At 71.3% G+C, this 56,453-nt stretch carries 50 protein-coding genes and 1 tRNA gene; 16 read left to right on the top strand and 35 right to left on the bottom strand.

What is annotated here, in order from left to right:
- Positions 1–78: 78 nt before the first annotated feature.
- Positions 79–525: a VOC family protein gene (locus tag HNR40_RS00255; RefSeq protein ID WP_221339860.1), complete on the bottom strand. Its 447-nt coding sequence runs from the start codon at positions 523–525 to the stop codon at positions 79–81.
- Complete coding sequence (locus tag HNR40_RS00250; protein WP_221339859.1) at positions 522–839, bottom strand: PadR family transcriptional regulator; 318 nt, start codon at positions 837–839, stop codon at positions 522–524. The genes HNR40_RS00255 and HNR40_RS00250 overlap by 4 nt, the downstream gene beginning before the upstream one ends.
- Before the next feature lie 60 nt (positions 840–899).
- Between HNR40_RS00250 and HNR40_RS00245 the strand changes: the two genes are divergently transcribed.
- Entirely contained in the window at positions 900–1,271 is a 372-nt protein-coding gene (locus HNR40_RS00245) for a VOC family protein (RefSeq protein WP_184957619.1), read from the top strand.
- 126 nt (positions 1,272–1,397) lie between these two features.
- Here HNR40_RS00245 and HNR40_RS00240 read toward each other — a convergent pair whose 3' ends face one another.
- From HNR40_RS00240 to HNR40_RS00225, 4 genes are all read right to left on the bottom strand, one after another.
- Complete coding sequence (locus HNR40_RS00240) at positions 1,398–2,294, bottom strand: hypothetical protein (protein ID WP_184957618.1); 897 nt, start codon at positions 2,292–2,294, stop codon at positions 1,398–1,400.
- A gap of 143 nt (positions 2,295–2,437) precedes the next feature.
- The gene (locus HNR40_RS00235) at positions 2,438–3,826 is read right to left on the bottom strand and encodes an SEL1-like repeat protein (protein WP_184957617.1); all 1,389 of its coding nucleotides are present in this window, start codon (positions 3,824–3,826) and stop codon (positions 2,438–2,440) included.
- 56 nt (positions 3,827–3,882) lie between these two features.
- Complete coding sequence (locus HNR40_RS00230) at positions 3,883–4,812, bottom strand: sulfite exporter TauE/SafE family protein (protein WP_184957616.1); 930 nt, start codon at positions 4,810–4,812, stop codon at positions 3,883–3,885.
- A 115-nt stretch (positions 4,813–4,927) separates the two neighbouring features.
- The gene (locus HNR40_RS00225) at positions 4,928–5,152 is read right to left on the bottom strand and encodes an SHOCT domain-containing protein (RefSeq protein ID WP_184957615.1); all 225 of its coding nucleotides are present in this window, start codon (positions 5,150–5,152) and stop codon (positions 4,928–4,930) included.
- Positions 5,153–5,284: 132 nt separating this feature from the next.
- Between HNR40_RS00225 and HNR40_RS00220 the strand changes: the two genes are divergently transcribed.
- Positions 5,285–5,668: a helix-turn-helix domain-containing protein gene (locus HNR40_RS00220; protein WP_184957614.1), complete on the top strand. Its 384-nt coding sequence runs from the start codon at positions 5,285–5,287 to the stop codon at positions 5,666–5,668.
- 10 nt (positions 5,669–5,678) lie between these two features.
- Here the strand turns inward: HNR40_RS00220 and HNR40_RS00215 are convergent, their stop codons facing one another.
- Entirely contained in the window at positions 5,679–6,326 is a 648-nt protein-coding gene (locus tag HNR40_RS00215; RefSeq protein ID WP_184957613.1) for a response regulator transcription factor, read from the bottom strand.
- Complete coding sequence (locus HNR40_RS00210; RefSeq protein ID WP_184957612.1) at positions 6,323–7,423, bottom strand: sensor histidine kinase; 1,101 nt, start codon at positions 7,421–7,423, stop codon at positions 6,323–6,325. Before HNR40_RS00210 ends, HNR40_RS00215 begins: the two co-directional genes overlap by 4 nt.
- 95 nt (positions 7,424–7,518) lie before the next feature.
- On the opposite strand from HNR40_RS00210, the gene ggt reads away from it, so the two are divergent.
- Together ggt and HNR40_RS00200 are read left to right on the top strand one after the other, a co-directional pair.
- Positions 7,519–9,246: a gamma-glutamyltransferase gene (gene ggt / locus HNR40_RS00205; RefSeq protein WP_184957611.1), complete on the top strand. Its 1,728-nt coding sequence runs from the start codon at positions 7,519–7,521 to the stop codon at positions 9,244–9,246.
- A 50-nt stretch (positions 9,247–9,296) separates the two neighbouring features.
- On the top strand, positions 9,297–10,820 hold the full coding sequence (locus tag HNR40_RS00200) for an alkaline phosphatase family protein (RefSeq protein ID WP_184957610.1): 1,524 nt from the start codon (positions 9,297–9,299) through the stop codon (positions 10,818–10,820).
- 372 nt (positions 10,821–11,192) lie between these two features.
- Here HNR40_RS00200 and HNR40_RS00195 read toward each other — a convergent pair whose 3' ends face one another.
- The 5 genes from HNR40_RS00195 to HNR40_RS00175 form a co-directional block, all read right to left on the bottom strand.
- Entirely contained in the window at positions 11,193–14,111 is a 2,919-nt protein-coding gene (locus HNR40_RS00195; protein ID WP_184957609.1) for a hypothetical protein, read from the bottom strand.
- A gap of 59 nt (positions 14,112–14,170) precedes the next feature.
- Positions 14,171–15,625: a flavin-containing monooxygenase gene (locus HNR40_RS00190; protein ID WP_184957608.1), complete on the bottom strand. Its 1,455-nt coding sequence runs from the start codon at positions 15,623–15,625 to the stop codon at positions 14,171–14,173.
- Positions 15,622–16,509, bottom strand: coding sequence for a metal-dependent hydrolase (locus HNR40_RS00185; protein ID WP_184957607.1), 888 nt, complete (start codon positions 16,507–16,509; stop codon positions 15,622–15,624). Before HNR40_RS00185 ends, HNR40_RS00190 begins: the two co-directional genes overlap by 4 nt.
- Entirely contained in the window at positions 16,506–17,324 is an 819-nt protein-coding gene (locus tag HNR40_RS00180; RefSeq protein WP_184957606.1) for a M24 family metallopeptidase, read from the bottom strand. Before HNR40_RS00180 ends, HNR40_RS00185 begins: the two co-directional genes overlap by 4 nt.
- 399 nt (positions 17,325–17,723) lie before the next feature.
- Positions 17,724–17,891 (bottom strand): hypothetical protein, encoded by a 168-nt coding sequence (locus tag HNR40_RS00175; protein WP_184957605.1) that lies wholly within the window; start codon positions 17,889–17,891, stop codon positions 17,724–17,726.
- 117 nt (positions 17,892–18,008) lie between these two features.
- On the opposite strand from HNR40_RS00175, the gene HNR40_RS00170 reads away from it, so the two are divergent.
- Both HNR40_RS00170 and HNR40_RS00165 read left to right on the top strand, forming a co-directional pair.
- A complete protein-coding gene (locus HNR40_RS00170) occupies positions 18,009–18,791 on the top strand; it encodes an SURF1 family protein (protein WP_184957604.1) in 783 nt (260 codons plus the stop codon).
- Between the two features lie 8 nt (positions 18,792–18,799).
- Complete coding sequence (locus HNR40_RS00165; protein WP_184957603.1) at positions 18,800–19,108, top strand: DUF3817 domain-containing protein; 309 nt, start codon at positions 18,800–18,802, stop codon at positions 19,106–19,108.
- A 44-nt stretch (positions 19,109–19,152) separates the two neighbouring features.
- Here the strand turns inward: HNR40_RS00165 and HNR40_RS00160 are convergent, their stop codons facing one another.
- Both HNR40_RS00160 and HNR40_RS55990 read right to left on the bottom strand, forming a co-directional pair.
- Entirely contained in the window at positions 19,153–19,344 is a 192-nt protein-coding gene (locus tag HNR40_RS00160) for a tail-anchor membrane protein (protein ID WP_184957602.1), read from the bottom strand.
- 91 nt (positions 19,345–19,435) lie between these two features.
- Positions 19,436–21,559 (bottom strand): protein kinase domain-containing protein, encoded by a 2,124-nt coding sequence (locus tag HNR40_RS55990; RefSeq protein WP_184957601.1) that lies wholly within the window; start codon positions 21,557–21,559, stop codon positions 19,436–19,438.
- A gap of 108 nt (positions 21,560–21,667) precedes the next feature.
- Here HNR40_RS55990 and HNR40_RS00150 point away from each other — a divergent pair, with 108 nt between their 5' ends.
- Entirely contained in the window at positions 21,668–23,137 is a 1,470-nt protein-coding gene (locus HNR40_RS00150; protein WP_184957600.1) for an alpha/beta hydrolase, read from the top strand.
- Here the strand turns inward: HNR40_RS00150 and HNR40_RS00145 are convergent.
- Entirely contained in the window at positions 23,097–23,957 is an 861-nt protein-coding gene (locus HNR40_RS00145; RefSeq protein ID WP_184957599.1) for an arylamine N-acetyltransferase family protein, read from the bottom strand. The genes HNR40_RS00150 and HNR40_RS00145 overlap by 41 nt on opposite strands.
- Before the next feature lie 73 nt (positions 23,958–24,030).
- Here HNR40_RS00145 and HNR40_RS00140 point away from each other — a divergent pair, with 73 nt between their 5' ends.
- Both HNR40_RS00140 and HNR40_RS00135 read left to right on the top strand, forming a co-directional pair.
- Positions 24,031–24,705, top strand: a complete 675-nt coding sequence (locus HNR40_RS00140; protein WP_312896128.1) for a response regulator transcription factor — start codon at positions 24,031–24,033, stop codon at positions 24,703–24,705.
- Positions 24,702–27,854 (top strand): DUF4153 domain-containing protein, encoded by a 3,153-nt coding sequence (locus HNR40_RS00135; protein WP_184957597.1) that lies wholly within the window; start codon positions 24,702–24,704, stop codon positions 27,852–27,854. Before HNR40_RS00140 ends, HNR40_RS00135 begins: the two co-directional genes overlap by 4 nt.
- Here the strand turns inward: HNR40_RS00135 and HNR40_RS00130 are convergent.
- Positions 27,851–28,915, bottom strand: a complete 1,065-nt coding sequence (locus HNR40_RS00130) for a family 8 glycosyl hydrolase (RefSeq protein ID WP_312896127.1) — start codon at positions 28,913–28,915, stop codon at positions 27,851–27,853. The genes HNR40_RS00135 and HNR40_RS00130 overlap by 4 nt on opposite strands.
- A 188-nt stretch (positions 28,916–29,103) precedes the next feature.
- On the opposite strand from HNR40_RS00130, the gene HNR40_RS00125 reads away from it, so the two are divergent.
- From HNR40_RS00125 to HNR40_RS00110, 4 genes are read left to right on the top strand one after another with little or no spacing between them, the layout of a single operon-like run.
- Positions 29,104–30,636 carry an N-acyl-D-amino-acid deacylase family protein gene (locus HNR40_RS00125; protein WP_184957596.1) on the top strand — a complete coding sequence of 511 codons (1,533 nt, stop codon included), beginning with the start codon at positions 29,104–29,106 and terminating at the stop codon, positions 30,634–30,636.
- A 29-nt stretch (positions 30,637–30,665) separates the two neighbouring features.
- Positions 30,666–31,724 (top strand): alanine racemase, encoded by a 1,059-nt coding sequence (locus HNR40_RS00120; RefSeq protein WP_312896126.1) that lies wholly within the window; start codon positions 30,666–30,668, stop codon positions 31,722–31,724.
- An 8-nt stretch (positions 31,725–31,732) separates the two neighbouring features.
- Positions 31,733–32,113: a RidA family protein gene (locus tag HNR40_RS00115; protein ID WP_184957594.1), complete on the top strand. Its 381-nt coding sequence runs from the start codon at positions 31,733–31,735 to the stop codon at positions 32,111–32,113.
- A 9-nt stretch (positions 32,114–32,122) separates the two neighbouring features.
- Positions 32,123–33,319: a hypothetical protein gene (locus HNR40_RS00110; RefSeq protein ID WP_184957593.1), complete on the top strand. Its 1,197-nt coding sequence runs from the start codon at positions 32,123–32,125 to the stop codon at positions 33,317–33,319.
- On the opposite strand, the gene HNR40_RS00105 is transcribed toward HNR40_RS00110, so the two are convergent.
- From HNR40_RS00105 to HNR40_RS00065, 9 genes are read right to left on the bottom strand one after another with little or no spacing between them, the layout of a single operon-like run.
- Positions 33,312–33,854: a TetR/AcrR family transcriptional regulator gene (locus tag HNR40_RS00105; RefSeq protein ID WP_184957592.1), complete on the bottom strand. Its 543-nt coding sequence runs from the start codon at positions 33,852–33,854 to the stop codon at positions 33,312–33,314. The two genes, HNR40_RS00110 and HNR40_RS00105, sit on opposite strands and share 8 nt — an antisense overlap.
- A gap of 5 nt (positions 33,855–33,859) precedes the next feature.
- Positions 33,860–34,477 (bottom strand): LysE family translocator, encoded by a 618-nt coding sequence (locus tag HNR40_RS00100; RefSeq protein ID WP_184957591.1) that lies wholly within the window; start codon positions 34,475–34,477, stop codon positions 33,860–33,862.
- Between the two features lie 55 nt (positions 34,478–34,532).
- Positions 34,533–35,330 carry a class I SAM-dependent methyltransferase gene (locus tag HNR40_RS00095; RefSeq protein ID WP_221339857.1) on the bottom strand — a complete coding sequence of 266 codons (798 nt, stop codon included), beginning with the start codon at positions 35,328–35,330 and terminating at the stop codon, positions 34,533–34,535.
- Between the two features lie 19 nt (positions 35,331–35,349).
- The gene (locus HNR40_RS00090; RefSeq protein WP_184957590.1) at positions 35,350–36,912 is read right to left on the bottom strand and encodes an amidohydrolase; all 1,563 of its coding nucleotides are present in this window, start codon (positions 36,910–36,912) and stop codon (positions 35,350–35,352) included.
- Complete coding sequence (locus tag HNR40_RS00085) at positions 36,909–37,595, bottom strand: ABC transporter ATP-binding protein (protein ID WP_184957589.1); 687 nt, start codon at positions 37,593–37,595, stop codon at positions 36,909–36,911. The genes HNR40_RS00090 and HNR40_RS00085 overlap by 4 nt, the downstream gene beginning before the upstream one ends.
- The gene (locus tag HNR40_RS00080) at positions 37,592–39,295 is read right to left on the bottom strand and encodes a branched-chain amino acid ABC transporter ATP-binding protein/permease (RefSeq protein WP_184957588.1); all 1,704 of its coding nucleotides are present in this window, start codon (positions 39,293–39,295) and stop codon (positions 37,592–37,594) included. Before HNR40_RS00080 ends, HNR40_RS00085 begins: the two co-directional genes overlap by 4 nt.
- Positions 39,282–40,139, bottom strand: coding sequence for an ABC transporter permease subunit (locus HNR40_RS00075; RefSeq protein ID WP_184957587.1), 858 nt, complete (start codon positions 40,137–40,139; stop codon positions 39,282–39,284). The genes HNR40_RS00080 and HNR40_RS00075 overlap by 14 nt, the downstream gene beginning before the upstream one ends.
- Positions 40,139–41,326 (bottom strand): ABC transporter substrate-binding protein, encoded by a 1,188-nt coding sequence (locus tag HNR40_RS00070; protein ID WP_184957586.1) that lies wholly within the window; start codon positions 41,324–41,326, stop codon positions 40,139–40,141. Before HNR40_RS00070 ends, HNR40_RS00075 begins: the two co-directional genes overlap by 1 nt.
- A gap of 30 nt (positions 41,327–41,356) precedes the next feature.
- A complete protein-coding gene (locus HNR40_RS00065) occupies positions 41,357–41,752 on the bottom strand; it encodes a nuclear transport factor 2 family protein (RefSeq protein ID WP_184957585.1) in 396 nt (131 codons plus the stop codon).
- Positions 41,753–41,825: 73 nt separating this feature from the next.
- Here HNR40_RS00065 and HNR40_RS00060 point away from each other — a divergent pair, with 73 nt between their 5' ends.
- Entirely contained in the window at positions 41,826–43,259 is a 1,434-nt protein-coding gene (locus HNR40_RS00060) for a GMC family oxidoreductase (protein WP_184957584.1), read from the top strand.
- Here HNR40_RS00060 and HNR40_RS00055 read toward each other — a convergent pair.
- The 3 genes from HNR40_RS00055 to HNR40_RS00045 form a co-directional block, all read right to left on the bottom strand.
- Positions 43,248–45,473 (bottom strand): xanthine dehydrogenase family protein molybdopterin-binding subunit, encoded by a 2,226-nt coding sequence (locus HNR40_RS00055; protein ID WP_184957583.1) that lies wholly within the window; start codon positions 45,471–45,473, stop codon positions 43,248–43,250. The two genes, HNR40_RS00060 and HNR40_RS00055, sit on opposite strands and share 12 nt — an antisense overlap.
- 67 nt (positions 45,474–45,540) lie before the next feature.
- Complete coding sequence (locus HNR40_RS00050; RefSeq protein WP_184957582.1) at positions 45,541–46,521, bottom strand: FAD binding domain-containing protein; 981 nt, start codon at positions 46,519–46,521, stop codon at positions 45,541–45,543.
- A gap of 139 nt (positions 46,522–46,660) precedes the next feature.
- A complete protein-coding gene (locus HNR40_RS00045) occupies positions 46,661–47,155 on the bottom strand; it encodes a (2Fe-2S)-binding protein (RefSeq protein WP_184957581.1) in 495 nt (164 codons plus the stop codon).
- Positions 47,156–47,850: 695 nt separating this feature from the next.
- Here HNR40_RS00045 and HNR40_RS55985 point away from each other — a divergent pair.
- Complete coding sequence (locus HNR40_RS55985) at positions 47,851–50,598, top strand: ATP-binding protein (RefSeq protein WP_184957580.1); 2,748 nt, start codon at positions 47,851–47,853, stop codon at positions 50,596–50,598.
- Between the two features lie 60 nt (positions 50,599–50,658).
- Here the strand turns inward: HNR40_RS55985 and HNR40_RS00035 are convergent, their stop codons facing one another.
- Positions 50,659–51,045: a response regulator transcription factor gene (locus HNR40_RS00035; RefSeq protein ID WP_312896125.1), complete on the bottom strand. Its 387-nt coding sequence runs from the start codon at positions 51,043–51,045 to the stop codon at positions 50,659–50,661.
- A 117-nt stretch (positions 51,046–51,162) separates the two neighbouring features.
- On the opposite strand from HNR40_RS00035, the gene HNR40_RS00030 reads away from it, so the two are divergent.
- Positions 51,163–51,234: transfer RNA gene (locus HNR40_RS00030), tRNA-Arg, on the top strand.
- 130 nt (positions 51,235–51,364) lie between these two features.
- Here HNR40_RS00030 and HNR40_RS00025 read toward each other — a convergent pair.
- From HNR40_RS00025 to HNR40_RS00005, 5 genes are all read right to left on the bottom strand, one after another.
- Positions 51,365–52,735: a tyrosine-type recombinase/integrase gene (locus tag HNR40_RS00025; RefSeq protein WP_184957579.1), complete on the bottom strand. Its 1,371-nt coding sequence runs from the start codon at positions 52,733–52,735 to the stop codon at positions 51,365–51,367.
- The gene (locus tag HNR40_RS00020) at positions 52,732–52,932 is read right to left on the bottom strand and encodes a helix-turn-helix transcriptional regulator (protein ID WP_184957578.1); all 201 of its coding nucleotides are present in this window, start codon (positions 52,930–52,932) and stop codon (positions 52,732–52,734) included. The genes HNR40_RS00025 and HNR40_RS00020 overlap by 4 nt, the downstream gene beginning before the upstream one ends.
- 389 nt (positions 52,933–53,321) lie before the next feature.
- A complete protein-coding gene (locus tag HNR40_RS00015; RefSeq protein WP_184957577.1) occupies positions 53,322–54,896 on the bottom strand; it encodes a hypothetical protein in 1,575 nt (524 codons plus the stop codon).
- On the bottom strand, positions 54,893–55,798 hold the full coding sequence (locus HNR40_RS00010) for a bifunctional DNA primase/polymerase (RefSeq protein ID WP_184957576.1): 906 nt from the start codon (positions 55,796–55,798) through the stop codon (positions 54,893–54,895). The genes HNR40_RS00015 and HNR40_RS00010 overlap by 4 nt, the downstream gene beginning before the upstream one ends.
- Positions 55,799–55,878: 80 nt before the next feature.
- The coding region (locus tag HNR40_RS00005) for a hypothetical protein (RefSeq protein ID WP_221339855.1) at positions 55,879–56,453 on the bottom strand (575 nt) is incomplete at its 5' end.

Below are 56,453 nucleotides of genomic sequence, written 5' to 3'. Positions count from 1 at the left end.
CTGGGGGCATTCCAGGGGAACGGCAGGCAGGCCGCGCGTGGCCGGCCGCCGTAACGTGCGCCCCGCCGGCTGCTCGTGTTAGACGGGGTTTTCCGGGGTCTGGTCGAGGATGTCGTCTGGGGTCAGCTGTTCCCGGGCTGTCGTGACCGCCCAGCGGTGGCCGAACGGGTCTCGGATGACGCCGTACTTCTCTCCCCAGAACGCCTCCTGCACCGGCATCTCCGAGACGGCGCCCGCGTCGAGGGCACGCCGTTCGACCTCCACGGGGTCGTCGATCTCCAGCAGGATCAGCACCGGACTGCCGCCCACCGTCGGCGGCGCGAGCGCGCCCAGTTCGGGCGTCTCCTCGCTCACCAGCAGCCGCCCGTCGCCGACCTGCAGTTCGACGAAGAGGATCACCCCGTTGGGCAGCGTGTTCCTGAACACCTCCACCGCCCCGAACGCGGCCTTGTAGAACGCGATCGCGCCCTCGGTGTCGAGCACGAACAGATGCGGGCTCAGCCCCCGCGGCCTCAACGTCGTCACGTGACCAGTCCAGCCTCTCGTGCGGCCGTCACCATGCGGGCCATGAGCTCGGCCTCGGCACGCGCCGCAGCCTCGCCCGCCTGGGTCAGCCGGTAGTAGCGGCGCCGGGCGTCGTGGGGGGCTGCCGGATCGCCTTCTTCCGTCTCTTCCACCAGTCCGTCGGCCAGCAGCCTGCTGATGGTCCGGTAGAGCGTGCCCGGACCCAGTTTGACCGCTCCGCCGCTCACCTGCTCGACGAACCGCATGATCGCGTAGCCGTGGGCGGGTTCACCGGCCAATGCCAGGAGCACGTGGAACCCGGCGGTGGTGAGCATGGTTGACACCATAACACCACAGTGGTTATATCCGACTTGGATATAACCAAGGAGAACATAATGACGATCAACGTCAACAAGGTCACGCTCTACGTCCAGGACCAGGCCGCCGCCCTCGACTTCTGGACCCAGAAGGTCGGCTTCGAGGTCACCACCGACCAGCCCTACGGCCCCGACACCCGCTGGATCGAGGTCTCCCCGCCCGGCGGCGGCGTCGGCCTCGTCCTGTTCAAGGCCGGCCCCGACTGGCCGACGCTCAGCCAGGAGCAGCCGAACTACGTGCTGTTCGACACCGAGGACATCGTCAAGACCCACGAGGACCTGGCCGCCCGCGGCGTCCCCTTCGACGCCCCGCCCGTCGAGGAGCCCTGGGGCTGGTCCGCCGTCTTCCTCGACAACGAGGGGCATCGGTTCCACCTCAGCCAGCGCTGATTCGGGCTCACCATCCGTTACGGCTCCCGCCACCCCACCCGCCCCGCCGACGCGGGCGCGCGACTGTCGAGCGATGGTCGTGAGGGCTCACGGCGTTCCCGCCGCAACAACTCCGCCCTGGGCCGGCTAAAGGGGCCCATAGAACAGCCGGAGCCCGGTTCTGGCGTCCAGGACTGGGCGGTTGCCCAGAGGGCTGCTCAGTTTGACCGGCTGCTGGATGATCGTCGCCGGCATGTCGCACTTGGCGTCAGAAGGCAGGATGCGTGGCTCGACCACTACCGCGTCCGGTTCCTCGCGGACGTTCATGCCCAGCAGGCGGTCGCAGCCCAGGCTGATGAGGTGGATCGTCAGGGTGTTGTTCTTGGCCTCCTCGAAGCTGCCGTCGAACGGCGTCGTCGGGCCGAGGCCGGGTGGCATCAGGTCGACGGCCGCGTCGGCCACCGCCACCTGCCGGATCGGTCCCGGCAGTCCGTCCACGTCGAAACGCCAGGCCGGGGCCTCGGCTGGGCCCCGATGGGTGCTCACGGTGACCTTCTCCAGGGTCACCCTTGTCACCTTCGCCTGTTCGCACTTCGAGGGGTCGTTGCCCGTTTCCTCGCTTAGCCGTTGTCGTTGTTCCTCGGTGATTCCGCCCTGGCATACCGGGTTCACCGACGGCCTACCGGGGATGGCCCGGGGGTTGGCCACGCGGTAGGCGGCGATGTCCGCCGGCATGAGCGGCACTTCCAGCGTGTGGCCGTCGGCCCAGCGGATGGTTCCTGTCGCCGGGCTCGGCACGTCGGGCTTGTCGTAGACCAGGCCGAGGTCCGGGTTGCCGAAGCGGGCCGCGGCGACCTCCGGAGACATGATCGTCAGGTCCTGTCTGGGGTTGAAGCCGGACTGCCAGATCGCTCCTGGGCCGCCACGCCAGGTCATCAAGGCTTGTTCCGCCCGGCCTGCGAAGGACGCCGACAGGCCCGCTTCGTTCCTGCCGTTCGGCACCGCCACTGCCAGAAGCGCCAGGATCACGAAATATCTGATCATCAACTCCGCCTACGATCACCATCACACCACCCGTAAGACGCGCCACATGGGCCCACCGGCTCACGGGTTGGGGTGACCGGAGAAGGATCTGTGCGCCTGCCCAACGGTGAACGGGTGATCTGTGCGCCTGCCCAGGTGCAGGGTCAGCGGAGGCCGAGGCGGGTGCGGAGGTCGCGGGCCGTGGCCAGGACGTGGGTGACCTCGCTCGGGCTCGGCCACGGGGCGGAGCCGGGGCGGATCAGGGTGGTGCGGATCGAGGCCAGGTGGTCGATGGCGCCCGCGTGCAGGCCGCTCCGTTCGACCAGCCACACCACCACGTCGGCGTGGTCACGCAGCGGACGGGTGACGAGGTCCCAGGTGCCGAGGATCTCGGTCAGCTCGGCCACGCTCAGCGCGACCCCGCTGCGCCGGCCGGTGGCGGCGGCGGCGAGTTCGGCGCGGGCGTGGAGTTCGGGCTCGGCCAGGCGGTCCCAGGTGGGCTGGGGCGGGTCGGCGAGCCACTGCTCGGCCTCGTGGTTGTGACCGGCCGCCGACAGCAGGCCGCCCAGCTCCATCGCGGCCCTGTGATGGCCGGACAGCGCGGCCTGGCGGAACCAGTGCTGGCCCCCGGCCAGGTCGCCGAACTCGGCGATCAGCAGCAGGCCGAAGTTGAAGGCCGACTCGGCGTCGCCGCTGGCCGCCGCGCGGCCGAACCAGTGGCTGGCGGCCGGTGAGTCGCTCAGCTCCACGCAGACGAAACCGGCCATCCGCTGGTCTTCCAGGCGTCCGGCGTTGGCGGCGCGCTCGAACCACGCGCGGGCCGTGCGCAGGTCGCGCCGGGACAGGGCGATGCCGCCGAGCTGGGAGGCGGCGCCGGGGTGCTCGCTCTTGGCGGCCAGGCGGTAGTAGGCCTCGGCGCCCTCGGGGTCGCGGCTGGCCTGCAGGAACAGGCCGAGGTGGTAGGCGGCCTCGGCGTGGCCGCCGCGCGCGGAGAACTCCCACCACTGGACGGTCTCCTCGTCCTCGCCCGCCGAGTAGGCGAGGAAGCCGAGGTCGTGGCCGGAGGCGACGTCGCCGTCGGCGGCGGCTCTGCGGTGCCAGTCGCGGGCCGCGGCCTGCTCGCCGGCGTCCTCGCAGAGCAGCGCGAGGCGGCGGGCGGCGGTGCGGGAGCCGGCGCGGGCGGCCTTGTCGAACCAGGCCTTGGCGCCGGGCAGGTCGCCGCGCTGCTCCAGCAGGAGCGTGGCGAGGTTGAGCGCCGCCTCGGCGTCGCCGGTGCCCGCGGCCAGCTCGTACCAGGACACGGCCTCCTCAAGGCTGCCGTGCTTCTCGTGCCAGACGCCCAGGTTGTAGGCGCTGTCGATGTTGCCGGCCGCCGCGGCGCGCTCCCACCAGTGCCGCGCCGCGGAGCGGTCGCCGCGCTGGGCGTAGAGCTTGCCCAGGCGATGGGCCGCCTGCGGGTCGCCTGACTGGGCTTCCGCGATCAGCTCGGGTTCGTCTCCGGTACGGGGCGCCGGAACGGCCGCCTCCGCCACCTCTCCTTGCCACCACGCCATCCACTCAGCGTGACATGTATTCAAGCGACTGCGGAATGTAATCGCTGAGCTGGTCCCTACGAGAAGCGAATGAAACCCGAGTACATGCCCATGGAACAGACGTAACGCAGGGTGCCGGGGGGCTGGGGCGGGAGCCGTACCGTGGCGGGAAGGGTGTGGTCGCGGCCGGCGAGCGTCACCGTGCGGGTGCATCCTTGGTCGGCGAGGTGGAAGGTGACCTGCACGGGCACGCCCGCGCGCGCCCCGACCATCGCGGGACGGTAGCCGTCGCGCATCGCCCAGATGTCCACCTTCTGCTCGCCGCGTGCGGTCATGGCCAGCACGGGCGCGGGGGAGGTGGGGAGCCAGCCGCCGAGGCTGACGCCGGAGCCGATCGTCCACAGGCCGACGGCGATCGCGGCGGCTCCGGCGAACGCGGCCAGGCGGGTGCGGGACAGTCTTCGCAGGATGTAGCCGAGCAGGGCGAACGCCGGTGAGGTGCCCACGACGAACCCGGCCATCACCGCCGCCCCTGACAGCGCGGAGCCGGTCGAGACGGCCACCATCTCGGTGCCGAGCGTGACGCCGCACGGCAGCAGGATCGTCGCGGCGCCCATGATCGGCGCGGCGGCCCGGCGCGGGGTGCGGTGCGGGGTGCTGTGCGGGGCGCTGTGCCGCGCGCAGGCCGGGCGCCGCCGGATCAGCCGGACGGCGAAGGCGATGACGGTGATCCCGGCCGCGACGAGCAGTCCCGCGCGGGCCTGCGGCGGCAGTTGCACGGCGGAGCCGAGCCAGCCGAGCAGCGCCCCGGCCAGCACGTACGCCGCCAGCCGTCCGGTCAGGAACTGGGCCACCAGCCAGGGCCCGGCCTTGCCGTGGTCGCAGTCTTCACAGCATCCGGCGCCGGTGAGGCCGACGAGCAGGCCGCCTTGCACGGCGGTGCAGGAAGCCGTCCCCGCCACCAGTCCGGCGGCGAGGCCACTGACGAACAGCGCGCCCGGCCCCATGCTCAGGGTGAGGGGGCCGGGGTGTCGGGCCGCATATACGCAGCGTAACCCGCGTCTGTCAAATGCGGCCAGTGACACTTCTTTCACTCTGCGGAGCGCTCGGGAAGTGGAGCGCTTAGGAGCGGAGCACCGACATGCGCTCCATGTACTCGTCGTCGCTCATCTCGCCGCGGGCGTACCGCTCGGCGAGGATCTGCTCGGCCGACGCCGTGGGACTGGCGGTCGCGGTACGGCGCGGCCCCCACCGCCCGGTGCGCTTGGCCCAGATGACCAGCCCGACCACGGCCACCCAGAACAGCCCCCAGAAAGCCGGGAAGATCGGGAAAAAGTGTCCATACATGTCGCTCTCCTCCTTCGGTGTCGTACCTCCAGAGTCGACGGGAAACCGGGCGGGCGAATCAGACGGCGGTCGCGCTCCTCTGTACAACGCTGGCCGTATCCCTATACTCCCGCTCGAAGGGAGTGATAGGGAATGGACTTCACCGTAAGCCAGGTTGCCGACCTGCTGGATCTGCACGTCAAAACCGTGCGCGGCTACGTCCGCGAGGGCCGGTTGAAGGCGGTGAAGGTCGGCAAGCAGTACCGGATCTCCAGGGAGGACCTGGAGTCCTTCACCGGCGCGCCGCTCGCCTCACGTCCCCGCCAGGACCGCTACGTCGAGGTGTCCACGATCGTCCAGGTGGAGGCGATCAGCCGCCTCGACATGGACCGGGTGAGCACCGCCGTGCTGGGCAGCGCCTCCGGGCTGCGGGTGGAGATGATCTACAACGAGGAGCGGGCCAGCCTCAAGATGATCATCCTGGGCGGGCCCGGCGCCACCGCGGACGCCCTGCGCATGGTCGAGGCCCTGACCTGAAGCGCCCTTCTCAGAGCCAGCCCGGCTTGACCAGCCCCGACTCGTAGGCGATCACCACGAGCTGCGCCCGGTCCCTGGCGTGCAGCTTCATCATCGCCCGGCTCACGTGCGTCTTCGCCGTGGCCGGTGACATGAACAGCTTGGCCGCGATCTCGTCGTTGGTCATCCCGGTGCCCACCAGCGACAGCACCTCGCGTTCCCGGTCGGTGAGCTGGTCCAGGCCCTCGGTCGAGACCGGCGCCTTGGCCCGCGTGGCGTACTCGGCGATCAGCCGCCTGGTCACGCTCGGCGACAGCAGCGCCTCGCCGTCGGCCACCACCCGGACCGCCTGGATCAGCTCGGCCGGTTCCGTGTCCTTCACCAGGAAGCCGCTGGCCCCGCCGCGCAACGCCTCGAAGACGTACTCGTCCAGCTCGAACGTGGTCAAGATGATGATCTTCGGGCCCGGCGGCATCTGGCGGGTGGCGGTCAGGCCGTCGGTGCCCGGCATCCGGATGTCCATCAGCACCACGTCGGGGGTGTGCTGGGCGGCCAGCCGTACCGCCTCGGCGCCGTCGGCGGCCTCGGCCACCACGCTCATGTCGGGCTGGGCGTCCAGCAACGCCTTGAACCCCGCGCGGACCAGCGCCTGGTCGTCGGCGAGCAGCAGCTTGATCATGCGTTCTCCTCAGGTAGGGGCAGCCGGGCCTCGACCTGGAAGCCGTTGCCGACCGGGCCGGCGACCAGCGAACCGCCCAGGGCGGCGGCCCGCTCGCGCATGCCGGGGATGCCGTTGCCGCTGCCGTCCTCCGACAGCGGGGCGGGCGAGGTGGCGCCCGTGTCGGTGACGCGGACGATCAGCTCGGCCGTGCCGTACTCCAGCCTGACCGTGACCTTCGCGCCGGGGGCGTGGCGCGTCACGTTGGTGAGCGACTCCTGCACGATCCGGTACGCCGCCCGCTCGACCTGCGCCGGAAGGGGCCGCGAGCCCACGCGCTTCAGCGTGACGTCGAGGCCGGAGCGCTCGATGAGGTTGTCCAGATGGTCCAGGCCCGAGGTGGGGGCACGCGGGGCGCCCTCGCGCAGCACGTTCAGGACCGAGCGCATCTCGCCGAGCACCTCCTTGGAGGCGGTTTTGATCGTGGCCAGCGCCGTCCTGGCCTGGTCGGGCTGGTCGTCGATGAGGTGCAGCGCGGTCGAGGCCTGGACGTGGATGAGCGAGATGTTGTGCGCCAGCACGTCGTGCAACTCCTGCGCCATCGTCAGGCGTTCCTCGCTGGCCTGCCGCCTGGCCTCCTCCTCTTCCGCCCTGGCCCGTTCGGCCCGGCGTTCGCGCAGGATCCTGACCAGCTCGGCCATGACCATGAGGAGCATCATCGCCGTGGAGATCCAGATGGCGTGGAAGAGGCTGCGGTTGCCGATCGCCCAGGCATAGACCTCGAAGAAGCTGAACATGCCCGCCGCCAGCAGCCAGGCGACCAGCCGCCGCCCGTCGACCACCAGCCAGAACAGCATCACGCCGGGCGTGAAGAAGATCGGCCCGTAGGGGTAGCTGCCGACCAGGTACGCGCCGGTCACGAACAGCGTGATCACGGTCGTGGCGACCGGGTAGCGGCGGCGCACGAGAATCAGCGCCGGACCGACCAGGAGCAAGGAGTAGGCGTACCAGTCGAGCGCCGCCCGCTCCAAACGCTGCCCCCACTCGGCGCCCTGGCCGATCACCACTTGGGCGACGGCCAGAATGAGCGCCAGATAAGGGTCGAGTCGGGACTTCACGGTCCCACGCTATTTCACACCCCCTGACCAGCGCATCATCTGGAAGTGGCAGGGGGCCCTACCACCGGAGGCGTACCTGGGCCATCGTGGAGACCATGCGCCGAGTGATCGTTCCCGCAGCAGCAGTCCTCGTCACGCTCACCACCGCGCCGCCGGCCATGGCTGAGCCCCAGCAGAAGGTCCCGGTCGCCGAGGGGTACGGCGGCGCCGTGTCCACCGTCGACCTCGACGCCAGCAAGGCCGCCGTGGCCGTGCTGAAGAAGGGCGGCAACGCCATGGACGCGGCCGTCGCCGCGGGCGCGGTCCTGGGCGTCACCGAGCCATATTCCTCCGGGCTGGCCGGAGGCGGCTTCATGGTCTACTACGACGCCTCCCGCCGTAAGGTCTACACGATCGACGGCCGCGAGACCGCGCCGCGCGCCATGACCTCGACCTCACTCGAAGGCATCCCCTTCGAGGAGGGCGTCACCAGCGGCCTGTCCGCGGGCGTGCCCGGCACGGTCGCCCAGTGGGAGACGGCGCTGCGCCGCTTCGGCACCATCAGCCTGAGACAGGCGCTCAAACCGGCCATCGACGTGGCCTCCAAGGGCTTCGTCGTAGACCAGACCTTCCACGACCAGACCGCCGCGAACGCCGCCCGCTTCAAGGACATCGCCTCCACCGCCAAGCTCTACCTCCCGAACGGCGCGCCACCGCCCGTAGGCTCCGTCTTCCGCAACCCCGAACTCGCCGACACCTACCGCGAGCTCGGCAGACGAGGCACCGACTGGCTCTACGACGGCCGCCTCGGCCAGGAGATCGTGGCCACGGTCAAGAAGCCGCCGCTCACCCCCGGCACCACGCGCAACGTCCGGCCCGGCCTCATGGAGATGTCCGACCTGCGCGCCTACCGCGCGCTGATGCGCGAACCCACCCACATCGAGTACAAGGGCCTTCAGGTGTACGGCATGGCGCCCCCGTCATCCGGTGGCTCCACCGTCAGCGAGGCGCTCAACATCCTGGAAGCGCTGCCCAGCGTCGGCCTGCACGAGTACCTGGAGGCGTCCAGGCTGGCCTTCGCCGACCGGGGCAAGTACGTCGGCGACATCCCCGGCGTCCCCATGCGTGAACTCCTGTCCGACGGCTTCGCCAAAGAGCGCTCCTGCCTGGTCGGCGAACGCGCCATGGCCCACCCGGCCGCCCCCGGCTCGCCCGACGGCTCCTACTCCGACTGCGAGCGGCCCACCGGCGCCGCCCCCGACGTGACCGACGAAGGCCCCGAGACCACCCACCTCACCGTCGCCGACAAGTGGGGCAACGTCGTCGCCTACAACCTCACGATCGAGTCCACCGGCGGCAACGGCATCGTCGTGCCCGGCCGCGGCGTCCTGCTCAACAACGAGCTGACCGACTTCACCTTCGGGCCCGCGCCCGGCGACCCGAACCTGCCCGCCCCCGGCAAGCGCCCCCGCTCCTCGATGGCGCCCACGCTGGTGTTCAAGCACGGCAAGCCGGTGCTGGCCGTCGGTTCGCCCGGCGGGTCCACGATCATCACGACCGTGCTGCAGATCCTCGTCAACCGCTACGACCTGGGCATGAACCTGCCCGACGCGCTGGCCGCCCCCCGCGCCACCCAGCGCAACACCGCCGCCACCCAGGCCGAGCCCGCCTTCCTCACCCAGCACGGGGCCGCGCTCGAGGCGCGTGGGCACGTGTTCGCGCCGAACCCGGAGATCGGGGCGGCGACCGGGCTGGAGTTCCTCGGCCGGGGACGGGTCCAGGCGGTCGCCGAGCCCGCGCGGCGCGGCGGCGGGAGCGCGCTGGTGGTGCACCCGTCCCGATGACCGAATCCGAGAGTGACACCCCCGAGCCTGGGTCTCAGGCTCGGGGGCAGGTGCGACACGTTGTCGTGTTGATGCTGGAGAACCGGTCGTTCGACCACATGCTCGGCTACCTCCCGCACCCCGATCCCGGGTATGACGGGTTGCGGGGCGGCGGGCCGTACACCAGCCCGGGCTGGGACGGCGGCCCGCCCGTGGCGGCCTCGGCGGACGCGGGGCCGCTCGCCACGATGGACTTCGACCACTCGCACGACGCGGCGATGGAGCAGCTCGGCGGCGGCTGGGTCAGCGCGCACGAACGCAAGGCGCGCGGGCTGGCCGAGCCGAAGTTCGGCGGGCTGCTGGGGCCGCTGATCGGGTGGCTGTATCCGAAGTTCGCGAAGAAGGAGCCGATCTTCGGGGTCGGGCCCGAAGTGATGCGCTGCCAGGATCCCGCCGGGGTGCCGGTGCTGGCGACGCTGGCGCTGGAGTTCGCGGTGTGCACGCGGTGGCACTGCTCGGTGCCGGGGGAGACCTGGCCCAACCGCAACTACCTGCACGCCGCCACCTCCGACGGGATGACCAACATCCAGCCGCGCTTCTACACCGACCCGACCATCTTCGAGACGCTCGAAGCGGCGGGACACGGCTGGCACGTCTACCACGACGACGTGCCGCAGGTGTGGGCGTTCTCCAACCTGTGGAACGGCGCCGACCGGATCGCCCGCTGGTTCGACATCTCGGAGTTCACCGCCCACGCGGCGGCCGGAGAGCTGCCCGCGTACTCCTTCATCGAACCCAACCACCGCCCCCCGGTACGCCTGAACGACCGCCCGTCCAACAGCCAGCATCCCGGCAACAACCAGACCAAGGACCAGGTCGGCGACTCGACCGACTTCGCCCGCGCCGAGTCGCTGGTCGCGGCCGTATACGAGGCCCTGAAGTCCAACCCCGAGGCGTTCGGCCAGACCGTGTTCGTCATCACCTACGACGAGCACGGCGGCCTCTACGACCACGCCCCGCCGTTGACCGGCCTGTCCGACCCGGGTTCGTCCCCCGGACTGCTGACCCGCATCCTGCGCCTGCTCGCGCACAAGAAGAGCGCCGCCTTCGACTTCTCCTCCTCGGGCGTCCGGGTGCCCGCCGTGATCGTCTCCCCTTTGATCCCGAGGGGCACGGTGAGCACCACCCCGATGGAACACGCCAGCGTCCCCGCCACGCTCCGCGCGCTGTTCGCCCCCGACCGCCCACCCCTGACCACCAGAGACGCCGCCGCAGCCCGCTTCGACCCCCTCCTCACGCTGCCCACTCCCCGCACCGACCTCCCCGACCTGACCCGCTACGCCCTCCCGCTGGGCGGCGCCTCACCCTCCGAAGGCGACCCCGCCCACGCCACGACCGCCGGCCCCCAGCCCCCTCGGGACCACCTGCCCGACCACTGCCGCGACCTGGCCGTACTGGCCCGCCGCGTCCGCGCCCGTCTCCGCGGCCGCCCTGCGGTCTTCGCGGGGGTGAGCTGGCGCGCCCGCGACCACCGCGCCCTGACCCAAGCCCTCCCCGCCTTCCGCACCGCCGCCACCAAAGCCCGCCAACCCTGACCCCACACCCCAACCCCACACCCCAACCCCACACCCCAACCCCACACCCCAACCCCACACCCCAACCCCAACCCCAACCCCAACCCCACACCCCAACCCCACACCCCAACCCCACACCCCAACCCCAACCCCGACGTCTCGCGCCCCGCACCACCGCGTGCCCCGGGCACGCCACACCCCCGGGACACGTCCCATCCCGGCACGTCACGTCCCCGCGCTCGGTAGGCGCACCCTGGGATGCGCCCCCCGCGTCTTGGCCTCGGCGTAGCGCGGGCGTGCCTGTGAGCCGTGGGTCGGGAGCCCCTGAGCCGTGGCCGGGAGGTGGTGGTGTCTGGTACGCCCGGGGTCGCGTCGTGGGCTGGCAGGTGCTCGTCAGAGGCTGGTGAGGTGGGTGTGGAGGCGGCGGGCTTGGCGGACCAGGTCGCTGGTGCGGGTTCGGGTGGCCAGGTCGGTGATGACCGGGAGTTCGCCGCGTGCTCCCGCCCAGGCGGCCGCGTCGGCGGCGAAGGAGACCAGGCGGGTGTGGGTGGTGGTGGCGCGTTCGGCCTGGAGGTAGGCGGGGAGCAGGCCGGTCATGACCCGCCACACCTCCTGGTGGGCGCCCAGTTCGGCAAGCTCCTGGAGGGTTCGCAGGGCTTCGGGGAGATGGCCTCTCAAGCGCGGGAGGAGGGCGGCGAACTGCCTGCCCACCTCCTCCGCCGGCAGGTCGCCCGAGGCCGCCATCCACAGGAACGGCTCCTTGGGTGTGGCCCTCCCGCTGTCCCCGCCCAGCAGCGACCAGGCCAGCAGCAGTGCCATGCCCGGTCCGCCCGGTCCGTCGGCGAGTGCCAACCGGCGCAGGTCGTCGGTGTCCGGCCGGGCGATCGGCCAGGAGGACAGCAGCCCGTACACCGACCGCGCCGCCACCAGCTCCCGGTATCCGGCCAGCGCGGGCAACAGCCGCTGACACGACTCGCTGCTCGTCCGCGAGGTCAGCAGGTCCGCGAGAAGGTCGTGGTCCTCCGGGGCGAGGGTGATCTCGGCCAGGATGCGCGGGTCGTTCCCGTGCGTCGTCCATCGCAGCGTCACCTGCGGCTCCACGGGCCGGGCGGTCAGCCGCGCCGCCACCATCCGCCCCGCCTCGCCGGGCAACCGTTGCGCTCGCGCCACCACCGTCCGCGCTGTCTCGCCTCGCAGCTGTTGCTCTCGCGCCACCATCTGCCCCGCCTCGCCGGGCAGCTGTTGGGCTTGCACCGCCACCGTTCGCGCTGTCTCGACGGGCGGCTGCTGGGCTCCTGCCGCCACCGGTCGCGCTGGCTCGCCGGGCGATCCGTGAGCTTGCGCCGCCATCTCGTCGGGCACTGATCGGCGGAGTCGCAGGAGTGCCTGTCGTAGGTCGAAGGGGAGTGGGGCGATGTTGTCGGCCGCATAACCTTCCAGGCGTTCCACCAGCACTGCCGCGTCCAGCCCGCCGTCCTCACGGCTCGGGGTGGCCAGCAGGTACGGCGGCAGCCGTTCGTCGAGCAGGGCTTGGTAGACCTCCGCGAAGCGGGCCAGCGGCATGTACAGCGAGGCGTCGCAGTTGGCGGGGTCGGGGACCCGCTCGGTGAGTGGCTTGATGGGGACGCCGCCGAGGCTGGACAGCATCTGCTCGGCCTTGGGGCTCTGCGCTGTCGCGGGGTGGCCTGCCCGGGATGGAGCGGTGTGTTCAGCGCCTGGTTCGGCCAGTTCTCTGGCTATTGCGGAGACCCAGATGGCGGGCTTCGTCCATGGCGACTTCCAGTACAGGAGGTCGTGGAAGTCGGCGGACAGTGGTGTCAGGGCCGCGGTCAGTGCGGCGCGGTCGGTCGCCGCCTGCCGGACGAACGTGTCGAGCCACTGCTCCTGGGCCGTCCAGTCGTATCGCGCTGGCGGGGCGGTCAGGTCCTGTGGCGAGGACTCGAAGAGGCCCGGCTCTGGGGCAACTGGTAGGGGGCGGGGTGGCAGTGGTGCGGGGGTCTGGTCCGGGGAGTTGGCCTCGCCGCCGAAGGCCGTGGCGAGGGCGCCGCCCTGGTCTGCTGGTAGGAGCTCGACGGCCTGCCTGATCGTTTCGGCGCCCAGCGGGGTGAAGCGGGCGGCGTGTTTGACCGCCAGCTTCACCGCGCGCTCGCGGACGACGGCGGACTCCCCGGCCAGCGCCGTGGCCAGCGCGGACGCGTAGTCGTCGAGGTCGTGGGCGGGGTCGCGCAGCAGGCGTTCCAGCCAGCTCAGCCCGGCGCCGACCAGCTTGCTCTCCTGCCGGAACAGCAGGCCGAGCACCGCCTCGCCCGCTCCGTGGGCGGGCAATTCGCCCAGCCTGCGCACCCGCTTGAGGGCCAGCTCGGCCACGTTGCCGGGCGCTATGGGGAGCAGCCGCAGGTAGTCGTGTCCGTGCTCGGCTACCTCGCCGTCGGTGGGGTCGAGCAGGTCGTGCAACCGGATGAAGAAGCGCAGGTCGGCCGCCTGCCCGCCGCGCAGGAAGCGGCGCACGCAGCCCGACAGCAGCGCCTTCCTGGACACTCGCGCCGCGCCGGTCAGCGATCTCGCGGTCAGCTTGTGCAGCGCCTTCGGCCAGTCCGTCGAGTCGCGCAGCGCCCTGCCCACGCCCTCCGACTCGAACAGCCGCGGCACCATCGCGTCGAGCAGCCCGTCCTTGGCCAGCGTCGCGGACGACGACGGGGTGGCGGCGGCCAGCCACGCGAGCGTCAGCGGGTCGTGCTTGGGTGGTTCGGCTCCGGTACGGCGCAGCATCTCCAGCACGAGGCGCACCTGGTTGTCGGCCTCCGGCCGGGCGCCGCGCAGCCGGAGCGCCAGCCGTACCGCGAGATCGGACTGCCAGGCGGCGGGGCGGGCCGACAGGACCGCGACCAGCTGCGGGACGTCGTCGATCGACCCCTGCCAGCGGTTGAGCGGGCGGCGCAGCTCGCGGCGGTTGAGCCAGGCGGCCACGGCGGCCGCGCCCGGCAGAGTGGCGGCGCCGGCGACGCGCAGCGGCTCGATCCAGCGCTCCATGATCTGGGGCCGCATGAGGTGCTGGGCTTCGGGGAGGCTGTGGACCGGCACGTCCAGCTCGTCGGCGCGGGCTTGGAGCACGTCCCACTTCTCGTGGTGGCGGTCGAGGCGGCGCTCGTCGTCCTCCTCGCCGATACGGCGCGCCACCGGCAGGTACGCCGTCAGCTGCGCGGCCACCTCGCGGCGCTCGTCGTCGCCGAAACCGGCGGCCAGCAGGGCCACCGCGTGCATGTCATAGGCGTCGACGGCCTTGCGGACCGCCTCCCAAGCCCCAGTCGTCATGCGGAAGACTTTAAAGATCGTCACCGACAGTTTTCGGAGGTGCGTTCGTATGCCCGGAGTCAGTAGATGAGGTCGTAGGCGGCCGGGTCGACGCGGAGGGTGCGGGCCCAGTACTCGAAGGTGAAGCCTGGCCAGACCGTGCGGTTGACGCCGTGCTCGTCGAGGTACCAGGACTTGCAGCCGCCGGAGTTCCAGACCAGGGGGTCGAGGCGCTGGTGCAGGCGGTCCTGGAAGGTGCGCTGGTGGCCGGGTTTGACGTCGATGGCCCTGGCCTGCGTCTTGGAGAGGAGGCGCAGGCAGTTCATGACGTAGCGGACCTGGGACTCGATCATGAAGACGACCGAGTTGTGGCCGAGGCCGGTGTTGGGGCCGAGCAGGAAGAACAGGTTCGGGAATCCGGCTGTGGTGATGCCGTAGTAGGTTTCGATGCCGTCCTGCCAGGCGTCCTGGATCTTGCGGCCGCCCCTGCCGACGATGCGTTGCTCTTGCAGCGAGTCGGTGACCTTGAAGCCGGTGCCGTAGACGATGACGTCGACCTCGTGCTCGGCGCCGGTCGCGTCGACGATCGAGCGCTCCCGGATCTCGGTGATGCCGTCGGTGATCAGGGAGACGTTCGGCCTGGTCAGGGTCGGATAGTAGTCGCTGGACAGCAGGATGCGCTTGCAGCCGATGGTGTAGTCGGGGGTGAGCTTGGCACGCAGCTCCGGGTCGGGGACCTGGCGTTCGAGATGCCTGCGGGCCATGGTCTCGTGGATCTTCATCAGCCGCGGGTCCACGGCGAAGCCCACGGCGCGGGTCTCCAGGCCCCAGTAGATGGTGTTGCGCAGCAGGCGGGCGGCGCCGGGCAGGCCGAGTGCCCTGCGCATGGCGCCGGGGATGGCGAAGTCGGGCTTGGCCTGGATCCAGGGCGGGGTGCGCTGGAAGAGGAGGAGCTCGGCGGCCGAGGGCGCGATCTGGGGGACGAACTGGATGGCCGAGGCTCCCGTGCCGATGACCGCGACGCGTTTGCCGGCCAGGTCGGCGGAGTGGTCCCAGGCGCTGGAGTGGAAGGACGGCCCGGCGAAGACCTCACGTCCCTTGATTTCGGGAAATTTCGGGATGTGGAGGGCGCCGATGCCGGAGATGACGGCGTTGGCCCGGATCGTGGCGCCGTCCTCGGTGGTGATCTGCCATTCCCTGGCCTCGTCGTCGTATTCCAGGCCGGCGACCTGCTTGCCGTACCGGATATGTGGCCCGATGCGGTACTTGTCGACGCACGCCCGCATGTACTCCCAGATCTCGTCCTGCGGGGAGAACATCCGCGACCAGCCGGGATTCAGCTCGAACGAGAAGGAGTACATGTGCGACGGCACGTCGCACGCGCAGCCGGGGTAGACGTTGTCCCGCCAGGTCCCGCCCAGGTCGGCGGCCTTTTCGAGGATGACGAAGTCGTCGTAGCCGGCCTCCTTGAGCTTGATCGCCATCCCGATGCCGGCGAACCCCGAGCCGATGATCACGATTCCCGGCTTAGTCACTGGCCCTCCTGTAATTTTCGAACGTTTAGGGAAAGGAACTCGGCGTGCGCCGGGGAGATCGCGATGTAGTCGAGCGCCTGCCGTAAATCGCCCTCTTGGCTGGGGTGGAAGCCGGGCCGCAGATATTGCGGTACGGCCAGCGCCAGGCTGCGCAACGTGGGCACGCGCCCCTGGCGCGCACGGTAGAAGTAATGCGTCCATTTCGCCCGCAGCCGCCCGCGCAGGATCGGGTCGTTGGCCATCAGGAACCCGGCCCCCCGCTTCAGCAGCAGGACGATCATCGGCCCGGTGACCATCATCGTCCGCGTGCGCCGCGCGTAGGAGCCGTCGAGGTGCATGAACAGGTCGAACGCCACGCTCCGGTGCTCGACCTCCTCGGCCCCGTGCCAGCGCAGCAGGTCCATCATGACCGCGTCGGCGCCCGCGTCGTCCAGGGGCCGCGCGTCCAGGATCCACTGCCCGAGCACCGCCGTGTAGTGCTCGATGGCCGCGATCAGCGCGACCCGCTCCTTCAGCCAGTACGTCCGCGCGATCGGCGGCATCGTGTCGTCGCCGAGCATCCGCTCGAAGATCCACTCGATGTTCTCGACGTACGGCCCGGGGTCGAGCCCCTGGTCCTTCATGTGCTCCAGCACGCGCTGGTGCGCGACCGCGTGCGTGCCCTCCTGCCCCATGAACCCCTTGACCTCGGCTTTCAGCCGCGGATCCCGGATGTACGGCAGCGCCTGCTTGAACACGTGCACGAACCAGCGCTCACCGGCCGGGAGCAGCATGTGCAGCACGTTGATCAGGTGCGTGGTGAACGGGTCGCCGGGCACCCAGTGCAGCGGCGTCTCCTCCCACGAGAACCTGACCCGGCGCGGCTTGATCGAGGTGTCGGTCATCGGGACTCCCAGCGGCGGACGTGGGGAAGGTCGTCATCCAGCCAGTAGGCGTCGTCCTCGGTGACGACCAGCAGTTCCTCGAACTTGGCGCCGACCGTGTCGCCGGCGGTGCCGAGATGCGGCTCGACGGCCCACAGCCCGGGGGTCGGCGGATGCTCACTGGCCTTGCCGCCCGCCCAGAGCGGTGAGCGGCCTTCCAGACGTTCCTTGACGAGTTCGCGCCCGATGGTACGCAGGGTCCTGACCCCGAAGGACTGGAAAACCACGAAACGCGGCCCGCCCAGGCGAATACGGGCGACCTGATGCCCGATCACCCGCCCGGGATAAACCTTGTGCCGGTTTCGGTGCCCTTGCTCGGCGATGAGCCGGTCGACTTCCGCGTAGATATCGCGAAAGGTACGGCGGGCCCGTACCAGCTCCAGGATCTTCCCCCGGAACCCGGCCAGATCCCGATCCAGCCCGTCCCAGTCGGCGTTGTCCCCCAAGCGCCCCGAATACCCGATGTCGGCGACGTACCCGTCCCTGACCGGCGCGCAGTCCAGGACGAAGGGCATGCCCTCTTCGAGCCTTTGCGACGTAGGCAGGAACTGGGTCGGGACCCGAAATTTCCGGAATGCCGTGCGCTCACCGAACCATGCGAACGGGACGTGGAACCAGTCGTCCGCGCCGTGCCGTTCCAGCCACTTGCGCAGGGCGGTGGCGGCCATGCGCTCGGTCACTCCGGGTTCGAGCCGCGCGGCGACGTGCTCGGCGCCCCGATAGGCGAGCTGCTGCAACTCGCGGAACCGGTCGAGGTCCGCAGTCTTATTGGACACATTGTCCAATGTAGTCAGCCGAAGTTGCCGGGTCCAGAGTGAGCCGGGTCACATCGCACGCTCGTGCTCCGCCGGATGTGCGGGTGGTGGGGGTGACGGCGTTGGGACGCGCTCGATCGCCGGGACGGCGGTATGGCCAACGTGCGGGCGACGGCGTTGGGATGGGCTCGATCGCGGAGGGCCGGGATGGCCGACGTGCGGGCGACGGCGTCGCCATGCGCTCGATCGCAGGGAGGGTCGGTCAGGCCGGGTGCGGGCCGCTGTGGTTCGTGCGGAGAGGGTGTGCGTTCGCCGTCATCTGGCCGACGTGATCTACGCGCGCGCGGCGGGCGGGGCTGTTTTGGGCACACGAAAAGCGCCGAGAGCGGGGCCGTCGGCGCTTGGCTTTGTCGGAGTCGGTTACTTCAGGATGAGGTAGACCGCCACCGCGATGATCGCGAGGACGACCACACCGGCGATGATGGGAAGGGTCGCCGAGCGCTTGCGCGCGCCGTCCTGCTCGCTCTGCTGTGCGAACGCGCGGAACTGCTGCGTGTTGCCGGCCGGGTCGAGATGCTGGTCAGACATGCGCAGCACTCTAGCCGGAACAGCTGAGCCGTTTGCACCTTTTGCCAGGACTGGTAGGTGTCGGCCGGTGGGTGCCCCTGATGACGGACCACGCTGCCCGGCGGATACTTTTGAAGCATGCTCAGGACCCTCTTCTCCCCACGACTGATCGGGCTGCATCTGCTCACGATCGGGGTCCTGATCGCCTTCATCCTGCTCGGACGCTGGCAGCTCGGGGTCTTCCAGGACTCAGGCAAGCCGCACGCCGCCACCGATCCCGCGCCGGTCGCCGTGGACGGGCTGGCCAAGGTGGGCGCCGGGTTCGAGAGCGCGGCCGTGGGGCGCAAGGTCACCGCGCAGGGCGTCTACGACGAGGCGCGGCAGCTTCTCGTCGCCGACCGCAGGCCCAGCGTGGACACGCCGGGCGGCAACGTCGCGCGGGACGAGGGCTTCTGGGTGCTCACGCCGCTCCGGCTCGCCGACGGGACGCTCATGCCCGTCGTGCGCGGGTGGGTGGCGTCGGCCGGTGACGCGGGCGCCGCCGTACCGGCTGGGAACGTGAACGTGTCGGGGCGGCTGCGGCCGCCGCAGGGGACCGACAGCGTGCAGCGGCGCGCGGAGGGACTGCCCGCGGGGCAGGTGCAGACCGTTTCCACGGGCGAGCTGATCAACCTGTGGAAGGGCGAGAAGGTGCGCAACGGGTTCGTCGTCGCGCAGCCCGCCTCCGGGTCTCTCGCGCCGGTCACGGTGTCGCCGCCGATCGTCGGCGGTACGTTCACGTGGCGTAACGCGGCCTATGCGGCCAACTGGTGGATCTTCGCGGGGTTCGCCGTCTTCATGTGGTTCCACTTCGTACGCGACGCCGTACGGGGTGATCGGGGCCGTGCTCGACAGTCCCCTGAGATGGTTCTGGAAGGTTAGGAAAACAAGTGGAGTCCGCCCTCAAGCCTTTCCGGGTGCTCGCCTACATGGTGGGCGTGATGCTGCTCGTGCTCTGCGTGGGCATGTTCCTCAACTACGTCGTCCGGGTCACGTGGTGGCCGGGGCTGATCATCGCGCAGGTGCACGGGTTCCTGTACATGATCTATCTGGTCACCGTCATGAACCTGGGCATGAAGGCGCGGTGGAGCTGGCCGTACATGCTGGGCATCATGCTCGGTGGGACGGTGCCGTTCCTGTCGTTCTACGTCGAGCGCAGGGTGACCCAGCGCGTGCAGGGCGCCCTGGCGCAGGCCTGAGTACGGCGAGGGCCTTTCTCCAGGCCCTCGCCGTTTTCGTTAGCTCAGTTGCCGATGCCGCGCTTGCGCACGCGCTTGAGGCGCTCGCGCTGAGACGGGTCGAGCATGAAATAGCCGACCACCGGAGCGGCGACCACGCCGAGGACGACCAGCAGGGTGACGAAACCCGGCAGGAAGATCAGCGAGAGCAGTACGGCGGCGCCCGCGCCTATGGCGTACTTCTGGACTGGCGACATCCTCAACTTCCTCCGAACGCGGAGCGCGCGCCCCGCCTCACTCACATTGTGCGTCTTCGGTCCAACGAGTGGGGGACCGATGGGGTTCCATTCACGATATGTCGCGTGGGTCGAGGCTCTGGGAGATGGTCAGGAACTCCTGGCGTAGGGGAGCCGGGGCCGGTCTGGCCGCCGGGTCGCCGGCCAGCAACGCGTACAGTACCGCCGCCAGCGCGCCCGCTCTCGTCAGCGGCGCGCCCGGCGCCGGCGGCAGCCCCTCGACCGCGGCGAACAACGTCGCGCCCAGCGACCACATGTCCGCGGCCGGTCCTGTCGCGCCCTCGGGGGCGGTGTAGGCGGAGATCCCGTTCGGCATCAGCGGCGGGCTGAGAATGGCCTGGCCCGACGGTGACAGCAGGATGTTGCCGGGACGGATGTCGCCGTGGTGCTCGCCGCGAGCATGCAGCCCTACCAGCTGATCCAGTACGGCCAGCCCGATCGCCGCCACTTGGACCGGGGGGAGTGGGCCGGTGGTGCCGATCACCTGATCCAGCGCCCGGTCCACCGGGGTGGAGCCTGGGGCGGCGTGACGTGGTCTGTGCTGGCTGGGCGCGGGGTCGTAGGCGACCGGCCAGGAGGGCGACGGGTACAGCATGTCACTGAGCGGCGCGGGCTCTACAGGTGGCGTCGGGTAGTTCTGGGCAGGTGGCGTCGGGAAGTTCTGGGCGGGGGGAGTGGGAAAGCCGTCGGACGGAGGCGTCGGGAAACCGTCGGCGGGCGATGCGGGGAACGCGGCTACTGGTGGCGTCGGGTAGGAGTCGTCGGCCGGAGGAGGGAAGGGCCCGGGGGCTTGAGGTGGCGGGAAGGGGGCGTCGGGCGGCGTGGGGAAGGCGTCCGGGGACTGCGGCGCGAAGGGTGCGTCCATGGGCGGGGCGTCCATCGGCCGGGGGGAGGGGGCACTCGGCGCGTTTGGGGGCTGTGGGAAGAGGGCGCTCTGGGGTGGGGCGTCCTGTGGGTGTGGGGCGTCCTGGGGTGGTGGGAAGGGGGCGTGCTGGTCGTGGGTGGGTGGTTCGGGGGTGGGCGTGATGATGGGCGGTGCGGTGAGCGGGGGCTCGGTGGGTGGCGGGTTCTCGGGGGCGGGCGGGGACTGGCGGCGTCGGCCGAAGACCTTGCGCAGGCCCAGCAGGCGGGATTTGGCGGGCGGGTTGGGCGCCTCGCCCTGCGGTTCTGGCGCGTCGGGGGCCGGGCCGCTCTGGTCACTGGGGTGTGAAACTTCGCCACCGGGGTGCGCTACTTCACCGCCGGGGTGTGGGACGACGGGGGTGCCCATGGGCGGGGTCTCAGCCGCGTGACCAAGCACAGGCGGCGCCGTCGCGCCGGGATAGCCGAAGCCCGGACCCGCCGGCTGATCGGGGGCGGGCGGCGACGGGTGACCGAAGGCGGGAGTCGCCGGGTCACCGGGGTGGCCTGAAGGTGGCGCGGGGTGGTCGAAAGCGGGCGACGGGGGGCCGGAGGGGGGCGCGGGGTGGCCGAAGGTGGGAGGGGGTGAGGGGATTGTGGGGGTTGGGGGGAAGCTGCCGGTGGTGGGGACCGAGAGGGGGTGGGTGGTGGTTATGGGGTGGTTCAGGGCCAGGCGGGTCAGGGTCGACGTGATGTCGTCCAGGGACGGCGGTCCGGCGGGGTCGAGCATGGCGCGGATCAGGGCGCGCAGCGGCTCGGGGTCGGTGGCCGGTGCGGCGCCGGGCGGGCGGCCCTCCACCGCGAAGTGCAGGGTGGCGGCGAGCGACCACAGGTCCGCCGGTGGGCGCAGGCCGGGGTGCGGCAGGCCGAAGCCGGTCAGCACGGCGCGGCCGGTCGCCGTGAGCATGACCTTGCCGGGGTTGAGGTTGCCGTGCACGATCCCGGCGCCGTGCGCGGTCGTCAGCGCCTCCAGGAGGCAGAGCCCGGCGCGGGCGGCCTGGAGCTCCGGCAGGGGCCGCTTGGCGTCGACGGTACGCGCCAGCGAGGCCCCGGACACGAACTCCGTGACCAGCCACGGACCGCCCTCCTCCTCCACAAGGTCGAGGAGTGGGACGATCGATGGATGCCGCAGCTGGAGCGCCCGCCGGGCCTCCTCGGCCGGCTGCGCCCGCATGTCCCTGACGGCGACGTCACGGTGCGCCACCTCGTCGAAGGCCAGCCGTACCGTGCCTTCGCCCAAGGGGTTCAGCAGCCGATAGCGCCCGGCCAGCTTCATGCTTTCTCCCATTTCGAAACGCACGATAGCGGGATATCTCCGGGCATAGCCATGCGCGGGGGGTACACCGATGTGTTTACCCGGAATCGTGCCTGGTGAGGTGGGCTGGTGCCCAGCCTTCCCGGCACCCTCGACAGCATGCGCAAACTCCTTCCCGTCGCCCTCATCCTGGCCGCCGGCTGCCAGGCCGCACCGCCCGCCGTACCTCAAACCGGTCAGCCCAGGACGGACACCAGCATCGCGTGGGCGCCGTGCGGTCCGCGTGAGTGCGCGACCCTGGAGGTGCCACTCGACCATGCCCGGCCCCAAGGCGAACGCATCACGCTGGCCCTCACCCGCATGCCCGCCCGCGATCCCGGCAAGCGGCTCGGCAGCCTGGTGTTCAACCCGGGCGGCCCCGGCGCGACCGGCCTCGACTTCCCGCGGGTACTGACCAGGGCGCACGACACCCTGGGCGAGCGCTACGACCTGATCGGCTACGACCCGCGCGGCGTGGGGGAGAGCAGTCCCGTCCGGTGCCTCACCAAGGAGGACCTGGCCATCGCCTTCGCCGCCGACCCCACCCCGGACACCGACCGGGAGAAGGATGACGCCTTCGCCGCCGCGAGGAAGGTGGCGACCGCCTGTGAGAAGGCCGCCGGGCCGCTCCTGCCGTACCTCGGGACCAGGAACCACGCGCGCGACCTCGACCGGATCAGACAGGCGCTCGGCGAGGACAAGCTCACCGCTTTCGGGCTGTCGTGGGGCGGGTCGCTCATGGCCACGTACGCGGACCTGTTTCCGGGCAAAGTGGGGCGGCTCGTGCTCGACTCGCCGGGCAACCCGACGCTGAGCCAGTTCGAGGTGATCAGGCTCCAGATGGCCGGCACCGAGAAGGGCCTGCGCCGCTTCGCCGACGCGTGCGGGGCGCGGGCGGACTGCCCGATCGGCGCGACCGGCGAGGAGGTGCTGGAGCGCTTCGACCGTTTCCTGGACAGGGGCCTTCCGGTCGGCGAGCTCACCGAACCCGCCGCGCGGCTGGCCGTCCTGTACGGGCTCTACCGCCCCGACGGCTGGCCCAAGCTGGAGAACGCGCTGGCCAAGGCCTACAAGGGCGACGGAAGGCCGATGCTGGAGATGTCCGCGTGGCTGGCGGGCGGCAGCCAGGAGAGCGGGTTCAGCAACTTCCAGGACGCCAACATGGCCGTCAACTGCGCGGACTACACCGAGAGGTACGGCAGGCGCGACCTCGACCGCCTGGCCGCGAAGATCGCCGTGGACTCGCCCAGGTTCGGCCCCTCATCGGTCTGGCAGACGCTGCTCAACTGCGCCTACTGGCCCAAATCCGCCGACCCGCACGCCGGCCGCCTGAGCGGCGCGGGCGCCCCGCCCATCCTGATCGTCGGCAACACCGGAGACCCCGACGGCGTCTACGAGTACGCCAGTGACCTGGCCGGGCAACTCTCCTCCGCCCGGCTCCTCACCTGGGACGGCGACCGCCACGGCGCCTACGGCGGCAAGAACGCCTGCGTCGACGCCGCGGTGGACGCCTACCTGCTCAAGGGCGCTCTTCCCGGGCCGGGGAGCCGCTGCCGCTGAGCCAGCGCTCCTGGGCCTCGTGGAGCCTGCGCCACAACTTCTCCCGCTCCCGCGCGCTGACGTCGGCCATGGGCAGGCCGAACACGTCGGCCAGCGCGGCGAAGTAGTCCGCCTGGGTGGTGATCGTCGTGCGCAGCGAGCGGTCGCCGATCCTGGTCAGCACGAGGCCGCGCATGGTGTCCACGCCACCGGCGTCGCGGCGCTGCACGACGGCGATCCGGACGAAGCCCGACTCGGGCGAGGTGGTCAGCTCGCGGTGCTTGTCGGCGAAGTCCGACATCTGCGCCGGGGCCGGGCCGAAGTCCATGCCGATGAACGAACCACGCGGGTCGTGGTCGAAGCGCCAGCCGCCGGGCGCGATCTCCGAGGGGCGCAGGCCGTACTCGAAAGGTCCTTGACGATAGGTGCCCGCGACCAGGGGGAGCGGCTCGCGGATGGCGTCGCCGAGCCCCAGGTCGACCAGCCACTCGCCGTCGGGCAGGCGGACCGTCAGGACGAGGTGATTGCCGGCGAGGTGCGGTCCGGTGGCGGCGTCCTGCTGGGCGCCGGCGAAGTGCTTGGTGACCTCGTAGCCGAGCGCCGTGACCAGAAGGGAGAAGGCGCCGTTGAGGTGGTAGCAGTAGCCGCCCCGGCCACCGATGATGCGGTTCGCCGACTCCAGCGGATCGACCGTGGTGGGCCGGCCGAGCCAGATCTGCAGAGCCTCGTAGGACACCCGTTCGATGTGGGCGATGTGGAGTTCGCGCAGGTTGTCGGCGCTGGGCGGGGCGTTGAGTAGGTCGGGGCGGCCGATGCGGGAGAGGTAAGCGGCGACGTTCACGTGCACAAGTCTGCACGGGATGTCCACAAATTGCGGAGTGTCGTCTGCACAGTCCCCTTCTAGGCTTCGAGTCGTGAAAAGGGTCCTGGTCGTCGAAGACGACGAGACGATCGCACGCGCCGTACGCGACCGGCTGGCCGCCGAAGGCTTCGACGTCCAGGTGGCCGGCGACGGCGAGAGCGCGATGACCGCCTACGGCAGAGCCGAACCCGACCTGGTGATCCTCGATCGCCTGCTGCCCGGTCTCGACGGTCTCGAGGTGTGCCGCCGGATGCAGGCGGCACGCCCGGTGCCGGTCCTCATGCTGACGGCGCTCGGCGAGGAGACCGACGTGCTGGTCGGGCTGGGGGTGGGTGCGGACGACTACATCGCCAAGCCGTTCAGCATGCGCGAACTGGTCGCCAGGATCCACGCCCTGCTGCGCCGGGTCGAACGGGCCGCCCAACTGGCCGCCGAGGACACCGTGATCCGCGTCGGCGAGGTGGAGATCGACACCGCCGCCCGCCGCGTGTTCGTCGGGGGACAGGAGGCCCAGCTCACCAGGACCGAGTTCGACCTGCTACGCCGCCTCGCCGAGCGGCCGGGGCAGGTCTTCGAGCGCGACCGGCTGCTGTCGGACGTGTGGGGCTTCTCCGAGGCCGCCGCCACCAGGACCGTCGACAGCCACGTACGGGCGCTGCGCCGCAAGCTCGGCCCGGACGTCGTGCGCACCGTGCACGGCGTGGGCTACGCCCTGGTGCGGCGATGAGGCCGCTCGACTTCCTCGGCCGCATCAAGGTCAAGCTGGGCCTCGTCATCGTGCTGGCCGTGGGCGTGGCGTTCGTGGTCAACGAGGTCGGCATCAACTCCGGCTACTCGCGTGACGTACGCATCGCCGTCGCCGCCGTCCTCGCGCTGATCATGGTCCAGTGGCTGGCCAGAGGCATGACCAAGCCGCTGCGCGAGATGGCATCGGCCGCCCAGACCATCGCCAAGGGCAGCTACACGCTCCGCGTCCGCGCCACCTCGCGGGACGAGGTGGGGGAGCTGGCCAGGGCGTTCAACGCGATGGCCGCCGACCTGGCCGAGGTCGACAGGCAGCGCCGCGAGCTGATCGCCAACGTCAGCCACGAGCTGCGCACGCCCATCACGGGGCTGCGGGCCGTACTGGAGAACGTCGTCGACGGTGTCTCCACCCCCGACCCCGTCACGATGAGCACCGCGCTCGCCCAGACGGAACGGCTCGGCCGCCTCGTCACCCAACTGCTCGACCTGTCGCGGCTCGACTCCGGCGCCCGCCTGATCGAGCCCGAGGCGATCGAACTCGGCCCCCTGCTCGAACAGGCCCTGCGCGAGGCGGGCCTGGCGCGCGAGGACGTCCGGCTGGAAGGGCGGATCCCGCCCGGCCTCGTGGTGCGCGCCGACCCCGACCTGCTGGCCCAGGTGCTGGCCAACCTCCTCGACAACGCGGTACGGCACAGCCCGCCCGGCGCCCTGGTCACCATCGCGGGGGCGGGCCAGGGCGCAGGGGTGCGCATCACCGTCGCCGACCAGGGGCCGGGCATTCCGGCCGAGGCCAGGTCGCGGGTGTTCGAACGCTTTTCCCGGCTGGACTCCGGCCGGGCGGCCGACTCGGGGGGCTCGGGGCTCGGGCTGGCCATCGTCAAGGAGATCGTCGAGCTGCACGGTGGCTCCATTCACATCGGCGACGGCACCGGATGCCGGATGGTCGTCGACTTACCGGGGAGGACCACGATGGCGGAAACATCGGTCGAGACGGGGGAGGAGCGTCCGCTGGAACGGGCACTCCCCGAGCCGGCCCACCCGACCCCCGAGGAGGCTGTCCCAGCCACCGAACAGGCCCCAGCGGCGGCCACGGCAGCAGTGACGGCAGAGGCAACAGCAGAGGCAACAGCGGAAGACCCGCCCGTGTCACAGGATGAGCCGACGGTGGCCGCCGGAGATGTCCCCGCAGAGTCGAAGGACAGTGTGGCGGCCAAGGTGACGGTCGGGGCGAGCGAGGGGGTCGTGGCGGCCGAGGCCGTGGCGGTCACTCGCACCGGCCCGATCACCGTGCCGGTCGAGAGTGCGCCCACCCGACCGGTGCCGGTCGGGGCGGGCGCGGCGGTGCGGTCTGGGCCGGGGGAGGGGGCGGGCGGCTCTCCGGGCGCAGCGGGTGGGCAGCGGCAGCCGGGGAACTGGCTGGGGCGGTTGCTCTGGGGGATCTTCCTGGGGTTGCTGGCCGGGTTCCTGGTCGGGTTGTTCGCCGCTGTGGTCATGGGGGTCGCGTTCGGGGGTGTGGCGGCGCTGGTCACGCTGATTCTGGCCACGGCTGCGGGCGGCGCCGTGGGGTCGGTGGTGGCCGCGGATACGGCGGCGCGGCAGCCGTACAAGCAGCCGAGACCTCCGCAGCCCCTCGCGCCGGGCGCCTACGGACCCCCGCCACCCCCCTACCAGCCGCCCCCGCTGCTGCCGAAGCCCGAATTGCCTGAGACGCCGCGCTGGCTGCTTCCGGCGGCGGCGGGCGCGGGGGTGTTCGCCGCCGTGGCGCTGCCGGACGCGCAGAGCGGGCTCGGGCTGGTGCTGGTCGCGCTGGTGCTCGGGGCGGCCGCGCTACCGGCGGTGCTGCGCAGGGCGACGCCGTGGACGCTGGCGTTCGGGCTGACCGGCTACTGGCTGATCTCGACGGCGGTGATCAGGGACGCCGACTGGCTGGTCCTGCTCATGGTGACGGCCGGGGCCGGGCTGATCGCGCTGGCGGTCTCGGGCGCGGGCACCGGCTGGCTGGGCGTGATCAGGGGCGGCATGTCGGTGGTGCTGGCGCTGGGCCCGGTGCCCTGGCTGCTGTCGGGGCCGCTCAAGGGCCTCGTCGCGCGGCGGCGGATCATGCCGACGCTGGCGGGCGTGGGCATCGCGGTGGTGCTGGTCGCGGTGTTCGGGCTGTTGTTCGCCTCGGCCGACCGCGTGTTCGCCAGGTATCTGGAGCGGCTGACGGCCACGCCCGACTGGATGGAGTCGCTCCCGTCGCGGATCGTGCTGTTCGCGGTGTTCGGGGCACTGCTGTCGGCGCTGGTCCTGGTCGCGCTGCGGCCGGTCAGGGACCCGGTCGGACCGGGCGTCAAGGTCACGGTCGCGCGGTCGGTCTGGCTGGTGCCGCTGACCGCGCTGAACCTGCTGTTCGGGGCGTTCGTGGCGGTGCAGATCAGGTTCCTGTTCGGCGGCGCGGCGACGGTGCTCAACACCGAGGGCCTGACCTACGCCGAGTACGCCAGGGAGGGCTTCTTCCAGCTCGTCCTGGTCAGCATGATCGTGCTCGGCATCGTGGCCGTGGTCGGGGGCGTGCTGCGCACCGGCCGTCGCGAGCGCTGGGTGCTGGCCGGTCAGCTGGGCGTGCTGTGCGCGCTGACGCTGGTCATCCTGGCCTCGGCGCTGCATCGCATCGACCTCTACACCGAGGTGTACGGGCTGTCGCGGCTGCGGATCTCGGTGCAGGCAACGGTCTGGTGGCTCGGCGTGGTGTTCGCGCTGGTGCTGCTGGCCGGGGCGGTCCGGCTGGCGGGCCGTGGCTCGGGCTGGCTGCCGCGCACGATCGTCCTGGTGACAGCGCTGGGCCTGGGGACCTTCGCCATGGTCAACCCCGACCTGCGCGTGGCCGAGACCCAGGTCGCGGTGCGCGGCGTGGCGCAGATGGACTCCGACTACCTGGGCGACCTGGGCGCGGAGGCCGTGCCCGCGCTCGTCAGGCTGCCGGAGCCCCAGCGCAGCTGCGTGCTGTTCAACGTGGTCAAGGCCAACGGCCTGGACCGGCCGGACCCGTGGAACGGCTGGAACCTGGCCCGCTCGCAGGCCAGGGAACTGCTCGCCAAGCAACCGGTCAACGTCCGGGCCAACTGCGTGCCCGGCACCAGGGGCAGCTAGGGCACCCAGTGGTTGCCGGAGGCGACGATCATCGACTGGAGCTGCACGGTGGCCGCGAAGTAGTCCTTCTTCCCGATCTCCCGCGAGGTGAGGTACGCCCACAGCTTGTCCAGCCAGGCCTGCCCGTCCGGCTGGACCAGCGCGGCCACCGCGAACGGCGCCACGAACGCCGGCTCGGGACCCTCCTCCAGCGGCTTGCCGTCCAGGGTGTAGCCGCCGGCGATCTTCTCGGGGTCGCCGACCTTGGAGATCCAGGCGCTCATCTTGCGCGCGGCGGCGGTGGAGGCGGCGTCGCCGCTGGTCACCGCGTCGGCGCCGATGCGCCACGGGTCGCGCAGGGCGTTCCAGTTGTAGTCGCCGTCGTGCGCGTCCTCCAGCACCTGGCCCTTGACCGGCTTGCCGTTCTTCACGAAGTCGGGCAGCAGGCCGGTCTCGTTCGGGATCTCGGCGATGAGCTTCTGGTGCGCCTGCCGGATCTCCGCCCAGGCCGGGTCGATCTTCTCGAAGGCCCGGAAGTGGTCGATCATCCAGTCGGAGGTGCGCGAGACCTTCGACAGCGGATCGTCCTGGGTGGCCCAGTCGCCCAGCTTCACCAGCTTGGTGTCCGGGTTCACCTCCGACTCCTTGATCGCGGCGATCCGCTTGACCGCCTTGTCCCGGTAGTCGCCACCCCACTGCCGCTGGGCCATGAGCAGGCCGTAGGCCACGTCGAGGTCGCCGTCGGTGGCCGAGTCCGAGCCGTTGACGCTCTTGCAGTTCTTGTCCTGCTCGGCGGCGAGCAGGTCGGGGTTGTTGACCGACGGGTGCGCCTCGACGTAGGTGAGGATGCCGTCGAACAGCTCCCTGTCGCCCATCGTGGCCGCGATGACCAGGCCGTAGCCCTGCGCCTCGGCGACGTACGGGTGGTCGGCGTCCGGCGAGATCACCTGCAGCGAGCCGCACTTCGCGGTGACGAAGGCCGCCTTCCACTTGCCGTAGTAGTCGCGCACCTGCCCGTCCGCGTCGCCCTTCGGGCGCAGCACACCCTGCGCGTACGGCACGCGGTGGCTGCCGAAAGGCACCGGCTGCCCCACGGGAGCGGCGTCCGCCGAAGGGGTGGCGCGAGGCTGCGCACCCGCGCATCCGGTGGCGCCGGCTATCAGGACAGTGAGGGAAAGGATGGTCAGGCGGCGCACGGGTGTCCCTTCTGATGAGTCGCCAGACGGTATGAGAACGGCAGCCCGGGTGCCAAATCAGGTTTAATCCTTGAGTGGCTTTCGATGTGATCATCAGCGGTGCCCGGGTGCTCGACGGGACGGGCGCGCCGCCGTACCGGGCCGACGTGGCGCTCAGCGGCGATCGCGTGGCCGCGGTCGGCCGGCTGGACGGCGCGCCGGCGGCGCGGGTCGTGGCGGCGGCGGGCCGGTTCGTCGCGCCCGGGTTCATCGACTGCCACGCGCACGGCGAGGCGGCCGTCTTCGACCCGGCGGTGCAGCTCGCGGCGCTGCGGCAAGGGGTGACCACGTTCGTGCTCGGCCAGGACGGGCTGTCGTTCGCGCCGGGCTCGGCCGCGACCGTGGCCTATGCCACCCGCTACTTCACCGCCGTCAACGGGCGGCTGCCGCACGAGGGGCCGCTCTCGGTCGGCGAACTGCTGGACGGCTACGACCGGACGGTCGCGCTGAACACCGCCTACCTGTTGCCGCACGGCACGATCCGCTACGACGTGATGGGCCCGTCGCCCAGCGCGGCCGGGCCCGCCGAGATCGCGGCGATGCTGGCCAGGGTGGAGCGGGGGTTGAGCGAGGGGGCCGTCGGGCTGTCGAGCGGGCTGGAGTACCTGCCTGGCCGCTACGCCTCGGCCGGGGAACTGGCCGCGCTCTGTGCTCCGCTGGGCGGCCTGCCGTACGTCACTCATATGCGCGCTTATGGCGCGAAGGCCGCGATCGGCATGGACGAGGTCGGCGAGATCGCGCGGCTGTCGGGGGCGGCGGTGCACGTCTCGCACCTGCACGGACCGGCCGGCGTGCTGCTGCCGCTGGTGGAGCGGGCGCTGGCCCAGGACGTCGACCTGACCTTCGACACCTACCCCTACCTGCGGGGGAGCACGATCCTGGCGATGGTCGTGCTGCCGCCGTCGGTGCCGGGGGCCGAGGTGGACCGGGCGATCGAGATGCTCGCCTCGCCCGACCTCGACGCCTGGTGGGCCTCGCTGGAGGAGACCTGGCCGAGGCTGACGATCTCGCACGCGCCCGGCTCCGCCTGGGCCGAGGGGCTGACGATGGTGGAGGCGGCGGCCCGCGCCGAGCTGCCGCCGGCGGAGTTCTGCAAGAAGCTGCTCATCGACACGCGGCTCGAAGCCGGGTGCGTGACCGCGCGGCCGGACGAGGGACCCGAGGGGGAGGAGTCGGTCCGCCGGATGCTGCGCGATCCCGTGCACACCGGCGGCTCCGACGGCATCTACGTCGGCGGCCACCCGCACCCGCGCGGCTGGGGCGCCTTCGCCCGCTTCCTCGGACGGCACGTGCGCGAGCTCGGCGACTGGACCTGGCAGGAGGCGGCCGTGCACCTGGCCTCCCACCCGGCCCGCCGCTTCGGGCTGGCCGAGCGCGGGCTGGTGCGCGCCGGGTCGGCTGCCGACCTGATCGTCCTGGACCCGGCCAAGGTCGGCGACGAGGCCACCTACGCCGCGCCGCGTACGCCGGCCTCGGGGGTGGACGACGTGTTCGTCTCCGGCGTCCAGGTGCTGGCGGGAGGCGAGCTGACCGGGGCCACCCCAGGCCGGGCGCTGCGCTCGCGTTGATAGGGTCAACGCGGATGAATGGGGGCATCGTGCAGGGAATTCTCGCGGAGTCCGAGCTGCCGTTGATGGTCGTGCACCGCGCCGCGCTGGAGCACAACGTGGCCACGATGGCCGCCTTCGCGCGCGGCCACGGGCTGGAGCTCGCGCCGCACGCCAAGACCCATCTGTCGCCCGAGATCTCCGCGATGCAGCTCGACGCCGGAGCCTGGGGCCTGACCGTGGCCAACACCCGGCAGGCGCGGATCGTGCGCGGCTTCGGCGCGAGCCGGATCATGGTGGCCAACCAGGTCGTGGACCCGGTCGGGCTGGACTGGCTGGCGGCCGAGCTGGAGCGCGACCCCGGGTTCGACTTCCTGTGCTTCGCCGACTCGCGCGAGGGTGTGGACATCCTGCGCGCGCACGCGCCGGCGCGGGGGTTCCGCGTGCTGGTGGAGCTGGGGCACGCGGGCGGCCGCGCGGGCTGCCGGTCGGTGGACGAGATCGTCGATCTGGCCGGATACATCCAGACCGTGGAGGGTGTGTCGCTGGCCGGCGTGGCCGGGTACGAGGGCGCGCTCACCTCAGCCGGAGAAGTCCGGAAATATCTGGGCCTGCTCCAGGACGCGGCCGAGTACCTGCGGGTCAAGAACCCCATCCTGACCGTCGGCGGCAGCCAGTGGTTCGACGTCATCGGGCGCGAACTGGTCGCCGCCCAGGCCACGGTGGTGCTGCGCAGCGGCGCGTACGTCAGCCACGACGACGGCTACTACCGCGAGCGCACCCCCTTCAACCGGATCGACGGCGAGCTCCTCCCGGCCTTCGAGATCTTCGCGCACGTGCTGTCCACGCCCGAGCCCGGCCTGGCGATCGTCGGCATGGGCAAGCGCGACGCGCCCTACGACGAGGGGCTGCCGGTGCCCAGGCGCGAAGGGCTGACCGTCGCCAAGATGCAGGACCAGCACACGGTCGTGCACGGCGACGGACTGCGCCCCGGTGACGTGCTCTCCTTCGGCATCTCGCATCCCTGCACCGCCTTCGACAAGTGGCGCGCGCTGCCCCTCGTCGATCCTGACTACCGCCAGGTCGGCACCATAACCACGCATTTCTAGGAGATCTCGTGAAGAAGGAACTCAGGACCAACGACGGCGCCGCTCCCGTAGGCGCCTACTCCCAGGGCCTCGTGGTCGGCGACTTCGTCTACACCTCGGGCGCCGGGCCGCTCGACCCGGTGACCGGCGAGGTCGTCGGCGACGACGTGGCCGCCCAGACGCACCAGACGATGAAGAACCTCGGCGCCGTCCTGGCCGCCCACGGGCTCGGCTTCGACGACGTGGTCAAGGCGACCGTGCACCTGCAGCACCTCAAGCGCGACTTCGCCGCCTACAACGAGGTGTACAAGTCGTACTTCAACCAGCCGTTCCCGGTCCGCACCACGGTGGGATCCGACCTGCTGGACATCCTTGTGGAGATCGACTTCGTCGCGCACAAGAGCGCGTAAGGTCAACCCGTGGACAGTTCGGTATACGTCTTCGTCGAGGACCTCCGGGGTGAGGGCGTCGACAAGGTGCTCGACCGTGTCGCCGGATACGGCACGGCCGGCATCACCGTGGGCGCCGTGCACCACGGCTCCCGCGACGTCACCCCGCACGGGCTGTCCCGGCTGACCCTGCGCCACGACGGCGCCCACTTCGTCCCGCCGCACGACCTGTTCTCCGGGCTGCGCCTCACGCCGGTCCCCGGCTACGCGGACGCCCTCGACGGCGTCCGCGAGGCCTGCTCGAAGCGGGGACTGAAGCTCCACGGCTGGACGGTGTTCCTGCGCAACCTCACGCTCGGCACCCGGCATCCCGACGTGACCGTGCGCGACTGCTTCGGCGACCGCGGCTCGCTCACCGACCTGTGCCCGGCCCACCCCGACGTGCGCGAGTACGCGGTGGCGCTGGCCAGGTCGGTGGCCAGGCTCGGCGTCGACAGCGTGGTGGCCGAGTCGCTGCACTTCCGGCCGCTGCGCCCCGAGCGCTCCTTCGTCCCGCTCGGCCCGATGGACAACTACCTGTTCGGCCTGTGCTTCTGCGACTACTGCATGCGCCGCGCCACCGACCTGGGCGTCAACGCCGAGGTGGCGCGGGACGAGTGCGCCAGGATCGTCGGCGGCGTCTTCGACGGCGACCCCGCCGCGCAGGGCGAGGTGACCAGGGCCGCGCTGACCGCCTACGCCGGTCCCGACGTCGTGGCCTACGCCCGAGCCCGCTCGGAGACCGTGACCACGCTGGTGTCCGAGGTGGCCTCCGCGGTGGCGGAGGAGGGTTCCAAGCTGGTGTTCATCGACTACACCGGCTCGGTCAAGGGCTACCGCGACGGCCTGCCGTCGCCCGGCCTGGCCGCGCACGACGCCTGGCAACTCGGCGTCGACCTGGTCGCGCTGGGCGACCTGGTGCCCGCCTTCGGCGTGCTCGCCTACGCCCGTGACGCCGCCCGGGTGGCCGACGACGTCGGCGCCTACCTGCGCTCGGTCGGCAAGGACCGGGAGGTGCGGGCGGTGCTGCGCCCCGGCTACCCCGACAGCGACTCCACCGACCGGCTCGTGGCCAAGGCGCTCGGCGCCAAGGCGGCGGGCGCATCGGCGGTTGACTTCTACGCCTATGGGCTGGTGCCGCACCCGGTGCTCGAACGCATCCCGGCGGCGCTGAACGAGGCTAGCTGACCCCGTCGAGCACGGCCGCGACCGCCTCGGCGGCGAAATCCTTGCCCAGCGGCAGGCCCCTGAACACCGCCCTGGTCCACATCGCGCCTGCCAGCAGGTCCATGACGAGCATCGGGTCGGTCGACTCGGGGAGTTCGCCGCGCCGTACCGCGCGCTCGAAGACCACGCGCTCGCGGGCGAGGCGGTCGGCGAAGAAGCGCCGCGCGTCGATCTCGGGATGGTGTACGGCGGCGCCGAGCGCGGCCACCGCCACATCCCGCCCCGGCGGCTCGGTCAGCAGCACCCCCAGCGCCTCCACCAGCGCCACCAGGTCGCCGCGCAGCGATCCGGTGTCGGGCACGTCGAAGTCGAGCATGTCCGCCTCGACCAGCGCCGCCGCCAGCAGGGCGGCCTTCGAGGGCCACCAGCGGTAGATCGTCGTCTTGTTGACGCCCGACGTCTCGGCGACGCCCTCGACGGTCAGCCCGTCGTAGCCCTTGTCGGCAAGTAGCCGCAGCGTCGCCGCGAAGATCTCCCGCTGCTTCCTCGGTGCCATGCGGGCTATTTTCTCCCGGTGAGCGCGGTGACGACGCCGAGTCCCAGGTAGACCACGCCGGAGAAATAGCGCAGCGCCCGCGCCTTGGCGGCCAGCCGGTGGCCCAGGGCGCCCGCGGTGAAGGCGTAGATCATGTCGGAGAGCAGGCCGAGCACCATCAGGACGGCGCCGAGCGCCACGATCTGGAGCGCGGGGGAGCCCGCCGACTGGTCCACGAACTGCGGCAGGAGCGCCAGGAAGAACAGCGTGACCTTGGGGTTGAGGATGTTGATGACCACGCCTTCGAGGAACACCTTGCGCAACGGCTGCGGCTCCGGCGCCTGGGCGTGCTGCTCGTCCTTGCTGGTGAGCGCGCGGATGCCCAGGTAGAAGAGGTACGCGACGCCGGCCCACTTGACGATCGAGAACAACGCGGCCGACTGGGTGATCACGTAGGAGAGACCGGCGGCGGCGGCGAGTATGTGCACGAGCGTGCCGGCCTCCACCCCGAACGCGCTGGCCAGCGCGGCCGAGCGCCCCTGGGCCAGGCCGCGGGCGGCGATGTAGAGGTGATTCGGCCCCGGGATGACGACCAGGGCCAGCGCGGTGACGGCGAACAGGGCCAGGGTGGGAAGGGCGATCATGCCTCCGACAGTAGAGGAGGCTTGGTCCACACGCTGAGTCCAATGGCGTGGTGTCTCAGTGGACCAATACTTCGCCGCGCACCGCCCAGGCGCGGGTCCGCAGGGTGATCGAGCCGTCCGCGGCCACCGGCATGCGCTCCCTGATCCGCTCCCGCAACGCCGCCCTGCGCTCCTGCGGCAGCGCGGCCGCGTACGCCGGGGCCGGGCCCTGCCCGGCGAGGAAGGGCCGCCAGTAGTCGTCGAAGTCCCGGAACACCGCGTCCACGTCGATCGCCTCGACGTACACTCCGGCCAGCCCGGCGCCGTTCCACAGCGCCCGCAACGGCTCTGGACGGCACAGCGGGAACCTGGCTCCCTCGTCCAGCGCCCCGGCGTCGGGATCGAGCTCCACCGCCGCCGACCAGAAGGCCCTGATCACGTCCATCCGCCGGGCGTAGTCCCAGACGTAGGCCGCGACCGTGCCGCCCGGGGCGGTCACCCTGGCCAGCTCCGCCACCGCCGCCGCCGGATCGGGCACGAAGTTCAGCACCAGCCCGCTGACCGCCGCGCCGAACCGGCCGTCCCCGAACGGCAGCGCCCGCGCGTCCGCGACGGCGAACCCGGCCCGCGCGTCGGTGACCAGGTCCCGCGCGTGCCGGACGAATCCGGCCGACGGATCGGCCCCGGCGACCCGGTCCGGCGCGGCGGCGGCCAGCACCGCGGCGGTCAGCGCGCCGGTCCCGCAGCCGGCGTCCAGCCAGCGCCGCCCGGCCGGGACGCCCAGCCGGGCCACGAACGCCGCCGCCACCGGACGGCTCCACCGGCCCATGTAGCCCTCGTAGGCGTCGCCGACCGCCCAGATGTCCGCACCCATGCTCGAACGGTATCCACGTTCAGCCCGGATGCACGATCCTCCCGCCGAAGACGGTGAGATCGACCGGCGCGTCGACGAGCTCGTCCGGCGCCGTCGCGGCGCTCACGCAGAGGTCGGCGACCTTGCCGGCGCTGACCGTGCCCTTCCAGCCCTCCGCGTGGTCCTGCCAGGCGGCCGCGCGCGTGTAGGTGCCCAGCGCCTCCTCCAGCGTCAGCCCCTGACCCCGCCGGGCGACCAGCGCGACCACCCCGGCCCGCCAGTCGGGCCCGGTCACCGGCGCGTCGGAGCTGCACGCGGTGTTCACCCCGGCCGCGAGCGCCGAGCGCGCGGGCCACTCCCGCTCCACCCAGTCCGCGCCGAACAGGGCGCGGGTGGTGTCCGACTCCATGGCCTGGAGCACCGGCTGCAGGTTGATGCCGTAGCCGAGCCCGGCGAGCGTGGCCAGCGCCGCCTCGCCCGCGAACTGCCCGTGGATCAGATAGTGCCGCGCCCCGCCCGGCAGCGCCGCCAGCGAAGCCGTCACCGCGTCGACGCCCTTGCTGCCCACCACGTGCACGCCGAGCTGGTGACCGGCGGCGTGCACCAGGCGCATGATCTCCTCCAGCTCGGCCACCCGCTCGGCGTCGCTCTCCCCGCGCGTGCACAGCGCGCCGTGCCCGCCCGACGGGTACGGCTCCCGCATCCACGCCGTCTCAGAAGGCGGGATCCCGTCGGCGAACACCTTGACCCCCAGCAGCCGCAGCACCCGGGGATCGACCCCGTCCAGCCGGGGCGGATCGGCCAGCCACGCCCGCGTGTCGGCTGCCGAAGCGCCCGACATCGGGCTCGGCAGGCCCAGCACGCTCACCCGCGCGGTCAGCTCGCCCGAGCGGGCCAGCCCGGCGTAGGCGTCCAGCGCGGCGGAGCTCATGCCGCCCGCGAACGCCTCCTCGCCACCCGGCCCGAGACCGGGTTCGGTGAAGCTGGTGATGCCGAGCCGGTTGAGCTCGGCGACCACGTCGCGCACCACCGCGGCCAGCCCGCCCTCCGGATGCGGCACCGCCCGCATGACCAGGCTCTGCTCGCCGTGGTGCAGCACGCCTTCGGACGACTCGACTCCGGCCAGGCGCAACGCCGTGCTGTTGGCCCAGACCGTGTGGCCGGAGAAGTCCTGCAGGACCACGGGATGGTCAGGGGCGGCGGCGTCCAGGTCGGCCGAGGTCATCGCCCGTCCCGCCGCCACCTCCGCCAGCCGCCCCGGGTGCCAGCCGATGCCCCTGATCCAGGCGCCCGGCTTGGCGTGCCGTACCGCGTGGGCGACCTCGGCCTGAACGGCGGCGACCGAGCCCAGCGCGACGTCCAGGCAGAACGGCGGCCGGTGCAGCCCGTAGCCGACGGCGTGCAGGTGGGAGTCGTTGACGCCGGGCAGCAGCAGCCGCCCGCGCAGGTCGATCACCTCGGTGCGGGGCCCCGCCCACCGCGCGGCCCGCTCGCCGACGTGCACGATCTCGCCGTCGCGCACCGCCACCGAGCTCGCGTACGGCAGCGCCGGATCCATGGTCAGGACCCGCCCGTTGACCAGCATCAGATCCGCGGTCGTCATGCCCGGTCCTCTCCCAGGTAGGCGCGCCGCAGCGCGGTGTCGTCCGCGCGCAGCGGCCCGGGGTCGCCGCTGTAGGTCAGGGCGCCGCGCGACAGCACGTACGCGGTGTCGGCCAGGGCCAGCGCGGCGTGCGCGAACTGCTCCACCAGCAGCACCGCGCACCCGGCGTCGGCCAGCGCGCGGATGACCGGCAGCAGCCGGCGCACCACCGCGGGGGCCAGGCCCATGGACATCTCGTCCAGCAGCAGCGCGGCCGGTTCGCGCAGGATCGCGCGGGCCAGCACCAGCATCTGCTGCTCGCCGCCGGACAGCAGCCCGGCCCGCACCTCCAGGCGGGGAGCGAGCTCGGGGAAGAGCGCCAGCGCCCGGTCCGGGTCGCCGGCCAGCAGGAGGTTCTCGCGGGTGGTGAGCGTGGCGAAGACGGCCCGGCTCTGCTCGACGTGGGCCAGGCCGAGCCGGGCCCTGCGGGTGCGCGGCCGTCCGGTCAGGTCGTGGCCGTCGAGCGTGATCCGGCCCGAACGGCTGGGCAGGATGCCGGAGACCGCCTCCAGCAAGGTGGTCTTGCCGGCGCCGTTCGGCCCGAGCAGCACGCTGACCTGCCCACGCCCGGCGTACAGGCTGACCTCGCGCACGACCGGCTGCCCGCCGCGCGCCACGGTCAGCTCGTGCAGGGAGAGCGTCACGCCGTCACCTCCTCGCCCAGGTACGCGCGCAGCACCCGGGGGTCGGCGAAGACCTCGGCGGGCGGACCCTCGGCGATGACGCGGCCGAAGTCCATCACGCTGACCCGCGAGCAGACCGCCCGCACGAGGTCGAGGTCGTGCTCGATCAGCAGGACGGCACAGCCGAACCGCTCCGGCGCCGCGCGCAGCCACCGGCCGAGCCGCTCGGTCTCGGCGTGACCGAGCCCGGCGGCGGGCTCGTCCAGCACGGCCAGCGCGGGCCGGGCCAGCAGCGCCCCGGCCACCTCCAGCAGCCGCCGGGTGCCCACGTCCAGGTCGGCGATCGTCCGCCCGGGATCCACGGCGACCAGGTCGCCGAGCGCCTCGGCCAGGTCGCGGGCGGTCAGCGGACGGCGGGCGGCGAAGCGCAGGTACTCCCCGGCGGTGAGGCCGGTGGGCACCCGATCCTGCTGGAACGTCCGACGCAGGCCCGCCCGCGCCCGCAGATGGGCGGGACGGCCGTTCAGGTCGTGCCCGGCCAGCTCCACCGCGCCCGTGCAGGCGGTGAAGCCGGTGATGGCGTCGACCAGGGAGGACTTTCCCGCGCCGTTCGGCCCGACCAGGCCGTGCACGCTGCCCGCGAGCACCTCCAGGCCGACGTCCTGAACGGCCGCCACCTGCCCGTAGCGCACGCTCAGCCCGGTGATCAGCAACGCCGTGCCGGTGGCGGCCTGGGGAACGGCCTTGTCCACGAGCGGAACCGGCGCCACCGGAAGGCGGCGTCCACCCCGCCGCCGTAAGGCGGCGCGCAGCGCGTCGCTGATGCCCGCGCCCTGGGTGAAGGCCTGGATGGCGCCGACGGCGAAGACCACGTTCGCCCACTGCTGCGGGATGCCGAACCGCCGCAGCAGCTCCGCGACCAGCACGCCGAGCGCGCCCCCGATGAGCGCGCCCTCGGCGTGGTGCGCCCCCGCCATGACCGCCACCGCGTACGCCGTCAGCGACTGGCCGGGGTCGAAGTTGCGCGCGAGCAGCATGCCCAGCTGCCCGGCCAGCAGTGCCCCGGACAGCCCCGCGATGAAGGAGCTGACCGCGAACGCGCTCAGCTTGGCCCCCGGCACGCTCGTGCCGGCCGCCGCGGTGGCCCGCTCCGACTCGCGCAACGCCCGCCACGTGGCGCCGAACCTGGTCCGCCGCACCACCGCCAGCGCCACCGCGACCAGCGCGAAGACCCCGACGCAGAACAGGAAGTACTGCCGCTCCGAGCTCAGCCCGGCCGGCCGCCCCACGCTCAGCCCCAGGTCCACGCCGGGAAAGGAGGCGGCGGCCAGCACGATGTCCACGGTCGCCGCGAAGCCGAGCGTGACGATCGCCAGGTGCACCCCGCGCAGGCGCAGCGCGGGCAGCCCGATGAGCAGCCCGAACGGCACCGCCGCCAGCCCCGCCAGCGGCAGCCACACGTAGAGCCCGCCCGGCACGCCCCACAGGTTGAGCTGCGCGGTGCTCCAGGCGCCGATCGCGGCGAAGGCCGCCTGGCACAGCGAGACCATCCCGGCCTGCCCGGCGATCACCCCGAGGCTCTGCAGGAGCACGCCGGAGATCACCGCGGACATGGCCAGGAAGACCCAGTAGGCGGGCAACGCGGTGGCCATGCCGTACGCGAGGAAGGCCAGGGCGAGGACGGCCAGTCCCCAGCGGACGGCCCGGTCAGCGGGCGGCATCCCACACCTCCCCGCGCCGGCTCCACAGCAGCAACAGCAGGATGGCCGCGAACGGCACCGCGTCGCGGTACTCGCGCACCGCCGCCGAACCGGCCAGCAGACCCTCCAGCAGGCCCAGCGCCAGGCCGCCCAGCAGCGCGCCCGGCAGCCGCGTCAGCCCGCCCGCCAGCGCCGCGGCGCAGGCGGGCACGATGAGCATGCTGAGCGAGAGGATGTCGCTGGAGCGCACCGGCGCGACCAGCAGCAGCACGAGCGCGGCCAGCGCCCCGGCGGCCCCCCAGAGCGCGACCGCCGGCCCGCGGGTGCCGATGCCGAGGAGCTCGGTGGTGACCGGCCGTTCTGCCATCGCGCGCAGCCGCAGCCCGAGCGAGGTCCGCGCCAGCAGCAGATGGGTGCCGCCGCCGATGAGCACCGCCAGCGCGATCAGCGCGGGCGTGCCCCAGGTGACCACCACCCCGGCCAGCGTGCCCACCGGAGCGCCGGCCGGGTTCCACAGCACCCGCGGGGTGTCGCCGAACAGGATGTAGGCCAGCGCGATGATCCCGATGAGCTGCGCGATGGAGACCGCCGTGCGCAGCTGCGCGCCGCTCCCGGCGAACCACCGCACCATGACCGCGCCGCACCCCGCCGACGTCAGCGCGCCCGCCGCCACCCCGCCGACCGCGGCCATCCCGTACGGCAGGCCCGTCTCGGCCAGCGCGGCCATCACGTAGACCCCGGCCATGCCGGTGGCCGCGACGGCCAGGTTGACCGTGGCGGTCAGCCGGTACATGGCGGTGAGCAGCAGGCCGAGCGCGGCATAGGTGCCGCCGGCGGCCAGCCCGGAGACGAGGCCCTGGAGCATCAGCCGAGCGTCCCCGGATAGCGCACCCACTCGGGCGTCACGACCTGCCAGGCCCCGCCGCGCAACTGAACGATCTTCCCGGCCCGGTTGGACCGGTGCTTGGCCGCCGCGCCGAACTCGTACGCCGTGCCCACCAGCGGATTCTCGATGGGCTTGAGCGCCTTGAACGCCTGGGCGGCCGACTCGCGGGTGATCGCGCCCTTGATGCCCTTCAGCGTGTCCACGACGTAGGTGGCGGCCAGATACCCGCCCTGGCCGAACGAGGTCAGCGGGACCTTCTTGGCCGCCATCAGCTCGCGCCAGTCCTTCAGCACCGCCGAGCCCGCGTCGGTGAACGGCTCGAACTCGGCGTTGGCGTAGGTGCCCTCGCCGTCGGGGCCGAGCGCCTTGGCGACCGCCTCGGTGTAGGGGGCGGTGGTGAGCAGCCAGTCGATGCCGGTGACGTTCTGCTGCTTGACCACCTTCATCCAGGCGATCGCCATCGGCTCGGTGCCGTTGTAGAGGACCGCCTGGCAGCCGGCCGAGCGGGCGCGCAGGACGAACGGCGTCGGGTCGGAGTCGGGCTTCACCGTGCGGTCGTCGAGCGTGAGCTTCTTGCCGGTCAGCTTCGACCAGCTCTGTACGGCGCCGCCGTACGCGTCGTTGGTGTTGCCGAGGATCGCCAGGAACATGCAGACCTTGTCCCGCTTGAGCACCTCGGAGGCGTAATACATGTTGATCGCCATGTTGAGGTACGGCCCCGTGTTGACCGGCGAGATGGCCGGCGACTCGAAGCAGGTCGGGTCGACGCCGGTGCCCTGGACCGCGACGATCGCCGACTGGACGTAGAAGGGCGCGTTGACCGCGCAGTCCAGCAGGCTGGCAGAGCCGGCCAGCAGCACCACGCCCTGGTTGGTGACCAGGTCGCGGGCGGCCTGCGCGGCGGCCGCCGGGTCGCCCTTGTCGTCGGCGACCAGGTACTCGATCTTCTGGCCGTTGATGCCGCCCTGCTCGTTGACCCGGTCGAAGACGGCCTTCGCGGCGGCGGAGGAGTCGGGGAAGGTGACGGGCCCGCTGAGCGAGCTGACCGCGCCCACCCGGATGACGCCGGTGCCCGGAGCGTCCCGGCCGGTGGTGGGGGTGTCGGCGAGCCCGCAGCCCGCCAGGGCGGCCAGCAGTAAGACGGACAGCGTCCTGGAAGCGATCATGACGATGGGACCTCTCGTGCGTGAAGTGCCCTACGCGCTCAGGGCCTTGGCCACCAGCGCGGTGTCGGTGAACTGCTCGAAGCTGACGGCCACCCCGTCCCGCAGCTTCCATACATGGGTGAAGCGGACCCGCATCGCCTTGCCCGTGGCCCGGTAGACGCCGCTGTAGAAGCCGATCACGACGATGGTGTCGCCGCCGTCCACGTACTCCTCGGGGTCGGCCCGGTAGTCCGCCCATTCGCCGCCCAGCCGGGAGAAGACGCCGTTCAGCACCTCCTCGCGGCCCACGTACGTGCCCGCGTACGGGAAGCCGGCCATCTCGGTCCAGCGGGCGTCCGGCGCGAGGAGAGCGAGGATGCCTTCGACGTCGCCGCGGGCCGAGGCGGCGTAGGACTCACGGACGGCGTCCAGGTTCTTGCCGGTCATGGCAATCCTTCCTCCATGAAGTCGTCTATGAAATCATATAGCTTTCCTCATCGTCCGAAAAGGAGCTGTCCCGATGGAGAGCGCTGACGTGGTGGTCGTCGGAGCTGGGTCGGCGGGGGCGGCGGTCGCCGGGCGGCTGGCCGAGGTGGAGGGGCTGTCCGTGCTGCTGCTGGAGGCGGGCGGTCCTGACGGCAATCCCGACATCCACGATCCGGGCGGGGTCTTCCGGCTGTGGGGCGGCGCGGAGGACTACGACTACCTCACCACCCCGCAGGCCGGACTCGGCGGGCGGCGGCTGCACTGGCCGCGCGGGCGGGTGCTGGGCGGCTCCTCCTCGCTCAACGGCATGATCTTCGTACGCGGCAATCCGGCCGACTACACCTGGGGGCCGGGGTGGAACTGGCCGGAGGTGCTGCCGGTCTTCAAGCGGATGGAGGACTTCGACCGGGGCGCCTCCGAGCATCACGGGGTGGGCGGGCCGGTCCGGGTGATGTCCGACTACCGCCCGCATCCGGTCAACGCTTCGGTGGTCGAGGCGGCTGTGGGGCTCGGCCTGCCGTACAACGAGGACTGCAACGGCGCGGCGCAGGACGGCGCGGGCTTCTGCCAGCTCACCGTCAAGGACGGGCGGCGGCACAGCACGGCTGCGGCCTATCTGCGCGGCGGCCGGGTGCGGATCAGGACCGGAGCGGCCGTGACCAGGCTGCTGTTCGAGGGGTCGCGGTGCGTCGGGGTCGAGATCGGGCGGGGCGAGCGCGTGTACGCCGGGCAGGTGGTGCTGAGCGCCGGCGCCCTGGAGTCGCCCCGGCTGCTCATGCTCAGCGGCATCGGACCGGCCGCCGAATTACGCCGACTCGGCGTGCCGGTGCGGGCGGACCTGCCGGTCGGCGCGAACCTGCACGACCACGCGCTGGTCCCGGTGATCGTGGAGGCCCGCGGGCCGGTGCCGCCGCCGGTGCCGGGGCTGCCCGTGATGCACAGCCAGCTGTTCTGGCGCAGCCGCGGCGGCCTGCCCGCGCCGGACGTGCAGCCGCTCTTCTTCCACGTGCCGTTGTACGACGAGACGATGAGCGGGCCGCCAGACGCGTTCACGCTGATGGCCGGGATCATCCGGCCGGAGAGCCGGGGCACGCTCCGCCTCACCTCGGCCGACCCGGGCGCGCCGCTGCTGGCCGACCCCGCTTACCTGCGCGAGGAGGCCGACCGGCGGTGCATGCGGGCGGCGGTCGAGCTGTGCAGGGAGATCGGGGCCGAGCTGGGCCGCGAGCTCTACCCCGGCGACGCCGATATAGCGGCCTACATCGAGCGCACGCTCGTCACCTACCACCACCAGGCGGGCACCTGCCGGATGGGCACGGTCGTGGACCACCGGCTGCGCGTGCTCGGCGTCGACGGACTGCGCGTCGCCGACGCCTCGGTGATGCCCGCGGTCACCTCGGGAAACACGAACGCTCCCGCGATCATGATCGGGGAGCGCTGTGCGGACCTCGTGCTGTCAGAGCAGTGACTCGATGGTGATCGGGAACGAACGCACCCGCCGCCCCGTGGCGTTGTAGACCGCGTTGGCGATCGCCCCCGCCATCCCGACCATGCCGATCTCCCCGATGCCCTTGATCCCCAGCGGGTTGATGAACGGATCGTCCACCTCCACCGTCTCCACCATCACCTCGGGCACGTCGGCGTTGACCGGCACCAGGTAGTCGCCCAGGCTCGGGTTGGCCCAGCGGCCGAAGCGCGGATCCATGTGGCTGGCCTCCAGCAACGCCTGGGACAGGCCCCAGATCATGCCGCCCATGAGCTGGCTGCGCGCCGTCTTCTGGTTCAGCACGCGGCCGGGCGCGAACACCCCGGCCATCCTGCGCACCCGCACCACCCCCAGAGCGGCGTCCACGGCCACCTCGGCGAACTGGGCGCCGAAGTTCAGCAGCGCGTGCTCGTCGTCGACGCGGTGCTGGTAGGTGCCCAGGTACTCGGTCTCGGGGACGAAGTTGCGGCCGAGCATCTCGCCGTAACTCTCCGACCCGGAGGGGCCGACCATGACCCCGTCCACGACGTCGACCAGCTCCGGGTCCGCGCCGTGCAGCGGCGAGCCCTCGTCCTGGACCGCCTGGGCGACGAGCTGCTCACGCAGCCCTGTCGCGGCCAGATGAACGGCGTTGCCGCCCGCCGTGGACCCGGTCGAGCCGACCGAGGCGGCCAGGAACGGCAGCGACGTGTCGCCGTACTCCACCCGGACCATCTCCAGTGGCAGCCCGAGCCCCTCGGCGGCGATCTGGGTGAGCACCGTCGCCGCGCCAGTGCCGATGTCGGAGGCGGCCGTCTGGATGACGGCGGTGCCGTCCGCATACAGCCGGGCCCGCGCCCGCTGCGGATTCATCAGCGGATAGACGGGATAGATCGCCGTGGCCATCCCCATGCCGATCAGCCAGTCACCGTCGCGCCGCATGCCGGGCCGTGGGTCGCGATCGCCCCAACCGATCAGCTCGGCGCCCCGCTCGTAACACTCCTTGAGCCCCTTGCTCGACCACGGCCGCCCGCTCACCGGATCGACGTCCGCGTGGTTGCGCACCCGCAGCTCGACCGGATCCAGCCCGGCCCGCTCCGCCAGCTCGTCCATCGCGCATTCCAGTACGGCCAGCCCCGCCGTCTCACCCGGCCCGCGCATGAACGTGGGCGTCATCGTGTTGCCCTTGATGAGGTGGTAGACGGCCGCGAAGTTGTCGCAGGCGTAAAGCTCGCCGGAACCGCTCAGCGCGGGCTCGGCCCAGTCGTCGTAGGCCGAGGTGATCGACAGCTTCTCGTGGCGGATCGCGGTCAGCCGTCCGTCGGCGGCGGCGCCGAGCGTGATCGTCTGCTCGTTGTCCTCCCGCAGCCCGCACCCCGTGAACATCTGCTCGCGCGTCAGCGCCAGCTTGATGGGCCTGTGCATGATCTGTGCGGTCATGGCGGCCAGCGTCGGATGCGCCCAGATCATCGCCTTGGCCCCGAAACTGCCGCCGACGAATCGTGTGATCACCCGGATGCGTGAGGCCGGGATGCCCAGCAGGCTCGCGACCGTCATCTGGGTGGCGGTCGGACCGTGCGTCGCGTCCCACAGCGTGAGCTGCCCGTCGTCCCAGGAGGCCACCGAGGCCGACATCTCCAGCGGGTTCTGATGGTTGGCCGAGAACGTGAACGTGGCCTCCACTGTGAGTTCGGCCGCCGCCAGCCCCGCTGCCACGTCGCCACGGCCCATCTCGCCCGGTGCCAGGCCTGCCAGGATCTTCTCCGGCACATAGGACCGGTCGCGGCCCTCGTCGATCACGGTGATCGACTCCGTGCGTTCGTAGGTGACGTCGAGCAGTTCGGCGCCTCGGGTGGCTGCGTCCAGGGTCTCGCCCACGACGATGGCCACCGGTTGGCCCGCGTAATGGATCACCGGGTCCTGCATCGGGAAGAAGCTCTGACCGTGGGCGACGGTGCCTGCCAGCGAGAGCGTGAGAACCGGCTGCGTGGCCACCTTCGGAAGATCCTCATGCGTGAGTACGGCCAGCACTCCTGGCTCGGCCATCGCCCTTGACTTGTCGATGCCGGTTATGCGGCCGGCTGGGATCTCGGAACCGGCGATGACGGCGTGGCGCATGCCCGGCAGGGAGATCTCGGCTGTGTACTTGGCGGCGCCGGTTACCTTGGCGTGGCCGTCCACCCGGGTGACGGGCTGACCGATCAGTGTGGTGGTCATGCCGCGCTCACCTTCTCCAGCGCTTTGACGGTCCCGTTCATGCCGTCCAGCGCTTTCGCGGTCCCGTTCATGCCGCGCTCACCCTTTCCAGGACCCGCACGATCGTGCGTTTGGCCAGCTCGATCTTGAAGGCGTTCTGCGGGTGGGGCACGGCCGGGGCCAGTTCGGCCGAGGCTGCCGCCTCGAAGGCGTCGCTGATGGCCGGGCCGCCGGTCAGCATCTGTTCTGCCGCTCTGGCCCGCCACGGCCGGGTGGCCACGCCGCCGAGCGCCAGGCGTACCTCGCGGATGACACCGTTGGTGACCGTGGCCGCCACGGCCGCCGAGACCAGCGCGAACTCGTACGACTCCCGGTCACGCACCTTCCAGTACAACGACGTACGCGCCACCGGGGCGGCCGGCACCTCGATCGCGGTGATCAGCTCGCCGTGCTCGATCGGGTGCTCGCGCTCGGGCGCGTCTCCGGGCTGCAGGAAGAAGTCCTCCAGCGGCATCGCCCGCTCGCCGTACCGGCCCTGCAGGTGGATCACCGCGTCCAGCGCCACCAGCGCCACCGCGACGTCGGACGGATGCGTCGCGAAACAGTGCTCGCTGGTCCCGAGTACGGCATGCCCCCGATGAAACCCACCCTGGGCCGCGCAACCGGAACCCGGCTCCCGCTTGTTGCACGGCATACCGGCCTCGCGGAAGTAGCCGCAGCGGACCCGCTGCATCATGTTGCCGCCCATCGAGGCCATGTTCCGCAACTGCGCCGACGCGCCCAGCTCCAACGCCTGCACGAGCATCGGAAACCGTTCCCGCACGCTGGGCGTCGCGGCGACGTCACTCATCCTGGCCAGCGCCCCCAGCCGCAGACCGCCGCCCGGCAGGTCCTCGATGGTGTTGAGCGGCAGATCATTGATGTCGATCAGCCGTCGCTCCCGGGCCACACCGATGCGAAGCATGTCCACCTCGGTGGTCCCACCGGCCAGGAACCGGCTATCCGGATCGGCCCCTTCGGCCAGCGCGGAGGCTACGTCGCCGACTCTGGCGTAACTCATGGCATGCACTGGTTACCTGCCTCGATGTGTTGGCACGTGCTCTTGACCGGTGCCTCTGGTCCTGTGTGCGCTTGGCCGGTGTGGACTCGGCGTATGCGCGCTTGCCGGGTGGGCTTGGGTGGTGTGCGTTTGGCTGGTGTGCACCGGTTTATTGGTGCTCGCCATCACGCACCTCCCGGATCGCCTGGCGGATGTGCGGGTAGGCGGCGCAACGGCACAGGTTGCCGCTCATCCACTCCGCGATCTCGGCGTCGTTGCCGGCGTGGCCCTCCTCCAGCAACTTGACCGCCGACATGATCTGCCCCGGCGTGCAGTAACCGCACTGCAGCGCGTCACAGGACAGAAAGGCCTCCTGCATCGGGTGCTCGACCAGACCCTCGATCGTGGTGACTTCCCTGCCCTCACACGCGACCGCCAACGTCAGACAGGAGACCACCCGGCGCCCGTCCACCCAGACGGTGCACGCGCCACATGCGCCCTGGTTGCAGCCCTTCTTGGTGCCGGTGAGGTCCAGGGTCTCGCGCAGGGTGTCCAGCAGGCTGGCCCGTGGCTCCACCTCGGCCACCAGGGTGGCTCCGTTGACGGACAGGGACAGCTTCGCGGGTTCGGGGCCGCGCTCGATCTTCTCCAGCGGACCATCCATCGGGGCTCCTCAAACGTTCTCCTGGCCCTTCCTCCAGCAGTGTCCAAGCCCCCGGGTCTTCGGTGAGCAAAGCCCGCCCCACTCTGGGGGTATTTGTCCCCCAATCCTCCCCTCCGCCCGTCTCTCCACCCCGCGCCCCGCCTCGCCCCTCCAGCCCGGCGCCTTCGCCCTCCACCTCCGCCCTCCACCTCCGCCCTCCACCTCCGCCCTGCGCCTTCGCCCTGGGCCTCCGCCCGGTCTCTCCACCTGCTGCCCTGCGATGCCGCCCTCGCTTCCGGCCCTCCACCCCTACCTGCGGCTTCGCCTCGCGGACTTACCTCCGGCCCGTCTGTCTCCGACCGCCGCCATGGCCCTCCGCCTCCGGCGCGTGGCCCCGGCCTCCGGCCCTCTGCCTCGGACCGCTGCCTCGTCCTTCCGCTTCACCTTGCCGCCTCGGCCTTGGCCCTCCTCTGGGTTTCATGTCGTAGCCCCTTCTGGGCTCTCCGTCCCTGAGTACGCCTCTGGCCCCGGTCTGGCTTGTTGCTGGTCAGGGGTAAGGAGGGACCACTTAGGGGGTGGACACAGGCCGTTACGGTGGCCAGCCCGTCCGACGTGAGAAGCGATCCCCCCGATCGGCGCGAGCGAACGGCGGCGGGTGGCGGGGGTGGGGCTGTGCCGTAAAGAATCATGATTCTGTTACATATAGAGTGACGTGGATGAACAGTCTTCTTATCGGACGCTCGGCTGAGCTGAGGAGACTAGTTCGCGTGCTCGAAACCGCCGGCGACGGCACCGCCGGCGTGGCGCTGGTCGGCGGCGACGCTGGCATCGGCAAGACCCGCCTGACCTGCGAACTCGTGGCCCAAGCCCGCGAGCGCGGCTTCAACGTCATGATCGGCCAGTGCGCCGAACTGGGCGATGCCCTCCCATACCTCCCCCTGGCCGACGCCCTGCGCGGCGCCGACCCCACGCTGCGTGCCGCCATCGCCGAGCGCCCCGTCCTGGAGCAGTTGCTGCCGGGCGGCGAGTCCGCGCCGTCGTCGGGCCTCACGCAGCAGCGGCTGTTCGGCTCGCTGCTGGGCCTGCTGGCGGCGGTGCAACCGGTGCTGTTCGTGATCGAGGACCTGCATTGGGCCGATCGTTCGACCCGCGACCTGCTGGTGTTCCTGAGCCGCATGCTCCAGAGCGAGCGCGTCTGCCTCGTCGGCACCTACCGCACCGACGACCTGCACCGCCGCCACCCCCTGCGCTCCGTCCTGGCCGAGCTCAAGCGCCTGCCCGCGGTCACGGCGGTGGACGTGGGTCCCATGCCCTCAGCTGAAATCTCCGACTATGTCGCCACATTCGGTGACATGGACCGTCGCGAACTCAGCGAGATCGTCAGCCGCGCCGACGGCAACCCCTTCTACGCCGAAGAGCTCTACGCCGCCCTCTCCGAAGGCGAAACTCTCCCCGACGGCCTGGCCAGCCTGCTGATGTCCCGCGTCGAGGTGCTCTCCGAGCCCGGCCAGCGCGTCCTGCGCGCCGCCGCCGTCGCGGGCCGCCGCGTCGAGGACGTGCTCCTGCGCGACGTCTCCGGCCTGCCACTCGCCGACTTCGAGGAGGCCGTGCGCGAGATCGTCTCGCGCGGACTCCTCAGAGTCGACGGGTACGGCTACGCGTTCCGCCACGCCCTCCTCCAGGAAGCCGTCTACACCGACCTCCTGCCGGGCGAGCGCACGAGGCTGCACGCCACGTTCGCCACCCGGCTCACCGCGCCCGCCGAGCTTGCCCACCACCACCTCGCGGGCCACGACCTGTCCGGCGCCCTGACCGCCTCCGCCGAAGCCGGTCGCCAGGCCGAACGCCTCGGCGCGCCCGCGGAAGCCCACCGCCACTACGACCAGGCGCTCAGCCTCTGGGACCGCGTCCCCGAGGCCGAGTCCCTGGCCGGCGAGGGCCGCGCCGAACTGGCCCTGCGCAGCGCCATCATGGCCGCCGACAGCGGCGACAACCACCGCGCCGTCAACCAGCTCCGCGCCCTCCCGCAAACTTCGCAGGTCCACGAACGCCTGGCCTACTACCTGGCCGAACTGGGCCAGGACGACGCCGCGGTAGAAGCCGGCGAAGCCGCCGTGGAAACCGCACAGACCCCGGCGGAACTCGCCCGCGCCCTGGCCACCAGCGCCCGCGCCCTGGCCTGGACCGACCGCCACGCCGAAGTCGCCCCCCGCGCCCGCCGCGCCCTGGAAGTCGCCCGCTCCGCCGGCGTCCCCGACGCGGAAAAGGGCGCCCTGATCAGCCTAGCCCTGCTGTCGGAACTGGACGGCGACTTCTCCACCGCCGCCGCCCGCTACGAGCAGGCCACCTCCCGCACCTCCGGCATCCTCGCCATGGACCTGCGTGCCGAGTTCGCCCGCGCCCGCCTCCTGTACGAGCAGGGCGACCTCGTCGAGGCCGCCTCCGCCACCGACAGCGGCATCCGGCTGGCGGAGGAGAACGGGCTGAACTGGAGCACGTACGGCACCGACCTGCGTTTCCTCCGTTTCCTCATCCATTACGTGGCCGGCGAATGGGACGACGCCGAACGTGTGGCCGGTACCTTCGGCGCCCGCGTGGGTACGGTGCCCGAGGCGATCCTGTCGTCGTTCGCCCTGTTCGTGGAGGTGGGCCGCGGACTACCTGCCGTGGGCCCCCGCATCGACTGGCTGCGCCCCTTCTGGTCCAACGACCTCGTCACCTACATGGCACGCGGCCTGGCCGCCGAGGACGCCCTGTGGAAGGGCGACCCGACCGCCGCGTGGGAACACGTACGGGCCTGTTTGTCGCAGCTCATCCCCGCCGACCCGGCCAACCTGCGGATCTGCGCCGTCGGGTTGTGGGCGTTGGCTGAGCTGGGCCGTACCGACGAAGCCGACGACCTGCGCGAACGCGCCCGCACCGCGGTCGCGGGCCCGGACGGCAAACGCGGCCCCATGGGCCTGGAGGGCCGCGCGTGGGCACTGCGCGTCGAGGCCGAGTGGGTACGCGTGCAGGGCCGCCACGACGTAGCCCTGTGGCAAAAGGTAGTAGAAGCATTCGACTACGGTTTTGTATACGAAACAGCCCGAGTCCGCTGGCGCCTGGCCGAAGCCCAGCTGGCCACCGGCGACCGCGAATCCGCGCAGGCCACCTGGATCCTCGCCCGGGACGCCGCCGACAACCTGAAGGCGGTTCCGCTGGCATCGGCGCTGGAGGAGTTCGCCCGCCGAGCCCGCTTCCTCACCGCGTCAACCGACGGCTCCCTAACCGCCCGCGAACTGGAAGTCCTCCGCCTGGTAGCCGACGGCCTCACCAACCGCGAGATAGCCGAGCGCCTCTACATCGCCCAGAAGACGGTAAGCGTCCACGTCTCCAACATCCTGGGCAAACTAGACGCCTCCACCCGAACCCAGGCCGCCGCCACCGCCCGCTCCCGAGGCCTACTAACCGACCAACCCGCCTAGCCAGTACGGCCCCGCTACGAACAGCCAGCGCTTCAGCGACGAGCCCGAGCAACCCGATCTTCAGCTACGAGCCCGAGCAGCCAGATCGCGAACCACCTGAATCAGCTCAGCCGGATCGAACGGCTTGGTCAGATAGGCGTCCACCCCGATCCCGAGCCCCCGGCGCCGATCGTCATCCTGCGCCCGAGCCGTGATCAACACCACCTTGATATGGCTAGTGGCCTCATCAGTCCGCAGCCGATGTGCTGTCACCCACCCATCCAGGCAGGGCATCATCACATCCAGAGTGACCACGTCGGGCATGACATCAAGCACACGATCCAGACAGTCCGCACCATCGGTGGCGGTCGCTACCTCGAACCCCTCCAGGGTCAGGTTGACCGCGATGAGCTGCCTGATGACCTCGTCATCATCGACAACCAGAACTCTGCCCAGTACCTCGCCCACGGCCACGAAGTTAACCCGTGACGGGGTGGTCACGTGCGGTTTTCGATGGATGTGTGCCCGGAGCTTTATCGTGTGCGGAGTGGTGGCAGGATGCTGATAGCCTTAGGGCTCGTTGGAGCCCCCTTAGCTCAGGGGATAGAGCACCGGCCTCCGGAGCCGGGTGCGTAGGTTCGAATCCTACAGGGGGCACCCATTACCAGCCAGGCCAGACGCCGTCTGACCTGGCTTTTTGCTTGATCGGCCGCGATATCGGTCATGCCACTTGGCGACAGCCGTAGACGCTAAATGACGACCGCCACGGGCAGCCCACGGGCAGAGATCATCCAAGGTCGTCACGGGCTTGGTTCATGCGGTCGATCCAGACGTCGTCGTAGTCGGCCATGCAGCGGTGGTAGATCCTCTGCAGCACCTCGACGCTGTGGCCGGCCCACTCCGCGACTTGGGCGGCTGGCACGCCGGCGGTCAGCCGCCAGGTGACGCCGGCGTGGCGCAGGTCGTACGGCCTGGCCATGAGCGGGGAGGCGACTTGCTCGGGGGTGAGCGCGAGGGGCCGCAGCTTGGCCCACAGCCTGGAGTAGGTGGACTTGGGGATGGGCTTGCCGCTTTCGGATCGGAAGAGGCGGCCGTCGTAGGCGACGCCGTACCGTTCGATGTGCTGGCGGAGAAGGGCAACCAGCTCGGGCGGGATCGGAACGGCCCGGACGGCTTTCCTGGGGCGGTTCTTGAGGCCGCGGTCGTCGTGCAGCTGGCCAGTGTCGGTGTAGTCCTTGCCCACCTCGGGTGTGGTGGCGTCCAGCATGAGCTTTCCCCATCCGGTCTGGGGGAGTGTGCAGTTCACATCGCGCAGACGGATGGCCTCCGCGGGCCGCATCATCGCGAAGTACAGGCAGCCGAAGAAGGCGACGAACCTGCCGCCCTGGCGCTGGCCGACGTAACTGCACGCGATGAGCGCCTGGCCGACCTGGCGCGGATTGCCGACAACCCGCGGGTCGACGGCGAGGTCCATTTTGGGCTGGGCCCAGTCCTGTTTCACCGCGGGGGAGTCGAGCGGGTTGTCCCGCAGCCGCTCGCGGGCGACCGCGAAACGCAGGCTGTTGTAGAACACGCGACGCATCCTGCGGTGGTATTCGGGTGCGGCTTGGCCGCCGTCAAGTTTGGTGCTGCAGGCCGTCAACGCCTTGTCCAGGGTGCGGCGGGCGGTCAACTCGGTGATCGGTATCGAGTTGCGGCGGAGCCATGCCAGGGCAGTCTGCAGTTCTTCGGGCGCCTGCTTCTCGTCTCGGGAGGGGATGAACGCCCATCTCAGGGCCGCACGCAAAATCGGGATGGCCGGTGCGCCGCGCTTGTCGAGAACGAGCACGGGCGATACTGCGAGCATCGTTTCGATAATGGAGCGTCGGGAGTTGGGTGACGCCTTGGGCCACTTCATCTCCACGTAGTCGACCGTGTGGACGAGCCACGTAACGGCCTGCTTTTCCCGGTGCATTGAGTCGGGTAAGCCGCTATCGGTGTCGAACGCTTCCCCGGCGCGGGCGGCGGTGACGAGCTGGGAGCGGAAGGAGTCGGCCAGACCGGTCGTGGTGAATGCCTCGTTGAACTCGAAGCGCTCCACCACCCAGCGGACAATGTGGGGGCGGCGACGGCCTTTCCTGGTCTGGATATTCCAGAAGCGGACCTGATAGCTCTTCATGCAGCCGCCTGGGCGTCAAGCCAGGCGTCCAGCCAGTCACGGCGGATGCGGATCGGTCCGTTTCTCGCGAGCCGGACCGCCTTGGGGCCAGTTCCTTGCTCCCGCCAGCGGTCCCACGAGCGCCGGGAGATCCGCAGCTCTGTGCATACTTCACCAACGGTGAGCCACTCGTGCTTCGTTGATCGGGTTGCGGGCATGGCGAAGTGCTCCTTCGGGAGGGCCGGGGGCTGGTTGTCAAAGACGCTGACTCGCCGAGCGGATTCGGGCGGGAACTATTGGGTCGCTCGGGCCGGAGTGCGGGGGCGTTTGTGCGCGCTCCTGCTGGAGAGGGCTGAAACATCTCCGCAACTCCGCAACTCCGCATGATCATGTTTGACCTGGGGAAACGCTTGCGGAGATAGAAAATTCTGGAGTGACTCCATCTCCGCAAACGGCCTCTATCTCCGCAGATTTGCGGAGTTGCGGAGATGGCGATTTTTGGGCTCGACCCATCTCCGCAACCATCTGTGCAGGTCGAGGGCATGTTTGCGGAGTTGCGGAGTTGCGGAGATGCTTCAGCGCTTCTCGTTCGGACGGCAGGTTTCGGTCAGGCGCTTGCATCGCATTCCACCCAGAACACGGCGCGGTCGCCGCGGTCGTTCTTCCCGCCCCGTAGGACGTAGTCGCCCCGCCACCGGCCAGCCTGCCCGGCCAGGAGGCGACCGAGGGACAGGGCGTTGGGCAGGCGGCCGGTATGGGTGGTGATGAACTGGCCGTCCCACCGGTCGTGTTCCTGGTTGGCGAAGTAGTCGGGTTCGGCCGATCGGCGCAGTTCGGCCGCGGTCATGGGCTCGGTGCCGTGCAGGGTGTGCCAGCAGGCCAGGAACGCGCGCCAGCGGGTTTCGTCTTCGTCGATGGCGCGCACGTCGGCGGCGTTGGCCAGGAACCCGGTGATGCCGTGATGGGCCAGGAACCCGCCGAGGGCTTGGGCCCAAGGGGTGAACTGGCGCATGGCCAGCGTCGCGGCCTTGGGCGCGCCGGCGCGGGTCCAGTCCAGCACCAGGATCAGCAGGTGGTACAGGACGGTGTGCTGGTTGGCCGGGGCAGTGATCCACTGGTCCAGGTGCGGGATGCCGAACTGGGTCTGGTCGCGCTGTTCGGGGCGGGGCATGTCGGGGTCGAGATGGACGCGCACGGTTCGTGAGGCCATGTCGCCGCCGACTTGGAGGTTGTTGCCGGTGGCCATCCACAGCCGGTCGTTGACGGTGGCGATGTTGCGGGAGGCGCCGAGCTGCCGGTCGGACCAGACGCCGGCGGTGACCAGCAGCGCCAGGGTGGGTGAGTCGATGACGGTGCCTTCGGCCAGGTTGTCCCAGACCACGACGCCGACTTGCTCGCTGAGGACGGCGGTGATGGCCTTGCGTAGTTCTTCCTCCGTGTACGGCCAGGGCATGACGCGCTGGCCGTAGAGCATGCCGGGGCCGCCGGTGAGGATGCTTTTGCCGGAGGCGGGCATGGTGGCGTCGATGAGGGCGAACGGGGTGAGGCTGCCGGTGAAGTGCCGCAGGATCGGGGTGGCCAGCAGCGCCACGTAGTTGGCCCGGTCGGCCGGGCTGGACCACGGGAAGTCGCGCAGGAAGCGCTCCAGCAGGAAGGCGCGGGCGGCGGCCACCTGGTCGGCGGTGGGCTCGTCCGGGATCGGGGGCAGGGCGACCTTGGCCGCCAGATACAGCCCGGTCGCCTTGTCGTAGCCGACCTCCTGCAGCAGGGTGCCGTCGCGGCGCAGCACCGGGGCGCCGATGACTCCGCGCAGCGGCGGCAGCTCGGGCCAGGTCTTGCCGGCCAGTACGGAGGCCAGGATGTCGCGCGGTGGGGTGACCTCCTCCTCATACCATTCCTCTCCGTCTTGGCCCTTGCGGGTGCGCAGCCGGTAGACGTAGGCGTGTTCGGCCAGCAGCCCGGCCAGCGTGGCGGGGGTCAGCGGGCTGGCGGTGACGGGCAGGGGCGAATCCTCGTCCGCGGCCGGGCTGGTCTGCCCGCCGGAGACGGTCTCCATGTGGACCAGGTCCCCGGAGGAGACGTAGGTGTCGGGCAGCAGCCGGTCAGCCAGCGCGCCTTTCAACACGCGGATGGTTTCCGGGCCGGAGCCCACCTTGACGGAGTTGGCGCTGGCCGCGCTCATGCAGGTACCACCCGCGGCCGCTGTGCGCCCCGGCGGAACCCGGAACGGATGGTCCGCGCGGCCTCGCCCGGCGTGAGGCCGGTCTGCACGGCCGCCTCCAGCAGCTGGACCTCGGTCGTGGTCTCGTCGAGGGCGCCGCCGGCCACCAGCTGGCCGAGCGCGACGGATGCGCCCCACAGAGTGGTGTTGCGATTGCCGTCAGTCCGGGATGCGGCGATACGGTCCAGGCACCCGGCAATGGCAGCGTCCAGGTAGGCGCCGCGGCTTCCAGACCGCCGAGTGACGGGGGCGGCGGGTCGGGCAGGGGCCGGTACAGGTCGCAGGCGCTGGGCGAGCCAGCCCGGCAGCGGCGCTGGGGCAGCTGCGTGCAGCACCTGATAGCTGCCGGTGCCGTCGGGCAGGTCGACGTAGCTGCCGGGGCCGACGACGAGCCCGCCGGCCGCGCGGGTGTCGATTTTCCAGCCGAGCCCGTTGCCCTGGTCGCCGGAGGTGTTGCCCAGCTGCGGGCCGTCGGCCGGGGCGGTGAAGTACAGATGCAGGCCGCCGCGCCTCGTCCTGACCTGGAAGGTTTCCCAGGGCACGGGTTGCCCGGCCTGCTCACACAGGAGGGCGAAGACGTCGGCGCCGGAGTGGACGCCGGGCTGGCGCCAGCGCTCGGGCGGTTGTTCGCCCGGCTTGGGGGTGTCGAGGTCGATCACCACGAGGTGGCTGGGGCCGCAGGCGATACCGATGTTGTAGGGGCGGCGCGCCCAGATCCGTCCGATCACCGCCGGGTCGGCGGTGGCCAGCCGCTTCCAGCTCATCCCGGGCAGGGGCACCTTGTCGCCGGGGGTGAGGGGGAACACCCACCAGTCGCGGGCGGCTGCGGCCAGGGCGTATCGCAGGGTGTTGGGGGTGGGCATCGGTCGTTCTCCCTTGCAAGTGCGGGGGACGTCAGACGCCGGGGACGGCCTGACTCCCCTGGGGACGAGCCCGGGGGGAGTCAGGCCGACAAGGTCAGAGCGGTCCGGACGTCGGAGAGCAGCACGACTCGGGGATGATTGCTGTGAGGGCGGACGCTGACTCCGTTGCGGCCGAGCAAGGCGGCCATGACGGAGGTTTCCCATCTGAAGCGGGGCCCGCTGGGGCAGACCGGGAGCCGCCAGGCGATCTCATCGACGGTCAGCAGGGATTCGCCGTCGAGGAACGCATCCGCCACCCGGGCAAGCATGAGTTCGTCGCCGGGCCGCGGCCGGACGACGGCGGCGGCTGGCGCGGAGGCGACCGCGTGCGTTGGCGTTGCGCAGGCGCGGGGTTGCACGCCGCACAGTGGGCAGCGGCGGGCCGATCCGCCTTGGCGCTTGAGCGCGCGTTCGCGCGCCCGGTTGCCTGGCCAGGTACGCGCCAGCGTCCAGGTGATCCCGGCATCCCGAACGACGGCCAGCAGCCGCGCTCCGCGGCCGGCCGCATGCTCGGCTAACCGCAATGCCGGGTAGTTAAGGCGCTTGGGCGGTTGTCGATTCGGGTTCGGTAAGGACGTCGATGGCGATGGCCGCTCGGTGGTTGGTGCGGTCGGCC

This window comes from Nonomuraea endophytica (genome assembly GCF_014203235.1).
Classification (GTDB): domain Bacteria; phylum Actinomycetota; class Actinomycetes; order Streptosporangiales; family Streptosporangiaceae; genus Nonomuraea; species Nonomuraea endophytica.
Note: the sequence above shows the minus strand (reverse complement) of the source record. Positions and strands in the feature narration are given on the sequence as shown.

Bases quoted from the DNA above. Each gene is read 5' to 3' on its own strand.
- HNR40_RS00250 (WP_221339859.1), bottom strand. From the start codon at position 839: ATGCTCACCACCGCCGGGTTCCACGTGCTCCTGGCATTGGCCGGTGAA.
- HNR40_RS00245 (WP_184957619.1), top strand. From the start codon at position 900: ATGACGATCAACGTCAACAAGGTCACGCTCTACGTCCAGGACCAGGCC.
- HNR40_RS00240 (WP_184957618.1), bottom strand. From the start codon at position 2,294: ATGATCAGATATTTCGTGATCCTGGCGCTTCTGGCAGTGGCGGTGCCG.
- HNR40_RS00235 (WP_184957617.1), bottom strand. From the start codon at position 3,826: ATGGCGTGGTGGCAAGGAGAGGTGGCGGAGGCGGCCGTTCCGGCGCCC.
- HNR40_RS00230 (WP_184957616.1), bottom strand. From the start codon at position 4,812: ATGGGGCCGGGCGCGCTGTTCGTCAGTGGCCTCGCCGCCGGACTGGTG.
- HNR40_RS00225 (WP_184957615.1), bottom strand. From the start codon at position 5,152: ATGTATGGACACTTTTTCCCGATCTTCCCGGCTTTCTGGGGGCTGTTC.
- HNR40_RS00220 (WP_184957614.1), top strand. From the start codon at position 5,285: ATGGACTTCACCGTAAGCCAGGTTGCCGACCTGCTGGATCTGCACGTC.
- HNR40_RS00215 (WP_184957613.1), bottom strand. From the start codon at position 6,326: ATGATCAAGCTGCTGCTCGCCGACGACCAGGCGCTGGTCCGCGCGGGG.
- ggt (WP_184957611.1), top strand. From the start codon at position 7,519: ATGCGCCGAGTGATCGTTCCCGCAGCAGCAGTCCTCGTCACGCTCACC.
- HNR40_RS00195 (WP_184957609.1), bottom strand. From the start codon at position 14,111: ATGACGACTGGGGCTTGGGAGGCGGTCCGCAAGGCCGTCGACGCCTAT.
- HNR40_RS00185 (WP_184957607.1), bottom strand. From the start codon at position 16,509: ATGACCGACACCTCGATCAAGCCGCGCCGGGTCAGGTTCTCGTGGGAG.
- HNR40_RS00175 (WP_184957605.1), bottom strand. From the start codon at position 17,891: ATGTCTGACCAGCATCTCGACCCGGCCGGCAACACGCAGCAGTTCCGC.
- HNR40_RS00170 (WP_184957604.1), top strand. From the start codon at position 18,009: ATGCTCAGGACCCTCTTCTCCCCACGACTGATCGGGCTGCATCTGCTC.
- HNR40_RS00160 (WP_184957602.1), bottom strand. From the start codon at position 19,344: ATGTCGCCAGTCCAGAAGTACGCCATAGGCGCGGGCGCCGCCGTACTG.
- HNR40_RS55990 (WP_184957601.1), bottom strand. From the start codon at position 21,559: ATGAAGCTGGCCGGGCGCTATCGGCTGCTGAACCCCTTGGGCGAAGGC.
- HNR40_RS00135 (WP_184957597.1), top strand. From the start codon at position 24,702: ATGAGGCCGCTCGACTTCCTCGGCCGCATCAAGGTCAAGCTGGGCCTC.
- HNR40_RS00105 (WP_184957592.1), bottom strand. From the start codon at position 33,854: ATGGCACCGAGGAAGCAGCGGGAGATCTTCGCGGCGACGCTGCGGCTA.
- HNR40_RS00100 (WP_184957591.1), bottom strand. From the start codon at position 34,477: ATGATCGCCCTTCCCACCCTGGCCCTGTTCGCCGTCACCGCGCTGGCC.
- HNR40_RS00095 (WP_221339857.1), bottom strand. From the start codon at position 35,330: ATGGGTGCGGACATCTGGGCGGTCGGCGACGCCTACGAGGGCTACATG.
- HNR40_RS00090 (WP_184957590.1), bottom strand. From the start codon at position 36,912: ATGACGACCGCGGATCTGATGCTGGTCAACGGGCGGGTCCTGACCATG.
- HNR40_RS00080 (WP_184957588.1), bottom strand. From the start codon at position 39,295: ATGCCGCCCGCTGACCGGGCCGTCCGCTGGGGACTGGCCGTCCTCGCC.
- HNR40_RS00075 (WP_184957587.1), bottom strand. From the start codon at position 40,139: ATGCTCCAGGGCCTCGTCTCCGGGCTGGCCGCCGGCGGCACCTATGCC.
- HNR40_RS00070 (WP_184957586.1), bottom strand. From the start codon at position 41,326: ATGATCGCTTCCAGGACGCTGTCCGTCTTACTGCTGGCCGCCCTGGCG.
- HNR40_RS00065 (WP_184957585.1), bottom strand. From the start codon at position 41,752: ATGACCGGCAAGAACCTGGACGCCGTCCGTGAGTCCTACGCCGCCTCG.
- HNR40_RS00060 (WP_184957584.1), top strand. From the start codon at position 41,826: ATGGAGAGCGCTGACGTGGTGGTCGTCGGAGCTGGGTCGGCGGGGGCG.
- HNR40_RS00055 (WP_184957583.1), bottom strand. From the start codon at position 45,473: ATGACCACCACACTGATCGGTCAGCCCGTCACCCGGGTGGACGGCCAC.
- HNR40_RS00045 (WP_184957581.1), bottom strand. From the start codon at position 47,155: ATGGATGGTCCGCTGGAGAAGATCGAGCGCGGCCCCGAACCCGCGAAG.
- HNR40_RS55985 (WP_184957580.1), top strand. From the start codon at position 47,851: ATGAACAGTCTTCTTATCGGACGCTCGGCTGAGCTGAGGAGACTAGTT.
- HNR40_RS00025 (WP_184957579.1), bottom strand. From the start codon at position 52,735: ATGAAGAGCTATCAGGTCCGCTTCTGGAATATCCAGACCAGGAAAGGC.
- HNR40_RS00020 (WP_184957578.1), bottom strand. From the start codon at position 52,932: ATGCCCGCAACCCGATCAACGAAGCACGAGTGGCTCACCGTTGGTGAA.
- HNR40_RS00015 (WP_184957577.1), bottom strand. From the start codon at position 54,896: ATGAGCGCGGCCAGCGCCAACTCCGTCAAGGTGGGCTCCGGCCCGGAA.
- HNR40_RS00010 (WP_184957576.1), bottom strand. From the start codon at position 55,798: ATGCCCACCCCCAACACCCTGCGATACGCCCTGGCCGCAGCCGCCCGC.